Source organism: Paenibacillus mesophilus, from assembly GCF_005938385.1.
GTDB lineage: Bacteria > Bacillota > Bacilli > Paenibacillales > NBRC-103111 > Paenibacillus_AB > Paenibacillus_AB mesophilus.
The window spans coordinates 1-57671 of sequence record NZ_VCRA01000033.1; the positions used below are offsets into that span (position 1 = coordinate 1).

Sequence of the window (57671 nt, forward strand, 5' to 3'; positions counted from 1 at the left end):
TTACAGGCAGGTTGCCTACGTGTTACTCACCCGTCCGCCGCTAGGCCCGAAGGCCTCGCTCGACTTGCATGTATTAGGCACGCCGCCAGCGTTCGTCCTGAGCCAGGATCAAACTCTCCAATAAGGTGTTGCTTATTAGATGAGCTGATAGCTCAATTCGTACTGACTTGTGTCGAATCTTTCGGAGTTTGCACAACCGAAAATTCGACTTGTTCGGCTTCTTGCGAAGCCTCACTTGCACGCTCGTTGTTCAGTTTTCAAGGAGCAAAATGCTTGTCCTGCTTGTCGCTGCGCCGTTTCCTTCTTGCGAGGGTTCCGAGCGGCGACTTTTTTAATATACCACATCCGGCAATTCGAATGCAAGTCTTTTTTTAAAAAGCTTTGCTTCCAGTCATTGCCGAGCCGTTTTTAGCGGCGAGAATTAATATAACAAATTTCGCCGGGCGATGCAAGCCATTCTTTTATATAAATCGTGGAAGCTGCCATTTTGAAACGTAAAAACCGCCGCCGGACGTTCATCCGGCAGCGGTTTTCAAAGCGTGCAATTATTCTCCGCCAAGCATCGTGTAGCGCAATACGATCAAAATGCTGATGATCCACAAGAGCCAATGGATCGGCGTTTTCTTGGGAGAAACCATGTTATGGATCGCGGTCAATATCGTATAAGACACGATACCGAACGAGATGCCGTTGGCGATGCTGTTCGTAAAAGGCATCAAAACGATCGTAAGGAAAGCCGGGAAAGCTTCGAGGAAATTGCCCCAGTCGATTTCCTTTACTTGCGCCATCATGAGCACGCCTACGATGATCAAAGCCGGAGCCGTCGCCGCGGACGGGACGACCAGCGCGAGCGGAGCGATGAACAGAGCGAGAAGGAACAATACGCCCGTCGTGACAGCGGTAAGACCCGTACGGCCGCCTTCCGCTACCCCACTGGAGCTTTCCACATAAGCCGTAATCGTGCTTGTGCCGAGCAGCGCGCCCGTGCTGACGCCGGCAGCGTCGACGAGCATCGCTTTACCGATGATTTTCTCGCCTTTCGCTTTATCCTTCAACAATCCGGCACGGCTAGCCGTACCTACAAGCGTGCCGAACGTATCGAACAGTTCGACGAAGGTGAAGATCAGGATGATCTCGATAATCCCGACTCCGAACGCTCCCATGATATCGAGCTTGCCGACAGCCAAATCGCTGAACGAAGGCAGCCAGCTGGAGCCGGTCAACCCTTTCAGGTTCGTTACGCCCATCGGTATGCCGATCAAGGTGCCGGCTACGATCCCGATCAGAAGCGCGGCCTTGACGCGCAGCACCATCAGCACGGCAATGATCAGCAGCGTGATCAAGGCAAGCGCCGTATCTTTATTATGTATGAAATCGCCAAGTACGATATTGAACTGATTCGAGTTCAGTATCGGCGTTTTGCTCACATCCGTACCCGGGTTGACGCTGATCATCATAATGTTGGCCAGCTTGGCCCCGATAATCGCGACGAACATTCCGATCCCGACGGTTATAGCCACTTTAAGGTTGTTGGGCACCGCGGTAACGAGCATTTGGCGCACTTTGGTCACGGTCAGGATAATAAAGACGATCCCGGAAAGAAAGACGGCCCCAAGCGCCGTTTGCCAAGTAATCTGCCCGCCCGAAGTCAATACGACCGTCATGAAATATGCGTTCAAGCCCATCCCCGGAGCGAGCGCCACCGGAATATTCGCGAAAAAGCCCATGGCCAGCGTAACGAGGCCCGCACCTACCGCCGTCGCGAAGAACACGCCTTGATTCGGAATACCCGCACCGCCTTCTCCGAGAAACAAGGTGTTGACGAACAAGATGTACGCCATCGTTACGAATGTGGTCAAACCGGCGATAATCTCGGTCCGGACCGTGGTACCGTTCTCTTTGAGCCTAAAAAGACGATCCATTTTTTTTACTATTCCTCCTAAATAAAAATTTAATTGGAATAACAAAAACGCCTATCGGGAGCAGGGCGCATGTGCGGCGGAAAAACAAAAGAACCTTAGATCATAGTCTAGGTTCCCACTCCCAGGGAATATTATGCATGTACACCTTCCCGCGTGCGGAGCAGTCCGGCGTATCGATAAATTCCCTTTTCGTAGACAGATCATTTACGGTGACCTCGTAGAGACTCTCAAGCCAATTCTTGAGATTATACGAAAACAGTATGTTATTCACCCATATTCTAAAAGCATTTATCGAGCCGTGTCAATACAAATCCGAACGTTTGCAAGAAAAAAAGGCGGTTCATTCGGGAAGTATTCGCTTACATCTAAAATAGACGAAGCTATTCCCACGAAATGGTTAATCTTTACAACGAGGGGGATCTCGACCCCCTTCTGTTTTATCTTAACCTTCTTGGCGGCGCCCGCCCGTTTCGGAGACATCTTTGCTTTGCAAAAACAGCTTCATCATGGGAGGCGTAATCAAAGTCGTGATCAACACGACGACAACAATAACCGCAAACATTTCCGTACCCAGCAAACCGGCCTCCAGCCCCATCGCCGCTATGATCAAAGCGACCTCCCCCCGCGATACCATCGCCGCGCCGATCCCGAGCGCCGGCCTCCAGCCGAAGCCCGACAGCCTTGCGCCAAATGCCGATCCGACCAGTTTCGTAGCGATCGCCACCAAACTCAGCACGACGATCAATCCCGCGTTCTGCATAATCCCCGCAAACTCCACCGTCACTCCGATCGAGGTAAAGAACACGGGAACGAACAAGGAGTAGCTTACCGTCTCGACTTTCTCGAACACCTCGTGCTTGTACGGGGTCAAACTGATCGCCAGTCCGGCAATATAAGCTCCGATAATGGCGGCAACGCCCGCATACTCGGCCATATAAGCGTACAAGAAGCAAATGATGAGAGCTGCTGAAATGACCGATTCGCTCACGCGCAGCGGTGCAAATTTTCTCATCACCCAAGGAACGGCCTTCCAAGCCAGCAGGATCGCGATTGCGAAAAAGACGACCTTTTTTACGACGACGATACCGAGGTTGACGTCGCTGCCCGCAAAGCTCATAACGAAAGCCAAAGCGATAATGACGAGGATGTCATCAATCACGGCCGCACCCAAAATCGCCGCTCCTTCCCGCGACTTCAGCTTCCCCATTTCTTTCAAAGCCTGGACGGAGATGCTTACGCTCGTGGCGGATAATAGCAGCCCGAGAAATGCAGCCTCCATGCCGCTCATCCCCGAGAGCACGCCGGTTAAATAACCGAAAGCAAAAGGGACGATAATTCCGGCGATGCCGACGTAGCCGGATGCTTTGCCCGTTCGTTTAAATTCATCGGTATCCGTCTCCAATCCGGCAATGAACATAAGCAGGATGACGCCGATTTGGCTGAGCTCCTGCAGCATGTCGGTATGGGTCACTAGGCCGAGAACAGCAGGGCCGAGCACGATGCCGATCAGCAGCTTGCCGAGGACCGACGGCTGCCCCAGCTTGACGCTGATGTCTCCGGCAATTTTGGAAGCGAGCAGGATGTGAGCGAGTTGGAGAATAAGCAAGCGGATTCCACCTTTCCGGTTCAAATTTACTATTCGCACGGCAACTTCAAAACATGCAAATAACCCCACAAGCGAAGCCTTCGCTACGATGCTTACCCAAGCACTTTGCGGGACCCCGAAATACAAAAAGAGCCGGCCACCCAAGCTGCTATGCGAACATAGCAAGGCCTTGGTGACAGGCTCCTCCGGAACTTCAGTATGCGATTAGGAGCTTTAACGAAATAACGTTCCTGATCTCTGACGACCGGGACTTGCCGGTCCACAAAGCCCCGGTCGTCAGTCAGGGCGGTAATTCCGCTAAAGTTCCTTAATTTCAGATAATAATACGTACGAAGCGGCGTCTGGTTTCAGCCCTTTGACGAATTACTCCCACTCGATTGTAGCCGGCGGCTTCGACGTAATGTCATAAACGACGCGGTTGACGTTCTCCACTTCGTTGACGATCCGATTCGAGATGCGCTCCAGCACATCGAACGGAATACGGGCCCAATCCGCGGTCATGCCGTCGATCGACGTTACGGCCCGGATCCCTACCGTATGCGAATACGTACGCCCGTCGCCCATGACGCCGACGCTCTTCATGTTCGGCAGCGCCGTGAAGTATTGCCAAATTTCGCGCTTCAAGCCGGCCTTCGCAATCTCTTCATGCAAAATGGCGTCCGATTCGCGCACGATATGCAGCTTCTCTTCCGTCACTTCGCCGAGCACGCGGATCGCGAGACCCGGCCCCGGGAATGGCTGGCGCCATACGATCTCCTCGGGCAGTCCGCATTCCTCGCCGACCTTGCGTACCTCGTCCTTGAACAGCGCCTTAAGCGGCTCGACCAGCTTGAACTTGATGTCTTCCGGCAGTCCGCCGACGTTGTGATGGGACTTGATCGTCTGGGCCGTCGCCGTCCCGCTCTCGATAATATCCGTATACAGCGTTCCTTGGGCGAGGAATTCGAAGTCGTCGAACTTGGCGGACTCCTCCTGGAATACGTAGATGAACTCGTTGCCGATAATTTTTCGCTTCTTCTCCGGATCGTCCACGCCCTTCAGCTTCGACATGAACCGTTCGCGGGCGTCGATCTTGACGACCTTCATATCGAATTTGCCGACGAAGGTATCCATGACGCTTTCGGCCTCGCCCTTGCGGAGCAAGTTGTGGTCGATAAACATACAGGTCAGCTGCGGTCCGATCGCTTTATGAATGAGAATCGCCACTACCGAGGAATCGACGCCGCCGCTGAGCGCGCACAATACTTTGCGGTCGCCGACCTGCTCGCGGATTTCGCGGATCGTATCCTCGATGAACGTCTCCATGCTCCAATCGCCGGAGCAGCCGCACACGTCGAACAGGAAGTTGCGGATCATCTCGTTGCCATACACGGAATGACGCACTTCCGGATGGAATTGGACGGCGAAAAACTTTTTGTCCGGATGGCTCATCGCCGCTACCGGCGCGTGCTCCGTGCTCGCATCGACGACGAAACCGGCCGGCAGCGCCGACACATGATCGCCATGGCTCATCCAGACCGTTTGCTTGCGGTCCAAACCTTTGACGAGGCAGCAGCCCTCGTTGAACTCGACATCGGCTTTGCCGTACTCGCGCTTGCTCGATTTGTCGACTTTGCCTTCCAATTGATAGGCCATCAGCTGCATGCCGTAGCAAATCCCCATGATCGGCAGCCCCAGCTCGTAAATTCCTGGGTCGACCTTCGGCGAATTTTCTTCGTAAACGCTGGCCGGTCCGCCCGAGAAGACGATCCCTCTCGGCGCCAGCTCCCGGATTTTGTCCACGGAAGTGTTGTAAGGAAGCAGCTCGCTGTAGACGCCCATATCGCGAATGCGGCGCGCAATCAGCTGGTTGTATTGACCCCCGAAGTCCAATACGACGATCATTTCGTTCGGCTTGCTCATAAAAGCCTCCTTGAAGCGGTTTGCGCTTCGATTTTCATTCGTTTTCAATAGAGATTATTATATAAAAGGCAGGAAGACAAGGTCAAGGGTGAAGGACATGCGGACCGTTTCGGAAATAATTGGAGGCCATTGCTATGGAGCGTTAAATCGAAAAACGGAACGAAGGCAAGCCTTGTTCCGTCTCCTTTGCATTCCTATTAGCGCACTAGCGTTCCTTGATACGCCGCCACAGCTCCTTCGCGCTTCGCTTGGCTGAACGGGGCAGCGGAGCTCCTCCGTACCGGACGGCCTCGTATTGCTTGACGAAATCGCGCAGCGCCTCGCGCTTGCCGACTTCCGCGAGCGGCAGCGATTCGACGTATTCGCGGACGGTCAACGACGGAAGCTTCCCTCCGAGCTTGCGGAACAAGGCGCTCCACAGCTTATCGAGAACACGGTAGGCGGAGGCGCGTTTGCTGTTGTAGTAGTCGTTAGGGAACGAACCGCCCTTGGAGCGGTATATGGCCCGCCGGCTCAACAGCCGGTACAACGCTAACAGAAGCAGCGGCAAGAACACCATGGCGGCGATTACCGCCGGCCAAACGGCGCTTGTCGTACTGTTCCAGCCGCGATTCTCCCATACGGAAGCTAACCGTTCTCGAGTCAGCTGCAGCCAAGCTGCGATCGATTCCGATACGTCAGCCGCGGCCGCTTTCCGCTCCTTATCCGGTTGTACGGACGTTTGAACCGCTTGGGCAAACACCGGCTCCGAAGCGGGCGCGACCGTATTTCCGGGCGTAGGATCGAACGTCATCCAGCCGCTTCCGGCAATGTAGGCCTCTACCCAGGAATGCGCGTTCAGGTTACGTACCGTGACCTGAAGCAAGCCCCCGTCGGTATTGTCCACGCCGCTCCTGCCCGTCACCTCTCCCGGAGAAAACCCCTTCACCCAGCGTGCCGGAATACCGACGGACCTCAGCATTACGACCATCGAGGTGGAGAAATAATCGCAATATCCGGCCTTGCTCTCAAATAAAAACGTGTCGGCGAAGTCGGCCGACGTCTTCGGCGGCTCGGGTACGTCAAGGCGATACGTATAGTTCGTTTTCAAAAAAGTTTCGATGGCGCCCGCTCGGCCGTAATCGTCGGTTTGGTCCATTGCGACCGTTTCCGCCAATAGACGGACCCGGGCCGGCAAACCGGACGGCAGCTGCAGCTCGGCATCGAACCTCCCGGCGCCGGTAACGGTATCGGCGGCTTCAGCAGCAATCCGAGTCGAATTACCGGCGGTTTCGACGACAGCTCCTTCGCCGTCTTCAAGCCGGGATTGTGATTCCGCTGTCGTTCCGGCCCCGGTATCTTCGCCGGCCTCAATGCCGGTTAGCGTCGACACCGTCCGCTCCCCGGAAGCTTCCGACCAGAATCGTTCTGCGGGAATGGCAACCTTCATCCTGTAGGATCGAAGCGGATCTTTGTCGTTCAGTTCCGTCAGCAAGTAAGAGCCGTAGACGTTCATAACCGAGTCCTCCGGCACCATTGTCCTCCCGCTGCGAGAGACGAGTTCCTCGACGAGCTCCACCCGACCCCCGGCAAACAATCGCCCGGTCAACGCGGGATCGACGACCGTCACCTCTTGCTCGATCGAGCGCGATGGCAGCAAGCTGGCGGATTCGTCCACGCTTCCCCCGTTCTCCCAACCCTTGCCCGTATAGAACGTCTTCGCTTCCCCCCGCCAATAGGTGAGTACTTCGGTTGAGGCCGTAAATGCGATCGTCTCGTCCTGGCGGATCGGCCCGCCGAGGACGGAATCGTCACCACCGTAACCGGTTCTGGCCGCTTTTTTGCCTCCGCCGATTTCATTGCCCGAGACATCCGTATTCCAGGAGGTTAACCGGCCGATCAGCGTATCCGTATCCAGCGGCTTCATGACGCCGCTCTTCATGTCCGGGGGCAGCCACAAGCCTGCCGCCACTACGGCGGCAAGCAGCAGCGGAACGGCCGCAAGCATGCCGATCGGCCAGCCGAACGTACGATGCCGCAGCGCAAACCGGCTTTCCAGCCGGGAAAATTGCAGCAGGCCTATTAACAAGAAGCCGAACCATACCGTGCGGATAATCGCAGTGGACGTGTTGACTCCCGGCCATAGCTGCAGACCGAGCAAGTACAGCAGCGTCGCCGCTACGAACCATAACGCCTGCTTGCGCTCCACGACGGAAGCGTATATGACATGAATCATCATCGACCAGCCGAGCAGGAACAGCATCGTCCGGTTGTCGGGGCTGATCGAAGCGAAATCCTCGTCGGCTATCGCTATCGCGTCTTTCATCGTGAGCTCCGCATAATGAAGGAGCCAGGAAGGATGGGCGAATGCGGCGGAGTCGAACACATAGGCGACAATACTCAAGCAGACGAACCCTTTGAACGGCCAACCGATCCAAGGGGACAACCTTAACCAGTCGACGGCTACGAAGAGCCCGAACGCCAGCATGAACGGACTGATCCGGTACACTCCGCTCCATTCCGACATATCGAGCAGCGGCCTAAGCCACTCCAGCAGCAGCGCGAAAAGCAGTCCCGCGGCAATTCCATCGCGGATCATCGAGCGATCAGGCGGTGACATCTTCCGCACCCCCCGGACTATAAAGGTGCGGCCGCGGCGAATGGAGCACGTCTACCCGGCAGCCGGACGATTCCAGCTGCTGCATCCAATACCGCTGCTTGTCGGCGAGCGGCGAATCGGTCTGCACGAACCAAACCGTCAGCGACCTTCGGCCGGACCGTAAAATGACCGCTGCCCGAAGGAGCGCTTCGTCGAAGCAACCCGTCACCAAAACGACCGAGCAGTCGTTCGGCCATCCAGCGGATTCGCGAAGGAGCATATCCGCTCCAGATACGTCCCCATCGGCCCGTGCCCGGCTCAGCAGCTCGAGAGCGTCCGCCATATCGGACCGGCGGGCTAACGGCAGCGACGGCCGATCGCTCCCCGTATGCAGGCTGGCGGCCGTTCCCCGCTTGGCGGTCCACTCCAGCAAGCCTGCGGCGGCCCGCACGCCCGCTTCGAACCGAGCGTCCCCGTCTTGGCCCGAGAAGCCGCCACGCGATCCGTCCAGCATAACGGCTATTTTGTCCGATTCGAACGGGTCCGCCGATTTCGTCTGCAGCAGGCCCGTTCTGGCCGTCGCTTTCCAATGGATGCGCTGCAGCGGATCTCCAGCCGTGTAGGGCCGCACCCCGGTTACGACGGACGCCGGCTCGTTCGCAAGCCTCGCGGCGACGATCAATTTGCCCGATTCCGCGGAAACGCCCCGGCGGTTCCATACAAGCGAAAGCGGCTTCGGATATACGGCAAGCTCCGCTTCCAGCGGAACGATCACCCTTTTGCGGAGCAGCCCCATCCAATCGCCCGCGTCCACCTCAACACGGATGAAGCGATAGCGTCCTCGGGCAAGCTTGTTCAGCTTATACCGGAACCGGAGAACGGAACGGAATCCGGGGAAAAGCAGCCGGCTGTGGCGGTATTCCGACCGTCCGTCGGTCCATACGTCGGAGACGATCATCCAGCCTGACGGAATCGGACCGCTCCGGCGTATCGTAACGATGACGTGAGCATCTTCCCCGGCAAAAAAACGGCTTTGCGGCAGCTGCCGTTCCGCCCGGATACGGCGTATCCCGAAACACATGGAGAAGAATGCGATACCGAGCAGCAATGCCGTTCCGTGAAACAGAAAGGAAGAGGAGTACCCGCCTCTCCATTCATGCAAGCCGAACGACGCTGCGCTGAGCGCGGCGACGGCGGCGAAATTTCCCCAGCCCCACCCTCTCATAGCAGCGACCCTCCGACTGCCGCCTGAGCCGCAGGTACGGGAATGGCCGTCAGCAGCTGCTTTACGATCGTCTCCGCCGATTTGCCGGTATATCGCGCTTCCGGCTGAAGCACCAACCGGTGAGCCATTGTCGGGACGGCCATACTTTTTATATCGTCGGGCACGACGTACGTGCGACCGGAGCAGAAGGCTTTGGCCTGCGCGGTGCGCATAAGGGCAAGCGATGCGCGAGGGCTGGCTCCCAGCGCGATATCCGGATGAGCGCGCGTAGCCGAAGTCAGACGGACGATATACTGCTTCAGCGTATCGTCCATATGGATGAGCCGCGCTTCCAGCTGGAGCCGCGCCCATTCCTCGCGGAGCAGCACCGTCTTCACATCGTCCAGCGGGCTGTGCTCCTGCATCCTTCCGAGCATCTCCACCTCGTGCTTCTCCTCCGGGTAACCGAGCCGGATTTTCAGCAGAAAACGGTCCAGCTGGGCTTCCGGGAGCGGAAACGTCCCTTCGTGCTCCACCGGGTTTTGCGTAGCGAGCAGCATGAAGGGCTCCGGCAGCCGGTACGTTTCCCCGTCCACCGTTACTTGTCGCTCTTCCATCGCTTCCAGCAATGCCGATTGCGTCTTGGGCGACGCGCGATTCATTTCGTCCGCGAGCAGTACATTGGCCATCACCGGTCCGGGGCGGAATTCGAACAATCCGGTCTTCTGGTTGTAGATCGAGACGCCGGTCACGTCGGACGGAAGCAAATCGGGGGTGCATTGGATCCGTTTGAACGAGGCCCCCACCGTTTTGGCGAGCGCGCGGACGAGCATCGTTTTGCCGACGCCCGGCACATCCTCGAGCAGCAGGTGGCCGCCACACAAAAAAGCGATAACCGCCGTCTCGATACTCTCCCGTTTGCCGACGATCGCCTTCTCTACATGATGCACGATCCGCTCTACGAATTGCTGCGGCCGATCGAACGGCAGCGGTACCCCGTGTCCTTGCGGCATAAGGAAAACCTCCCAATGAAACTTGATAGTTTCAGTTTTCCCGCCGTTCTATCGATTTAGACCTCGTTTCTAGGAGAATGGAAATAGATTTTTTTGATTGCTAGAGTAAGTCTTGAACCCGCGGAGAGATAATTGCCCCGTACCCGTCCCCCTCCGCTATGCGGACCTCCCGGCGATCGGCGTCAATCGTATAGTCGGCGATCTCGCCGCCCAGCAGTTCAACCGCCAGACGAAGCGGCACCATCAGCTTGTTGTCGATCAGGCTGATGTCGGCCAGTGCCAGCCTTTCGTCCGGCTTGCTGGGGAATGATGCGGCGATCGAACGGTTGGGAAGATCATATGCGACTTGATGCAGCCCATAGCTCGCAATCGCTTGACGGCTATTCTCCCGCCACTCTACCCGCCCTCCCATCGTTTCGACAAGCGTGCGCAGCGGCACATAAAACTTGCCGTCCCGGAACGAATATTCCGAAGGCTCGAGTGTCAACGCGGAATCGTCGAAATGAAGCCCAAGGGGCAGCAAGGCCGGCTGCGGCGTCGGCACGGCGGCGGTGGAAACGGGCAGCTCCGAAGCTCCGGACTGCGTCTCGCTCATGCCGTCCGCTTCCCGAGCGGTATCGGCTTCCCACCTCGCCGCATGCTCCCTGGCCTGGGCGAGCCTCCGGGTGAAATCGGAGAAGTCGGAGCTGCGGCTCCATTTCAGCTTGCCCAGCTGGGACTGTATCGGCTGGATATCCAGGGTAAGCGGAGCGAATTCATAGCCGTTATCCTTATAGAAGCGGATAATGTCCGGCAGAGCCTTCACGGTCTCCCCATGTCCCGAGCTGTCGTGCATTAAGACTACGACTTGGTTCGGCGCTTTTTTCGCAGTCGTCAAATTGGTGGCGTCTCTCCGTATTTCCGCTGCCGGTACCCCTTGGCGTCTCGAGTCGCCGCTGTCGACGTTCCAATCGTTGATCACGTAGCCCGCCTGCTCCAAATAATAGAAATACGATGCGTCAAAATTCGTATAGGTCCCGCCGGGAGCCCGGATGAGACGGGTGCGGACACCCGCTTTTTCCTCAAGCGTTGCTTCGGTCCGCATAATCTGTTTCCAAAATTCGTCGAAGCTCCCGTACAATTTATTGTATACGTGGTTGTACGTATGATTGCCCACCGCATGGCCTTCCCGGACGATGCGCTTCACCGTCTCGGGATATTTGTCCACATGCTCGCCAAGCACAAAAAAAGTGGCCGCCACCTGCTCGCTCTGCAAAATATTCAATACATCCGCCGTGTGGGTGCTGGGACCGTCGTCAAACGTCAAAAAGACGGTAGGCTTCGAAGGAATCTCATACCCCCGCTCGACCGGCAGCCGCCCGCCTGCTTGCAAGGCTTCGTACACGTCCCTCTCGGCCTGTCCGGAGGACAAATCGGCTGCCATCGCTTGCGTTACGGGGAGCGCGGCGAATAGAACGACCAACAGAAGCAACCATTTGAACGACAACCCGGCATACCCGATTTTTCCAAGATGACCAAGATCCCGATGCAGTCTCATCCACGTCCCTCCGACCATGTCTATCGATTAGGTGCTTGCCGATAGAGTATATGGTAGGATGCGGCGGAGTATGCCAGTGCCGGATGCTAATCCGATGAGCGGATCCGAAAGGGAAAAACCGTACCGTTGCCGATATTCAAGGCCGGCCGGAATAATGCCTCGAACCGAAAAAAGGACATCGAGGCTGAGCCTCGACATCCGGGTATTCCGCGAATCTATTTATTCGAAAGGAGCCGAACCTCGAGCGCTTGGGCTTACCCCAGCGCCTTCACCGCGGCGAGCACCGCATCCACATGTCCTTTGATCCGTATGTTGCGCCACTCTTTCGCCAGCAGGCCGTCCCGGTCGATCAGAAACGTCGACCGCTGAACCCCCATGTATTCCCGGCCGTACAGCTTCTTCAGCTTCCAGACGTCATACAGCTTGCAGACGTGCAATTCCTCATCCGACAGCAGCGGATACGGCAGCTCGTACTGCTCGGCAAATTTATGGTGCAGCTTTACCGGGTCCGGACTTATCCCGAGCACCACCGCCCCGTTTCTCCGGAATCGGCCGATCCCGTCCCGGAAGTCGCAAGCTTCCGCCGTACAGGTCGGGGTCATATCCTGGGGGTAGAAGAACAAGACGACCTTCTTGCCGGCAAACTGGCTAAGCTTCACCTTCTTGCCGGTAGACGCCGGCAAAGTAAAATCCGGCGCCGGATTTCCTAACAGCAGCTCCGACACGAACATTCCTCCTTTCCCCGCTTCAACAAAGCCGCCCTCCTCGCTTACGACCCCGCACCCCGGTAACGTTTCACGCCATAGTTCCATAACGACAAGCCGATGCTTAGGAAGACAATGCCGACAACAGGCGTCCATAGCGCGACCCAGCCCCACTCTTCCCGGTCCATGAAATAGGCGGCAGGGTAAAAGCCGACGAACCCGAACGGCGCGACGAACGTGAGAATGAATTTGATCGTTTTATTGTAAATATTGACCGGATATCTTCCATAGTTCTGGATGTTCCACATGAGCGGCAAAATTCCTGTCGGGGCGTCGGAGAAAAACGATATCGACGTCAGCGCGATATATACGCCCCCGTAAATCATGATCGCTCCCAGTGTAAACAGCACGAACATAAGCGGATCGTGCCAGGACAGCGGCAAATCGAGCTGCGCCCCGGCGTACCCCATGATGATCAGTCCGACAACGGTGCCGGAAAGCGAAGCGGGGTCCAAATTTTCCAATATAAGCTGCCACAGGTTGTAGGCGGGCCGGGTGAGCACGCGATCCATTTCCCCTTTGACAATATACCGCTCGGTAAAGCCCCACAGGTTGAAGAAGCAGCTGAATATGCCGTACGGCACCATAAAGTAGCCGTAGATGAAGACGACCTGCTCCTGAGACCAGCCGCCGAGCAACGGGGTATGCAGAAATACGACAAGGATGAAAATGAGATTCATGCCTTGAAACAGCAGGTCGGACAATACTTCGATCCAGAAATCGGAACGGTATGTCAATCTCCGCTTCAAATAATTTTTGAAATATTCGACGAACAGCGACGCGTAGAACACAAATCTCACCCCCCTTGAACGAACAGCCGACTGCGCGCCCGGCGCCACATCAACCAGATCGGCACAAGCAATAGCGCGAACCAGGCAAGCTGAACGAACAACGCCTCGTACACGGCCTGTCCGGTCACCCGTCCGGTGAAGACGGAGCCGGGCAAGTACGTGATCGCCTGGAACGGCAGCCACTGCAGCAGCGCCACCATCGCGCCCGGAAACAACGATACGGGAATGATGAGCCCGGAGAACAAGTCGACGGCGACCCGCTTCATCCGCATCATCCCTTCGTTGTTTTCCACGAAAAAGGCGAACAGTCCCGTCAAAATATTGATCTGCGAGTTGATCAGGAAGCTCATGAAAATCATCACCATAAAAATAACCCATACGGCCGGTTCGGACGGAAGCTTGACCGGAAACAGCAGCGAGGCGATGATCATGCCGGGAACCGAGAACAGCAGCAGCCGGAACAAGCCTTCCCCGAATCCCTGCATCATTTTGACGACCAAATAATTGTAAGGGCGAATGAATTGCACGGCTACACTGCCGTCGCGGATTTCGTTTGCGATCTCCCGGTCCAGATTGTTGAAGTAAAATGCCCTAGCCATCCACGAGATTGCCACGTAGGTCGTCATCTGTGCGACCGACATGCCGCCCAGCGATTCGCTCGTGCCGTATATCGCCTTCCATAAAAAGTAGTAGGCCCCGATGTTCAAAGCATAGATTAGAATACCGCTGTAATAGTTAACCCGGTAAGCGAGCATCATCATGAACCGGATACGGATCAGGTCGACGTAAGCGTTAAGCATGGCGACCCGCTCCCTGCGGTTCCGGGGAAGCTTGTCCCGCACCGTCTCCGGACCCGCTGTTGCCGTCCTTCGTTCCGTCCGGCCCGGTTCCCGGCTTGTCCGCTCCGCCTTCTGTATGCGTGGCGTGCTGTGCCTCGGCGCCGCCGTGCGCATCGGCCGAGCCCGTCTTGTAAATTTCTCTCACGATATCGTCCGTATTCGGCTCCAGTATGCTCACATCGCTGACCTCGACGGCTCCGACTACACGGCTCAGCACGACCGAGACGGGCGCGGCTTCAAACGGGACCCATACTTTCGCAGTCAGCTCATTCTCTTTCGACCAAGAGACGCCAAGCCCTTCGGTCAGCCGCTCCAAGCTATCCAACGGATGCGGATCGTGAAGCCTGAACGACAGCTCCCTGCCTTTCCCCCATCTCGTCTTCAGCTCGTCCAGGGCGCCGTCGTAAATTATTTTGCCGTCGTCGAGCATAATGACCCGGGAGCAAAGCGCTTCGATATCCTGCAAATCGTGCGTCGTAAGCAGGACGGTCGTGCCATGCTGACGGTTCATCGACTTCAGAAACTCGCGGATTTCCGTCTTCACCACGATATCGAGCCCGATGGTCGGCTCGTCCAGAAACAAAATTTCCGGATTGTGCAGCAGCGATGCCGCCAATTCGCAGCGCATCCTTTGGCCGAGACTCAGCTTGCGCACCGGGCGATTCAGCAAATCGCCCAGCTGCAGTCGATCCGTCAATTCATCCAGCCTTTTGCGATAATCCGCCTCGCTTACCCGGTACACTTTGCGAAGCAGCTGGAACGACTCGACGACTCCGATATCCCACCAGAGCTGACTGCGCTGGCCGAAGACGACTCCGATCCGCCGGACGAATCGTTCGCGTTCCTTGTACGGGACGAAGCCCCCGACTTCGATTTCTCCGGACGTCGGGACGAGGATGCCGGTAAGCATTTTGATCGTAGTGGACTTGCCCGCGCCGTTCTCGCCGATGTAGCCGCATATTTCCCCTTTCGGAATCGTGAAGCTGATGCTTTTGACCGCCTCGACCTTCGTGTATTCGCGCTTGAACAAGTCGCGAAGCGCTCCTTTTAACCCTTCCCTGCTTTTTTGCACGGAAAATTGCTTGCGCAATTGATGAACTTTTATCGCATGTGCGCCGTCTGACATATTATGTTCCCCTCCTGCATGAATCGGGCGTATCCGACAATTGCCCCTGAAAACCGGAGCTCGCCGCGAACTAGTGTATGGATACCTATTTAATGGAATTTGCGGCAGGCACAAGTGTCCGTCATTCGAGATCCGGCAAGGGTTTGACTTGCGGCCGGTATTAGACTGCACTTATAATTGGTTTGATAAGGCCGGGCGTTTTGGACAAATTAATTTTGTTGAACATTCGCGAATTATAGTGTCAATCGTCTACATGATACACGATATAGGGCGCTAAAGGAAACGTCGAACCGGGACCAAAAGGAGTTGAAGCACATGTGGCGAAAAGCGAAGTGGATCGCCTTGACCTGCACGGCGGTCATCCTCTGCGTCATCGGCTATTATGGCTATTCGTTTTATCAATTCGGCAACAACATCCAAGAGAAAAAGGACGAGCCTTTCTTCACCCAGTTCGTTCCTCAGAACACGAGTCAGACCGAAGAAGCTCCGCCGAAATGGGAAGGCAAGGAGCGCGTCAATATCCTGCTGCTCGGAGCCGATTCGCGCGGCACTTCCAAGAACGAAGTACCCCGTTCGGATACGATCATGGTCGCCTCGGTTGACCCTACGACCAAGAAAGCGTCCTTGTTCTCTATTCTGCGCGATACGTACGTGAAAATTCCCGGTCACGGCAGCGACAGGATCAATACCGCTTTCGCGATGGGCGGACCGAATCTGGCCATGAAGACGGTCGGCGATCTTCTCGGCTTGCCGATCCAGTATTACGTGTACACCGATTTTCAAGGCTTCATGGCGCTTGTGGACGCGATCGGCGGCATCGAAATCGAAGTCGAGAAAGACATGAAATACCGCGATTCGGAAGAGCCTGAGTTCGATATCAATTTGAAAAAAGGGCTGCAGCAAATGGACGGCAAAACCGCGCTGCAATACGTTCGCTTCCGGCATGACGCGCTTTCCGATTACTCGCGGACGGAGCGCCAGCGCAAGTTCATGACCGCGGTCGCCCAAGAGCTGCAAACAACCTCTTCCATTTTCCGGCTTCCTTCGATTTTGAACAAAATCGATCCGTACATTACGACCAACTTGTCCATAACCGATATGATCAAGCTTGGCTCTCTCGGCTTCGAGGTCAAGGCGCAGGGCGTCAACGGCATCCAAGTTCCTCCGTCCAGCTTGCTGGAGGAAGACCATATCGGAGGCGCATCAGTGCTGACGGTCAACACGACCAAGCTGCAAAAATATGTGAAAGAGCAGTTGGACGGCGGCACCGGCGTGGCCGATGCCGATAACGGAGATGCAGACGACCGTACCGGAACAGGCTCGACCGTCAAATCTCCCGTAGCGGAGCCGGGAACCGGCGGTTCGAAGGCGGCCAACAGCGGCGTTACTTCGAGCGGTACGAGCGGTTCCAAAGCAGCGGGTACGAGCACCGGTTCGACCGGAACGAAATCCGCTGCCGGATCGAACGGGACATCGACGGGGACCAAGACCGGGTCCGGTACTTCCGCCGGGACATCAACGGGGACCAAGACCGACGCCGGCACTTCCGCCGGGACATCGTCAGGAACCAAGACCGGGTCCGGCACTTCTGCTGGGACATCGACAGGAACGAAGACCGGGTCCGGCACTTCGGCCGGGACATCGACGGGGACTAAGACCGACGCCGGTACTTCCGTTGGGACATCGACAGGGACGAAGACCGGGTCCGGGACGTCGGCCGGGACATCGACGGGGACTAAGACCGACGCCGGTACTTCCGCCGGGACATCAACGGGGACTAAGACCGACGCCGGGACTTCCGCCGGGACATCGACAGGGGCGAAGACCGACGCCGGGACTTCCACTGGGACATCGACAGGGACAAAGACCGGGTCCGGTACGTCGGCCGGGACATCTACGGGGACGAAGACCGACGCCGGTACCTCCACTGGGACATCGACAGGGACGAAGACCGGGTCCGGCACGTCGGCCGGGACATCGACGGGTACGAAGACGGATTCCGTCCCGTCTGGAAATTCATCCTCCGGCAAAACGGTTAGCACTGGCTCGGGCTCCGGCTCGGGCAGTGCCGATACGACGGGAATTGCCGTGGAAACGGATAAGCAAAATGAAAATGAAAGCGCATCCGCCGCCCCGGAAACCCGAAAAACTACCGTCGGTTCAAGCGGTACATCGAGCTCAACGGTTACGGGGGCTGCAATCGAGACTCCTCGATCCGAATAATACATAGGTTACAACAGAACCTCCGTCTATGCTGCCAAGCCTGGGCGGAGGTTTCTGTTTCCCGTGCAGGATGAAATATTGCTTAACAACGTGTACAATTATGGACGGAACGAACGTTACGTATCCAATTCACGATGCGAACACTCACATGGCGTGATGTCTCTGCCATATAGTTTAGGAGATGATTTGGAGTGAATAACAGCGATAACCGGGAACGATCGAAGCAATTGTACGAAGACGCGCTTCGTCACATTGTGGGAGGGGTAAACAGTCCTTCCCGCTCGTTTAAAGCGGTAGGCGGCGGTGCGCCGGTATTTATGGAACGCGGACAAGGCGCTTATTTCTGGGATGCCGACGGCAACCGTTATATCGATTATTTGGCCGCTTACGGGCCGATTATACTCGGACATGCCCACCCTCATGTGACGGAAGCGATCTGCAAAGCTGCTGCTGACGGCACCCTGTACGGAACCCCGACGGAGCACGAAATCACGTTTGCGCGGATGTTGAAGGAAGCGGTCCCGTCAATGGACAAAGTCCGTTTCGTCAACTCCGGTACGGAGGCGGTCATGTCGACGATCCGCGTAGCAAGGGCGTACACCGGCCGCAATAAAATTATCAAATTCGCCGGTTGCTACCACGGGCACTCGGACCTTGTTCTCGTTGCGGCGGGTTCCGGGCCATCTACACTTGGCATTCCCGACAGCGCGGGCATACCGGTAAGCATCGCTCAAGAGGTTATCACCGTTCCGTATAACGACTTGACCGCGCTCGCAGCTGCGCTGGAACGTTGGGGGAGCGAAACGGCCGCCGTCATGGTAGAGCCGATCGTCGGCAACTTCGGCATGGTCATGCCCGAGCCCGGCTTCCTTGAAGGGCTGTGCCGCATGGCCCGCGATCATGGCGCGCTTGTCATTTACGACGAAGTCATTTGCGCCTTCCGGTTCCATTATGGAGCCGCTCAAACATACGCGGACGCAGGATTTCCGAATTCCGGCGCAATCGAACCGGATTTGACCGCCTTGGGCAAAATTATCGGCGGCGGACTGCCGATCGGCGCGTACGGCGGCCGGCGCGACATTATGGAGCGGGTCGCTCCGCTCGGTCCGGCGTATCAGGCCGGAACGATGGCGGGCAACCCCGCCTCCATCCGCGCCGGCATCGCCTGCCTCGAGACGCTGCGCCAGCCCGGCGTCTATGCGAAGCTGGACGCCTTGGCGGCGCGGCTTGCGGAGGGTCTTGCCGCCAGCGCCGGGAAGCATGGCGTGCCGCTAACGATCAACCGGATCGGCGGCGCTTTCTCCACCCACTTCTGCGATCACCCGATCCGGAACTATGAAGACGCCCAAAAGGCCGATGGCGAGCTTTTCGCCCGATTTTTCCGCCATATGCTGGATCGCGGCATCTGCCTGGCCCCCTCGAAATATGAGGCGTGGTTTATGACGATCGCTCATACGCAGGAGGACATCGACGAAACGATCGAAGCGGCGGACCAAGCATTTGCCGCCATGTAAATTTTAAAAGACATTCATCCGGAAGAGCCCAAATGGAAAATATGCTGTTAATTTGGGACATAGAGCAACATTCTGAGTGTTATACTGGAAAACCTGCAGTTAAATTCGCGCCAAACGGGTGAGTAGGGCGATCGGGTTTAAATGAACTGCAGGTTTTCCATTTAACATGAGCCTGAATGAGTAAAAGTCCAAAATGAAATGGACTTTTTCCATTTGCGTGCAAAATATTTCACTATGCTAAGCATGAGTGTAACGGTGCATTGCCATCTTCACGAGAGTTACTACCATACACGAACATTCGAACCTATTATTCTCGCATTCGTTCGTGTATTTTTTTGCCAACGCGCCTCGATAAACGATAAATTTTCCTTATCGTTGTAAGAGGATATACTTTTCAGAAAAATATAGGCACCAGGTTGAATGATCGTGAAATACGTGCTAATATGTTATGTATACTTTACAGAGACCAATTGTTCCTCCGGACTCTTATCCTTTGACCGTGTCGTCCAGTCCCCTGCTTCGACCCGAGCGTACGCTTGACCAACTATTTTTGGATGAGCCGATTCGCTTGTTGCTCCCGAGTGTCGAACCCGGAACGATGCGCGTTGCTGTCGTTTTACCGGCTTTGATGGAAGACGTCTTGTACGTTTTTCATAAATTCGATTAACCTTATGAAAATTGTACCTTGTAAACTATGTTTTTAAACTAGAAGCTATAAACTAAAAAAACAAAAACCCTAAACCTTAACCTAAACCCTTAAACCTAAAACCCTTAAACCTAAAACCCTTAAACCTAAAACCCTTAAACCTAAAACCCTTAAACCTAAACCCTTAAACCTAAACCCTTAAACCTAAACCCTTAAACCTAAAACCCTTAAACCTAAAACCCTTAAACCTAAAACCCTTAAACCTAAAACCCTTAAACCTAAAACCCTTAAACCTAACCCTTAAACCCAAAACCCAAAATCCCTTATCCCCTATCCCTTTTTGTGTTGGACTTTTTACCGTTGCGCCGAAAAACGAGGACATTCCGAATAGACCGACCATGCCAAGCAGAACCTGCTTTATTTCGTCGTCCCAGCGAAACGTTTTTCAATCCGAATCAGGAGGTGCAGTAGGCCGGGGATGCTTGTAGGGAACAACCGGCTGAATCCATATATGAACCAAAACATGATCAATGAAGGTCGATTTCAAGACTTGTTAAAGACCGAGCACGACAGCTGCGGCATTATTTGCATTATCGAAAAAGACGGGCACCCGTCCCGCGACAACATCCAAAAAACGATCGAAGCGCTCGTAAAGATGGAGCACCGCTCCGGATTCATCGACGGCGAAGGCGACGGTTGCGGCATTCTGACCGACATCCCGCGCGCACTGTGGGCCAAACGTCTGACGGAAGCCGGTTTGTCAGGCGAGCTCGCCCACGACTCCCGCTTCTCGATCGCGCATATTTTTATCCCGCGCAAGCTGGACCAAACCGTGGCCGAAATTCAGACGATTATCCGCTCGATGTTCGCCGACCGCGGCATCCGCATCCTGATCGAGCAAGAAGCGCAAACCGACAGCAGCGTGCTTGGCAACAGCGGCCGTCTCGATGAGCCCTGCTTCTGGCAGGTAGCCGCTCTGTGCGAGCAGCCGAACGTCGTAGTCGCGGATCACCTGTTTGAGCTGCATGTCGCGATCGAAGACAAGTTCAACGTCCACGTCGCGTCGCTCAGCAACGTAACGGCTTCTTACAAAGTGTTGGGCGCCGCCAGCATTTTGCCGAAATATTTCAAAGATACCCAAGACCCGCTGTTTGCGGCACAAGTAACGATCGGCCATAACCGGTATTCGACGAACACGCTCTCGAACTTCTTCCGCGTTCAGCCGTTCTCTCTGCTCGGCCATAACGGAGAGATCAACACGGTCAAGAAAATGCGCTACGAGGCCGATATGGTCGGCGTGCCGCTCGTCGACGGCGGCAGCGATTCGCAGGACATGAACCGCGTGATCGAGACATTCATCCACCGGTCCGGCATGAGCCTGTTCGAGGCGATGGAGCTTGTTTTCCCGCCGATTTATAACGAAATCAAGCAGTTCCGTCCGGAGCTGCAGGACTTGTATATGTATTATCGCCAAATTTGGGGCCACTATGCTCAAGGTCCCGCAGGTATCGTATCGCGTTACGGCAACGAGTGCCTGTTCAGCGTGGACGCTCTTGGTCTGCGTCCCGTATGGATGGTGGAAACCGAGCAATCGCTCTATTTCTCCTCCGAGCAAGGGGTCGTCACCGTCGATCAAATGGTCGCCGAGCCGAAACCGATCGCTCCGGGCGAGAAAATCGGCGTAGAGCTCACGGCCGGCCAACCGGTGCGCGTCGTTCCTTATGTCGAGCTGCAAACGGAGGTGCTGGAGCGCACGAAGCAACGGTTTAACCTGGACGGCATGCGCAAGCATTTGTCGTTCGGCAAAACCGACGCCCAAGCGGAGCCGTTCGCCAAAGTAGCGGCTACGGACAAAGTGTACAGCGCGTTCGGCTGGGACCGCGACGGCATTCAAATGATCGAATCGATGGCGCAAACCGGAGCCGAGCCGATCCGTTCGCTCGGTCACGATTCTCCGCATGCGGCGATCCATTGGGAACGTCAGAATATTCCGGACTTCATCAAGGAGAGCGTAGCCGTCGTTACGAACCCCGCGATCGACCGCGACCGCGAGCAGGAGCATTTCTCCACCCGCGTCGTAATCGGACAGCGTCCGTCGGTTTATGCGCAGCCGGGAAGCGAGACCCGTTTCGAAATTATGGCTCCTATGGTGCTGGAAGGCGACAACGGTATCGGTTCCTCCGAAGAAATCGGCCATATGTCTCTGGAGCAAATAATCGCGGAATGCCGCAAGCAAGGCGATAAAGCGGTAGTAACGCTGCCGATTACGTTCAAGCGCGGCACAACGCTAAAGTCGGCGCTCGACCAGCTCGCTCTGGATGCGGTCGCGGCCGTAGAGAAGGGCGCCGTGCTGCTGCTGCTCGACGATGCGAACGCCCACCAGGACGACAATCTGTGGATGGACCCGCATCTGGCTATTTCCAAAATCGACGTCGCCCTGCGTGCCGTCAAGCTCGGCTTCGGCGACAACCTGCGCCGGCACGCTTCGATCGCCGTCCGTTCGGCATCGATCCGCAACCTGCATGACATCGCGCTCGCCTGCGGCTTGGGTGCGGAAATCGTCTCGCCGTACATGTTGTTCGAGACGGCTGCCGCCAAGGACGGCGCCGCCGCCGCACGCAAAGTGCTGCTCACGCTGCAAAAAGGGCTCGAGAAAGTTATCTCGACGATCGGTACGCACGAGCTGCGCGGCTACACCCGGTTCTTCTCGGCGATCGGCCTGAAGCCGGAGCTCGCGGAAGTGCTCGATATCGTCAGCTATCTGGGCAGCGACAATGCCGGCACCGGTTATGCCGAGCTGGAGAAGGACGCCGAAGCCCGGTATGCGGACTTCCAAAATCCGAAGGCGAAGGCGGCCAAAAACTTCCGCTTCTTCCAACGGATGTGGAAAGCGCTCGGCGACGCCGCTTCCGGCGAAGCGCCATACAGCGAGTACAGCGACAAGCTGCAGGAAGAAGAGAAGAAAAATCCGATTTCGATCCGTCACGTCGCGGAGTTCGACTTCGAGAAGTCGGGCCGCAAGCCCGTCGATCCGTCCGAGGTCGATATCGCCGTAGGCAACCACAGCTTGCCGATGCTCATCTCCTCCATGTCGTTCGGCTCGCAGAACGAAACCGCGTTCCGCGCCTATGCCGAAGCCGGTGAGCGGATGAACATGGTCACGATGAACGGCGAAGGCGGCGAAATTAAAGATATGCTCGGCCGGTACAAAAGAACGCGCGGAGCGCAAGTCGCTTCCGGACGATTCGGCGTCAACGTCGAGCTGGCCAACGCCGTGGCGTTCCTCGAGATCAAGATCGGCCAAGGCGCCAAGCCGGGTGAAGGCGGTCATCTGCCGGGCTCGAAAGTAACGGCAAAAATCGCCGCGGCGCGTAACGCCACGATCGGCTCCGACCTGATCTCGCCGTCGAATAACCATGACATTTACTCGATCGAGGATTTGGCCCAGCTCATCTCCGAATTGAAGGAAGCGAGCGGACGCAAGGCGCAAATTATCGTGAAGGTTCCAATTGTTCCGGGCATCGGCACGATTGCCGTCGGCGTAGCCAAAGCGGGCGCGGACGTTATTACATTGTCCGGCTTCGACGGCGGTACGGGCGCGGCACGCGTGCACTCGCTCACCCATGTCGGCTTGCCGACCGAGATCGGCACGAAGCTCGCCCACGTCGCCCTGATCGAAGCGGGTCTCCGCCACAAGGTGGAGCTGTGGTCCGACGGCGGCATGAAATCGGGCGCTGATGTCGTGAAAATGGTGTTGCTCGGCGCAAACCGCGTAGGGTTCGGCAGTCTCGCGATGCAAGCGATCGGCTGTACGACATGCCGCGGCTGTCACCTGGATACGTGCCACGTCGGGATCGCCACGCAGATCGACTCGATGGAGGAAGCCGAAGAGAAAGGATTGCGCCGTTTCGTACCGCGCCAATTCGATCTGGCGGTTGATTCCCTCATTCGCTTGTTCGGCGGCATGGGCGATGAAATCCGCGATATCGTGGCGAAGCTCGGCTTCAAGAGCTTGCAGGATCTCGTGGGCCGTTCCGATTTGCTGAAGCAAACGACACAGCTTGATCGCATCGATCTGTCCGACCTGCTTCGTCCGGCACCGTTGTCGTTCTTGCAGGCTGCCTCAGCGGAAGCGGCGGCGGCTATCTCGTCCGACATTCGCATCGCGGCCGGCGCGGAAGGCCAAGAGTTTTACCCGGATTCGCTGTCCTACAATAAGACGGTCGAGCGGAACTGGTCGAAGATCGACGCCGAATCGCGCATTATCGGCACCCGCTTCGCAAGCCATCGCGTACGCGACCGTTTCGACGGAAGCTACGACAAACTTCCGGAAGCGTCCCTCGTGCTCGCGGACGGTTCGGTTCCAGGCAACGGTCTCGCCGCCTTCAATGCTCGCGGCGTGAACATCACCGTGCATGGCGGCGCCGAGGACGGCGTAGGCAAAATGTCGCTCGGCGGCAAAGTAGCGATCCTGAAATCGCCCGGCAAAAATAAATCGTATATCGACGGCTCCGTCGGCAAATCGTTCTGCTATGGCGCGCAAAAAGGAACATTCATCGTGCAAGGCGTCGCCGATTCCCGCGCCTGCATCCGGCTGTCGGGCGCCGACGTCATCTTCGGCGGCGAAATCACGCAGCCGCTGCAAGACGAGCTCGGCTCGATCGCAAGCCGCGCCAACCTGAAAGGCTTCGCCTTCGAATATATGACGAACGGCCGCGCCGTCGTCATGGGCGATCCGGGTCCGTGGATTTGCGCCGGGATGACCGGAGGCGTCATTTACCAGCGCCTCGTGCCGGAGATGGGCCTCGACGCCAAGGCGATCGAGCGCCGCGTCGCCAAAGGCGCGAAAGTAAGCATTCAGCCGCTCGGAGCGCAAAGCCGCAAAGACTTGACCGAACTGCTCGGCGTATACCTCGGAGAGCTGCAAGCTTCCGGTCAAACCGAAGCGGCGGCCAAAGTACAAGCGCTGCTCGGCGATCTGGACGCGAATTTCGTCCGCATCTCCCCTGTCGGCATGCAAGCCGACCAATCGGTAGCAACGGAATAATCTTTTCATAATCTGCATCAAATGGCATCACAACAAGAGCCCCGGTACGACGAAGCATCGTCATATCGGGGCTCTTTGCCGTCCGCCTACCCTTTCAGCTTGAACTTCAAACTCCCGAAGCTTGCCGCCGCCATGCGCAACCCATTATCGCCTACCGTATCTTCGCACGAAATACTGTCCGATTTCTCGACAATTTCGATTGGTTTACCGTGCCATTCCGGATCGAGCCGCAAATAGGCGGTTGAAGCCGGCTGCAAAAAATCGACGCAATAGTATTTCACGCCGTTTACTTTGATCGTATAAGCTTTCTCCGCTCCATCGCAAACCATCGGCACGTCAAGCGTGTACCCGCCGCTATAGTGGACGAATTCGCCTTTCCTAACCGTCACCGGCCCGTCGATCAGATGGGAGTATATTTTATTGAATGCTGCAATAAAATGAATCGGCCCCGTCCCTTTATGCGACAAATCGCCCAGTCCGCTTGTCCGGTCCATGTATACCGCAACGACGTTGCCGGAATCGGCATAGACAATTCGGTCCCCCCGATAAGGCAGCGGCCGCGAGCTGTGCATAACCCCATCCGGGGTGTACTTCTCCTCGCTATCGCTGAAATACACTTGCCCCGCAAATAGGTTCGTGGTCATCTGCAAGCCGATGTAGCCGTTAATCGTCAAGTCCTCCAACGCGGTCAGTTGAACGGAAACCTCGATATGGTTCGGGGTAACCGTATAAGTGACGACTTCCTCCAGCGAATCGGCTTTTTCACCCGTATGTATATTGATTTTGTTGGAGGCGGATATATAGTTTGTGACGACAAGCTTCACTTCATCGCAATGGACGATATCCTGATCGTGCATCATCGCCCCGTCCGCATACATGGCCGCCGAAATGCCTCTCGCTGTCGCGACCCCTTCCCCGCGGACCGTGCCATGATTGCCTCCGACCGTTCCAACAAAAGAGGACGTGCCGCCCTGCAAAGCGGTAATTCCTCGGTACGGGGATACCCAGTCCGTTCTGATTTCATGCCATAATACCGGTGCCGAGAAATCGGAAGTGAGACGATCGGCCGATTCTTTGTATAGTTTTTTCGGATGAATGATTCGGTTGATGCCGAGCTCGTTAAATTCCAGCACCATATTGCTGCCGGTACCGTAGCGAAACTTTACTTTGCAGCTTGTTCCATTTTTTGCCGCGTACATCGACTTCTGCACATCTTGCGCCATCAACAGTCCCTCCGCCTTTTTAGTATCGTTCTCTACTAAGACAGTACCACATTTGCCTCTGGAAATGTTTGACTGAAAACTGTCCATTATGCGGAACGATTGATATAATTAGCAGCAAGTACTTGGATGCGGGAGGATTAGATAACCGATGAACGAAACTGAAGTTTGGCTCGAACAGGCGATCCGGATGGCCAGAGAGAATGCGGCGAACGGCGACGGGCCTTTCGCAGCAATTGTCGTGCGGAATGGAGAAATTGTGGGGACCGGTGTCAATCGCGTCGGCTCCGAGCATGACCCTACCGCGCACGCGGAGCTGCTCGCGATCCGTGAGGCGTGCACCCGGCTAGGGCGGACCGATCTATCCGATTGTACGCTGTATGCAAGCGGGGAGCCGTGCCCGATGTGCATGGGGGCTATTTATTGGGCCAAGCCCGGCGCCGTATATTATGCATGCAGCAAGGCGGAAGCCGCTGACGCCGCGGGCTTCCCCGATCCGCTCGGTTCCTTCTATGCCGAGATGAGCGGACCCGCGGAGAAACGGACGATTGCCGTGCGTCGGCATGATGCTCAAGGCAAGCTGGAGCCGTTCTTCGTCTGGGCTTCACGGTAGCTTTGGTCTGTGCAAATTACGGAACCCCCAGAGCCTCGGCGTATGGCCGCAGGATTGTGGGGGTTCGTTTTCGTGTTACCGGGTGGTTTTCCCCATCGGGCCAGGGATATTGCCGCCTTCGACCGTAGGCGGATTGCCGCCGTTCGCGTCGCCGGGGCGAATATTTTGCTGCATGTCGACTTCGTCCTTGGGGGAAGTGCCGCCCTGCGGAAGATTCGTGTTGACCCTGTTCTCCAAATAGCGTTCGTCCTTCATTCCCCGGCGATCGTGGCTCGGATTCCGCTCTTCCTTCATCCGGTAGTTGGCTTGCCCGCACCCGGCGACCGTCATGACGAGGAGTGCCGCAGCGACGGTCAAGCAAATTTTGTTCGACATGGCTCACCTTTCCTGCTGCCAATTTGTGTAGCGCTGATGAAACCCTTTTTAGGATACCCCTATAACGAGCGCTTTAACGAAATCTTTGTGAGGTTTACCCGCCATTCGTGGTACAATAGGTTGTACCCGCAATCGATATTCACCATGAGGAGGCGAATTCGCCATGATCAAGCAAACGATTCTTTTCGACCTGGACGATACGCTCATCCATTGCAATAAATATTTCGATGAGGTACTCGACCAATTCGCCGACCTGATGACAACGTGGTTTGGCGGCTACAGACTGACCGCCGACGAAGTGAAGCGCAAGCAGTACGAGTTCGACGCGGTCGGCGTCCATAAGCTTGGCTTCGCGGCAAAGCATTTCCCTCAGTCTTTGGTGGAAACGTACGAGCATTATTCCGCCATGACCGGAAGAGATACAAGCAAAGAGGAACGGAAGCAATTGACCGATCTCGGCAAGAGCGTATACGAATTCCCCAACATCGAGCCTTATCCGAACATGACGGAAACGCTTGGAAGCTTGCGGGATCAAGGCCACGAGCTGTTTCTGTATACGGGCGGCGAGCGGAAAATCCAGATCGGCAAAGTGAAGCGGATGGGACTGGACGATTACTTCGGCGATCGCCTGTTTATCTCTTCCCACAAGACAACGGATGTCCTGGAATCGATTTTGACGAAGCAGAAGTTCAACCGCGACAAAACGTGGATGATCGGCAACTCGATCCGTACCGACGTCGTGCCCGCCCTGGAGACGGGGATTAACGCCATTCACATTCCGGCCATTACCGAGTGGCAGTACAACGTGGTCGATATCGAAGTAAAGCCGAAGAGAGCTTTCTTGCAGTTGAAGAAGCTGCTGGACGTACCTCCGGCGATCAGCCGGTTCAGTCTGGCTTGAATAAGGATCAAAGCCGTCGGGTATCCGGCGGCTTTTTCGTCGTTTTGGCGTCCCTTGGAAAAAAGAGCGGATTGCAACTGCTATGTTGGAGGCCACTATTTGAATCGCAGATGTCCCATCTACCGGCTCATATCGGCTGCATGGAGGTTTTCCACTGTTATCGGACCATTATCCACAAGAATGTCCACTTATCCACAAGCGTATCCACATCTTGCCCACAACTTGTCCACAATCGGGGGGAAACATCAGACTCACATCCCGCTGGCGAGGCGATCATCCTCTCAACTGCAGCCGCTCCTGAGCGAAACGGACCCATTCCCGCAGCGCGTACGACATATAAGCGTCCTTGCGCCAAATCATCGCCAGATGCCACGGAATTCCGGGAGGCTCTAGCGGGACGACGGCGATTCGCCGCGAATCGAGATTGCGGCATACTGTCTCCGGCAGCATGGCGATGCCGAGATCGGCCGCAACCATTTCGCTTATAAAGTCCCACTGGGAGCTCTCGAATACGACGTTCGGCTGGAAGCCCACACGGATGCAGGCTGCCGGAATGCGGTCGTGCAAGGCGAAATCGTCCCGGAACAAGATGAACGGCTCCTCCTTCAGCTCCCCGAGCGGCACGCTGCCCCGTTCAGCCAGACGATGCCCGGGATGTACGACAAGCAGCAACTGCTCCCGTACGATCTCGAAGGAGTGGAACAGCTCGTCGTTCGTAGGCATAACGACGACGCCGATGTCCAGACTGCCGCTTTCTACGCCTTTCTCGATGATCTTCGCCCCGTCCTCGATCAGCTCGATGCGAATATTCGGATAGTGCCGGCGGAATTCGCCGATCACTTTCGGGAAGAAGCTCGCCCCGGCCATCGGAGGAAGCCCTGCGCGGATTTTTCCTTTCTTCAGCTGGACGATATCGGCCAGATCGGACGACAAGCTGTCGAACGAATTCACGATCAGCTGCGCCTGGTTCATAATCGCGAGCCCGGCATCCGTCGGCTCCACGTGCTTTCCCGACCGGTTCAGCAAGACGACGCCCAGCTCGTCTTCGATGCTCTTCACCATTTTGCTGATCGTCGGCTGGGTAATATGAAGCGACTCCGCGGCCTTCGTGAAGCTGCGGCACCGTACGACTTCCATAAAATATTTCAAATGCCGGATGTCCATCCGAGCCACCCGCTTTCCATAGACAAATGGAATCGATCCGATTCCATATATGTATTTTACCTATGATCAGCGCGGCTGTATACTGGCTGTGAAAGGTTGGCGAATCGAGATGAAAACATCCTTTGCAATCGTCCGGCAAATCGCATGGCTGGCCGGCTTCTCCTATATAGGCGGCTTGATTTCGAGCGCGCTCGGACTTCCCGTATCGGGAAGCATCGTCGGCTTGCTCATCGCCTTCGCTTTGCTCCGGCTCGGCATCATCCGGATCGAATGGCTGGAGGCCGGGGCGAACTGGCTGCTCTCCAAAATGCTGTTGTTCTTCATACCGGCCGCAGTAGGCATAGCGGGTCATCAAGAATTGTTCGGATTATCCGGGCTCTGCTTCCTGCTCGCTATAGCAGTCGGCACATCCGCGGTCATGGGCTGCTCCGGCATGCTGGCCGAAGCGATTACGCGCAGAAAAGGGGCGGCGAAATGATGGAAGGAATAGAAGGCTTACTGTGGGCGTTCCTGACGGTGATTTGTTACTTCGCGGCGCAAATCGTGCATAACCGGTCGCGGAGATGGTTTCTGTCTCCGATCGTTATCGTCCCTCTGACGCTGATCGCGGGCCTGCTCCTTACGCATACGTCGGTCGCGGCATACAATCGTGGCGGAGACTTGTTGTCCGATCTGCTTCAGCCTGCAACCGTCGCGTTCGCGGTCCCTCTGTACAAGCATTACGCATTGCTCAAGAAGCATGCCGCAGCCATTGTGGCCGGTGTCCTGCTCGGCTCCTCCGTCGCCGTCGTCTCGACCGTGCTCATGCTCGCGATCCTGCATGCGAGCCCGCAAATGATCGTAAGCATGATTCCGCGTTCGATAACGACGCCGATCGCCATGTCGGTTTCGCAATCGCTTGGCGGCGTTCCGTCGGTTACGGCCGCTTTCGTCATCGTCACCGGAATCGGCGGATCGCTGATCGCTCCGCACTTGATCCGGCTGCTGCGCATTCGCGGCCCCGTGGCGAAAGGCGTACTCCTCGGCATGGGAGCCCACGGGGCCGGAACGTCGCTCGCTTACGAATGGGGCGGCGTCGAAGGGGCGATCGCGAGCATCTCGATGATCGTCGCCGCCGTCGTCACGCTGGCCGTCATTCCGCTGTGGCGTCTTGTCATGTGAGCCGTCGGCTATGACCGGATCCCGCCGTTAAACGCATTGAATAAGACTGCGTTCTCATCGGCGATTACCGTTGCCCGGCACGTTTCCAAAATATCCCTGTGCGTCTGCACGCTGGGCTTGTTTTCGATGCGGCGGATGAAATCTTCCGTGATGTTCGCTTCCGGCTTGCTCAGCTCCATCTTCGCGAACGGCTCGCCGTTCGTTATCTGGAAATACATCTCCTCGCCTACGGCAACGGACGGGTCGCCGCTCAACCGCAGCTCGGCGCAGCCTTCCGTACCGCTCACGAAAATGCGGCAATCGCCCCACGTCCAGCTTTTGACCGGCGTATGCCAGTCCGTGTACAATTGCGCCATCGTCCCGCCGCTCATCATCACTTGAGCGGTCGCCGTGTCGTAGAACGTCGGATGCTCGGGCAGTATATGTTTCGCCAGCTGAGAGCGGATCGAGGCGAGTTCCTGCCCGGTCAGATGGCGCAGCAAATCGAAATCGTGGATGAACAAATCGTTAATCAGCCCGCCGCTCTCCTCCCTGGAGAAATGCGAGGCGTGACGGGAAGCCGGAGACAGCCTGTGCGGCTTCCGCATCGTAATGCTGACGATCCGCCCCAGCTTGCCGGAATCAATCGCCTGCTTCAAGGTGTAGACGGACGCGCGAAACCGCTCGGTCAGCATGACGCCTACTTGAATGCGCCCTCTCCCGATTACGGCCTCCAGCCTTTCCAGCGACGCGCGGTCCGTAATGACCGGCTTGTCGGCCATAACATGCTTGCCGTGACGGTCGCACCATTCGATCACGTCGATTTTGCGGTTGTTGACCGCCGAGCACCCTATAATCCGCACCGACTCGTCTTCGAATACGGACGGATCGTCGACGATCGGGATGCCGTGGCGCTCCGATATGCTGCGGGCCAAGCCGGGCGAATCCTGCTCGTAAATCCCTGCGCAGGTCCCTCCCAGCGCGAGCATCTGATCGATGAACGCGGTAATGTGCGCATGCTGGCAGCCGTGAATGGCGAACCGGTAAGACATGATGAAATCCCCTTTCGACGGGGGCGTGTTCTAAATGGGCTATATCCCCAGCCAAGCCGTCCCGTCCCATAGTATCGTTTTGTTCAAATTCGTATCCATATACTGATAACCCGCATCGCTCGCCGCCAGCGCAGGCCGTTCGGCAGTCGTCCCCCACCCGCAGCCGAATGCGCGCCAAGTTCCGGGCGCTCCGTCGCCGACGCACTGCCAATGGGAAATATTGCGGGTACGGGTCGCGGCGATGTTGTAGATGATGTCCCCCGACCGGAAGGCGCCGTCGCTCGCCGCCGGAATGGCGCTGCCCGAATAGCGGGTCCGCTGATGATGCCAAGGACGGTATGCGGCGTTGGTCCCTTCTTGAACATTGCCTTCGAATACGGTCAGGCCGTCCGCCCCGGTCAGGATGATCTGATAATTAACATTATTGCGGCAAATGTTGTCCCTGACAATGGCGTTTTTGTAGTTGGTGAACCCCGTGCCGGCGCTCGATATGTTGAGACCAACGCCCTGCATGTTGTAGTTCGGGTAACCCGGATCGTTCTCGCATATGTTCTCCGATACGATCAGGTAGCCGGTTCCGAGCGATAAAATGCCGGAGCTGTTGCTGACGCTCTTGGCCTGGCCGTTGTTCACGCACATGTTACCGCTTATCCGGATAAACTTGTTTTTGTGCTCCACATCCCCACCGGAATCCGCCAGCGATTTCGGATTGTTGACGAATATGCCGCGGCCGTAGTTGGAGAAGACAAAGTTATCCGTTACATTGGCGTGCTTCACCTTGAGCAGCAAAATGCCCGCATTGCCGACCGAGCCGTTGCCGTCCTTGTTGTTCTGGTTGCACTCGTGCACGATATTTCCCGTCACGTTGTAGAAGGCTGCGTGGGGTGCGAGCGGGTCCTCGGAGCCGAATGAGATTTTGATGCCGTCGTACCGGGTGCGGTAAATCTGGTTGTTCGCCACGATGACGCGGCTGGAGTTGTACGACCCGTTCGGAGCCACCCCCTTCAGATCGAAGCCGATATAGGCGGTCGTATCCACGATGTTGTTCGTAATGGTCAAGTCTTTGCCGCTCCAATACGTGTCGATCGCATCCCGCGTCTGGTTGTCGGGCCAGCTCGGATCGCCGATGTTGATGAACTGGTTGCCGTCGATCAGGCAGAAGCCGTCGTTCTCCCTAAGCCGAATGCCGTCGTACAACGAATCGCGGATCAGGTTGCCCGTAATCGTAATATTGCTGACGCTGTACAAATAAAGCGGCCTTACATAGCCCTGAAACAGATTGCCCGAGAGGATGACGCCCTCCGTCTGCTGCGCATAGTCCCCTCCACCCGGCAGTGAGCTGTCAATCGCTCCAGCTACGGCGCTGTAGATCGGGGAACGGAACGTGCAGCCGTGTATGCGAATGTTTCGCGCCCCGTCACCCAGCTTGATATCGACGTGAGGCTGTCCGCTCACCGGTCTGCCTTGAAACTTCAAGCCCTCGATGACCGTGCCGTCCCCTTTCGCATGAAAGGCGCATTCCGCAGTAGACAGCTTCACGATCGTGCCGCTGCCCGATACCCGTTTGCCGATCAAATCGACGTTACCGATCAGGAACTGTCTCCCTTCCAAAATCGTCAAACGACCTGCGGCGGCCAGAGCGAGGCGGAAAGCGGCCGTATCGTCCGTGGAGCCGTTGCCGGCCGCTCCCCACCACTCGGGATAGACCGCTTCCGTCCGACTTAAGCCGAGAATGACTCCCGCACCCGAGAAAATGTGGGTCGGAGCGGCCCGAACGCCTCCCTCGATCGTAACGGCCGCCCCCGTATCCGGGGCCAGCTTGGCGCCGTTTGCGAAGATAAGCGTAATATGCGAGGGAATGAGCAGATTGGAGCCGATCCGGTAAACGCCGGGGGGAACGCACAAATCTCCGCCGTTCGCCAATGCCGCAATAGCCGCAGACCATGCGGGTTGATCGTCGGTAGTTCCGTCTCCCGCCGCCCCATACTTCTTGACCGTGTCATGGCATGAGCCGCCAAGTCCGTTACCGGGACCTCCACCGTACACGAAATGATTCACAGTGTGGCCTGCAAGCGCTTCCGTTCCGCGCAGCAAGCCCGCCGAGGCTAGCGCCGTTCCCCCGAGCCCGATAGCGGTTAGAAGCCGCCTACGGCTGACCGCAAGCCCTCCCTCCGAATCCTTCTTTGATTCGAAATGCGTATCGTCGCGCTCGTTCCGGTTGTCCGTCATATTCATTCCCCTCTCCATAATAGCAATCGATTTCTAACATGACAAGCGCATCGATTCGGCTTAAATCCCCGCTTACGGCCGTATGGCCCGCGTCGACTGCCGAACCGTCAATTCCGCTTCCATTACCTCGTTGATCCATTGTTGCCCTTCTTCCGGCTTCGCCGCTCCGGTTAAAATATCGACGGCCTTTGCCGCCAGCTTGGAGATCGAAGGACCTACGGTAGTTAACGAAACCTCGAAAATCTCCAGCTCAGGCACGTCGTCGTACACCAGTAAGGAGATATCGTCCGGGACGCGGACTCCGAGCTGCCTGAACGTTTTGATCACGCGAAACAGTGCGCCCTGGCTATCTGCGACCATCGCGGTCGGCGGCTCCGCGCCGTTCATGATGGCGGCCAGCTTGTGCGGGAGCCCGGTATCGTGCACATGAATGACACGCTGCGGATCGTAATCGAGCTTGAAGGCAGCCATTCCTTCCGTATAGCCGTGAAGTTTGTCGGTTACACCGCCTACGAAAGCGATCCGGCTGTGGCCGAGCTCCGCCAAATGGCGGACGCCCTCGAACAATCCCCTCCTTCTGTCGATTGCGATGCTATGGCTTTTGGTGGGGCCTTCCTCACCCAACCACAAAATCTCGCCTTGAAATTGCTCGACCGCTTTCAAAAATTCGATGGAAGGCTGCGTATGTATCCATACGACAACCGAATCGACAAGCAGCTGGCTGAAAGTATACATGCTTTCCGCCGGACTTGCGGTCGACAAAATGACGCGATACCCTCTCTTCGCTCCTTCCTGTTGGATTTGCACGCCCAAATGGTAAAAAAAGAGACCTTGGGTCGACGGCCATATTAGGCCGATGCATTTGGTCTTCCGCTGAACCAGTCTCTTGGCGGCCATATTCGGTGAATAATTCATCTGCTCGGCGATCGTCCTGATGCGCTGCTTCATCTTCTCGCTGACACCCGGGTTGTCGTTCAGCGCCCGAGAGACGGTAACGTATGTAACGCCGGCTGCTTTGGCGATATCTTTGATGGTGACCATGCGGCAAGCTCCTTTTGTTTGCGCTTTCATTTTGAATTATAGTACACGTTTAAGTGATTGGCAATAGCTAAAATTATAAGCAAAACGCTATCTTCGTTAATTTTTTTATAAACGTTTACTTAAGATGCAACGCTTTGTCCGGTATTTCGTCAAATAAGAGCGATTTGCGGGACTCTATTTGCCGCCATTTCTTTTATAAAGAACCGTTTACCGGGCTCCCTCCCGGTACTGCTTCAAAGTGACTTCTACTCCGATCGTTAACGGAACTGTATTCCGCTAACGACCGCCGAAACAAGTTTGCCAAAAAAATAAGGGAACTAAGATCCGCTATTGAGCTGATTTCCCACCATTGAAGCAAAAAATTAATGGTTTAGCGCACTGTAGTTCCGCTAATAAGAACATACGCTGCGAAAAATTCTATTTAGCGGAATACAGTTCCGCTATCGTCCAAACTGCGTGTAACGCAGCAGCGAAGTTGAACTTTCTGGGTCGAATAAACCGAAGCCGGCCGGCTTCGGTTTTTTGCCAATAGGTATTGCCTTTCATTTTATTTCACTTCAATGCCCCTTCGCTTCGCGATACGCCGCCACGTATTGCGCCGCCTTCTCGGCTACGAGGGCATAGTTGCCCGTCTTCACCGCTTCCGACGTCAGATCGGAGCCGATCCCCACGGCAACCGCTCCCGCCTTGATCCATTCGCCGAGATTGTTAAGCGACACGCCGCCGGTCGGCATAATGTTCGCCTGAGGCATCGGCCCTTTGATCGCCTTGATCATCGAAGGCGAGTACAGGTTGCCCGGGAACAGCTTGACGATGTCCACGCCGAGCTCGAGCGCCGACTGGATTTCTTGAATCGTCATGACGCCCGGCATGATTGGAATGCGGTATCGGTTGCACAACGTAACGGTATCCGGGTTGAGCGACGGACCTACTACGAATTCCGCGCCGCTCAGAATAGCCGCCCGCGCCGTCTCCGGATCGAGTACGGTACCGACGCCGATGATCGCGTAATTGTCACTGCCCGGCTTCGCGCTCGAATACCGTTTAGCCAGCTCCTCGATCGCCCGGAGGGCGAAAGGTACGGTCATCGTCACCTCGATGACTTTGATACCGCCCGCAATCGCATGCTCGGCCATTCGGACGACTTCCTCCGGCGTATCCCCTCGCAATACGGCGACGACGCCTTCTTCCGCGATTTGCTGCACCAGCCTGATCTTCTTCATATCGGTTCATCCATCCGTTTCCGCTAAAGTTAGCCCCGGGACGCGGGAAATTCCGCTTACCGTTCCACGTGGGTTTCGTTGTTCAGCACCGCCTGCACTTGCGACCAGGTAGGCAGCCCTTCCCAATCGCCGTGCGCCTGCACGACCATCGAGCCGATCAAGTTCCCGATGCGGACCGCTTCGACATGCGTATACTGCTTCAGCAGGCCGGCAATAAAACCTCCGCAGAAGCCGTCTCCTGCCCCGACCGTATCGACGACGCGCTCCGCCTTAAAATACGGAACGGACGACACGGTACCGTTCTCCACCACATACGTCCGGTCTTCGCCGCCCTTGACGATCGAGACGGCTCTCAGCTTGCCGAGACGCTCGACGATCCGGTCGAATTCTTCCGTTTCGTACAGCAGCTTCAGCTCGTCCAGCCCCGGCAAGAAATAATCCGCTTCCTCGGCCAAAGGGAGCAGGAAGCTTCTCGCTTCGGCCGCCGACCACAGCTTGAGGCGCAAGTTCGGATCGAAGCATACTTTCACCCCGTGCTTGCGGGCGATCCGGACCGCTTCCTTGACCGTATCCCGGCAGCTTTCGCCGAGAGCCGGCGTTATTCCGGTTATATGCAGCAGCTTCGCTTGGCTGATGTATGCCTCGTCCAGATGCTCGGGACGCATCATGCTCGCGGCCGAATGGCGGCGATAGTAGAACACCGATGACTTGCCGCCCACGACTTCGCGAATAATTAGTCCGGTCGGAGCTCCCTCGATCAGACGGGCGCGACTCACGTCCACCCCTTCGCCGCGGATCGTCTTCAGCGCGTACTGCCCGAGCGGATCGGCGCCCAGATGCCCGAACCAGCCGACCCGGTGCCCGAGGCGCGCCAGGCTGATCGCGACATTGCTTTCCGCTCCGGCGATCGATTTCTCGAACTGGGCCGAATACTCGATCCCTTTCACGCCGGTCGGCATCATGAGCCCCATCGTTTCGCCGAACGTAACGACTTCCGGCGCACCGGTCACATTACCGTTACTTTCTTGATCGTATCTCATCGTACCATCCACCCGCCGTCTACGCACAAAATATGTCCGTTCACGTAGTCCGAAGCTCTCGAAGCGAGGAACACGGCCGCTCCTTGCAAATCTTCCGGTGTCCCCCAACGTCCTTGCGGAATTCGCTCCATAATTTGACGGCTGCGGTTCTCGTCCGCGCGGAGCTGGGCCGTGTTGTCCGTTACCATATAGCCGGGCGCGATCGCATTGACGTTCACGCCTTTGCTGGCCCATTCATTGGCGAGCGCCTTCGTAATCCCCGCGACCGCATGCTTGCTCGCCGCATAGCCGGGCACGTTGATTCCGCCTTGGAACGTAAGCATCGAGGCGATATTGATGATTTTCCCGCCGCCATTCTTTATCATCTCCCGACCGACCAGCTGGCACAAGAAGAAGACGGAATTGAGGTTGAGATCGATCACATCGTGCCAATCCGAGGCGGCGTGATCGGCCGCCGGCGTCCGGCGAATAATGCCCGCATTGTTGACCAGAATATCGATTTTGCCGAATGCGGCAAGCGCCTTGCTTACAACGTCCGGCAGCACCGTCTCGTCGCTCAGGTTGGCGGTAATGGCCGCCGCCTTGCGTCCCTCCGCTTCCACCGCCTTCACGGTTTCGTCAAGCGGACTGCGATTGGTGACCAACGCGACGTCGGCTCCCGCGCGTGCCAGTCCGACGGCGATACCTTGTCCGAGTCCCCCGGCCGCCCCCGTCACGAGTGCTGTTTTTCCTTGCAGATCGAATAAGCTCATCGTTTCACTCCTCCGGTTTTGACCTCATTCTATCAAGTTTAAACGTTTAAATCAAATGAAAAAAACGATATCTTCGTAAGGGCTATCGGGATTACGCAATGAGAGGGCGGCGATGGCAAGGAGGCTGGAATGTGCGCACTCAAGCCAAGAGCGAGGATACTGGAGCTAATAATAGTCTCTAGGCCTCTAGGCACTCTTATCGGTTATGAAATAAAGAGGTCACGCGAAATAAGAGATGCCGGAGGCTGGCCTCAAACATCTCTTATTTGTCGAAAACACCTTTTCCCCGAAAAAAGGAGGTACAGACGAATCTGATTATCCCCCGCAGGTTAATCGCGGACAAACAAGCCGTACCCGATCTCGTAGTCCGCTTCAATCCCTCCGCCGGGAGCCGCGAATCGGTCGGCGTATATACGCTCCATCGTCTCCAGCAGCTTCCTCCCGCCCACGCCGCGTCGGCCGCCCGCTACCGCATTGCCCGCACCGATCCGCTTGACCCGGTGCAGAAAGGAGCGTACGTCCGGACTAACTTCCGTCACGACATCCCCGCTCCAATGGAACGTCCCGGCCTCGCCTGCGAAGCAATCTCTCCACTCGTCGCCTCCGGCGAAAGCTTGTCCGTGCGGTACCGGGGCCATCCCCAGCAGCCGTTCCGCTTCCGCGAACGAGTCATGCAGCTGGCGGAACGTTCCCGGCCCGAACGTGGAGAAGGCAAACACGCCCCCGCCCGGCTGAAGCAGCCGAAGACAAGCTTTGACCGTATCGCGCGGCGCAACGAACCATTGGAAGGCGGCGTTGGACACGATCAGATCGAACCCGCGCCGCTGCTGTCCGCCCTGTTCCAACACGCCAAAAGCGCCGATCGAGCGGCTCTCGCCCCTCAGAATCGCCTCCGCATCTCCTTCGATGAACGATACGCGTTCTGCCGCACCAAGCTGCGCTTGATCCAAATTACGTTTCGCCATCCCGATCATCCGGGCGGACAAATCGATGCACGCGAACCGCGCCGCCGGGAAAGCCGCCGCCAGCATCGCGGTCAGCCGGCCGGTTCCGCAGCCGATCTCGAGTATTCGCCGGACCGGCCGCTGTCCGCCGCCGCTCGTCCGCTTCGCCTCGACCGCGCTTGCCGTCAGCCGGGCGGCCATCTCCATCTGCACGGAGGCAAACTGCTCGTACTCGTGAGCGTGCTTGTCGAAATGAAGCCGCACCAGCGATTTATCGATATTCATGAACTATTCTCCTTACGGCTTCGGCAAAACGGTCCGGTTCCGTCATAAACGGGGCATGACCCGCGCCGCGAAACAAAATCTTCCCCCTGTCGGGAATGTCGGCTATCGCTCCCGTCGGGCAAATCGGATCGTTCTCTCCGTGCATCCAGACTATATCCGGACGTTTGACAGCTCGCACGGAAATTCCCTCATCCTCCAAGCAAACCGCCGCAAAATGCCTCCAACGTTCCGTCAAGTCCGTCTCCAGCAAATACTGCAAGCCTGCGTCCAATCCTTCCGGCGAAAAATCGGTCGGGATGCGCGAACGGGCTATCCATTGCGGATACTCCGGCCTGCCCTCGCGCTCCTCATCCGAAAACATCGACTCGGCGAAGCGATGCCTCGTCTCCTCCCGCTGAACCCCGAGCTGCGCCCGCATTCGCCGGACGACTCGCTCCGGCCATGATTTCGTCCGGTCCGGGCCCGCGAATCGAAGCGTCGCCCCGATCAACAGAACCTGGGCGATCGGATGCGGAGTATATTCAGCATCCGCCTCGTTCCTCCCGTTCCCCGGCTCAACACACTCGAATGGCTCCAGCGCCGCTTCCAACGCCAGCATGCCGCCCAGCGACCAGCCGATCAAACGGACCGGCGCCGTCTCTTCGCGGATCATCAGCCGAAGCCGTTCCCGCATTTGATCGACCGATCCGCACTTGGCATAGCTGAACATCCGGTGTCGTTCTTCGGGCATTCGACTTTCCATGCCGCCCCAAACCTCCGGCGACATTCCCCAACCGTGTATCCATATCCAAGTGCACCGCATCGTCATACAACTCCCAATTCCCGGCCGACGGAAACGATTCGCGCAAGCGCCATGCGCAACTCGTCGTCCCGGTGTGTCGCCATCGGCGTGAAACGGATTCTGGCCGAACCTTCCGGCACGGTCGGCGGGCGGATCGGAACAGCGGCCACGCCCTCCTCCTGCAGCCGGCGGCCGAACGCAAGCGCCCGCTCGTTGCCGCCCACAATAACCGGGACGATATGACACTCGCTGTCTCCCGTATCAAAGCCGGCCGACCGAAGCTGCGTCCGAAGCCATTCGGCTTGGCTTAGCAGGCGTTCCCTACGCCAGCCGTCTCTCCTGACCGCTCCCCACTGGTCGCGGATCGCATGGACGACCATCGGGGGAAGCGCAGTCGAGAAAATAAGGCTGCGGGCCTTGTTGACCAAATAATCGATAACGACCTTATTCCCCGCAGCATAAGCGCCATAGCAGCCGTATGCCTTGCTGAATGTCCCCATATGCACATCGACCTTGCCGGTCAGTCCGAGAGCGTGGGCCAGCCCTTCCCCTTCCCGGCCGTAAACGCCGCCGCTGTGGGCTTCATCCACCATGAGCATCGCGCCGTACCGCTCCTTCAGCTCCACCAGCTCGGAGAGCGGGGCAAGGCTGCCATCCATGCTGAACACCGAATCCGTGACGATCAGCTTCTTCTTGGACGGCTCCGCCCTGCGGAGCAGCGACTCCAAATGGTTCATGTCGCGATTCCGGTAACGCACCGTCTCCGCGCGGCTCAATACCGCCCCGTCCACGATGCTCGCGTGATTCAGCTTATCGCTGAACACGATGTCGTTGCGTCCGACCAGCGCTCCGATAATCCCGACGTTGGCCATATAGCCGCTGCCGAATACGAGACAAGCTTCCGTCCCTTTGTAGGCGGCAAACTCTCGCTCGAACCGGCCGATTGCCGGATCGCCGCCCACGATCAGCCGCGAGGCGGTCGCCCCTGTGCGGATTCCCGCATTCGTACCGGCCCCTGGCCCCGGCACCGACTCGTCTGCATATGCCGACCAACGCGCCAAGACCGCTTCATCCAAACGGTGGCCGAGTCCCAAATAATGATTCGATGCGAGATTGAGCATCCGCCTGCCGTTCCGCCAAACCCAGCCTTCCTCGCAAGAGGGGACCGATTCGGTCAATATCCGGTATTGCCCCTCGCCCTTCAGCCGGTCCAATTCGTCCTGCATCCATTGCATCGGATCGTCCCGCCCGGCCTTACAGCGCGCACAGCTCGATCTCGAACCCGAGATCCTCGATCATCCGGTGATCCACGGTCGCTTCCTGACCCTCCGTCGTCAAATAATCGCCGACGAACACAGAGTTGGCCGCATACAACCCGAGCGGCTGAAGCGAACGCAGGTTGACCTCGCGTCCCCCGGATACGCGGATTTCCTTTGTCGGGCACACGAAGCGGAACAGCGCCAGCACCTTCAAACATTTGCGCGGATTCAGCTCCCGGTTGTTCTCGAGCGGCGTGCCCGGAATCGAGTTGAGGAAGTTGACCGGAATCGAATCGGCGTCCAGCTCCCGCAGCGCGTAGGCGATTTCCACGATTTCGGCGTTCGTCTCGCCCATGCCGACGATGCAGCCGGAGCAAGGGGACATGCCGGACGCTTTCACCTTCTCCACCGTGTTCACCCGGTCGTCGTATGTATGGGTCGTCGTAATGTTGGCGAAATTACCGGCACTCGTATTCAAATTATGGTTATACCGGTCCACGCCCGCTTCCTTCAATCGAACGGCTTGCTCCTCGCTCAAGATGCCGAGACAGGCGCATATTTTCATCGGCATCGTCGACTTGATTTCCTTCACCGCCTCGACGACCTGGTCGAGTTCCCGGCCCGTCGGCCCGCGGCCGCTGGCAACGATACAGTAAGTGCCCGCTTTAAGCTCCATCGCCTTGCGCGCGCCGTCGACGAGCACGTCTTTTTCGAGAAGCGGATATTTCGAGATCGGCGCCTTCGACAAAATCGACTGCGAGCAGTAGCCGCAATCTTCCGGACAAAGCCCGCTCTTCGCGTTAATGATCAGATTCAGCTTGACCTTCTTGCCGAAATACGTTTTGCGCACCCGAAAAGCCGCATGCAGCATCGGCAGGAGCTCGTCGTCGTCCGCCTCCAGCACGGCAAGCCCCTCTTCCGTCGTCAAACGTTCCCCGCGAAGCGCCTTCTCCGCAAACAAATCCCATTTCGAACGCAAATCGATCATTCGGTTCTCCTCCTATAGTCAGTTCCGCTATGTATTATTCTCCGAGCAGTGTCGTCCAGTCCATCTCCATGCACACCGTTTCGATCCATTCGGGCGAAGCGGTTCCATCCGTTTGCTTCATCCAAGGAAGCACGCCCACGATCGGGACGTCCCCGAAAGACGCGATCATCTCCGCATTCTCCTCGATCGAGAGCCGATCCGGCGCGGCATGAGCCGAAGTCTCGTTCAAAACGACCCCGGCGACGCGAATACCGTACTGCCTGGCCAACGCCACGGTCAGCAGCGTATGGTTCACCGTCCCGAGTCCGGTCCGCGCCACGATCAGCGCCGGCAAGCCGAGATCGGCGGCAAGATGGGCGATCAGCTTCGTTTCCGTAAGCGGTACGGCAATTCCGCCGGCTCCTTCGGCTAGAAGGAAGCTTCCGCCGCTCATGCGTCTGCGCCCTTCGGCCAGTAGCGACGCGTAGTCGATCGTCTCTCCGGCCCGCCTTGCAGCCATCCATGGCGCAAGGGGCTCAGGGTAGGTGAGCGTAGCGGTATCTCGTACGGACTGCCGTATCAATCCGCCTTCCGCAACGAGACGGTAACTGTCCGCATCGCGGTCCTCAGCCGACGGGACGCCCGTCTGCACCGGCTTCCACACCTGCAATTCCCCGACAGGAAATCTTCCTTCCCGGGACAACCGACTCAGCGCAGCGGCTATTCCGGCCGTAACCTTCGTCTTTCCTATCCCCGTATCCGTTCCGGTTACGAATAATCCGCGCCGATTCATCGTCATTCCGCCTTCCTTGTCATGCTGTCGGCAAACGTTTCGTCTAATTGTCAACCACATTAAAGATTATTTGGTTAACAATTAGGATAGAACCGATTGTACACGATTTCCGCCATCCCGACAATGCGCAAGTTTTTACTTGGCGCGTTCCGATCTATTTACGATGCTTATACAGCGTTAACGCTGCTTCGTTTCAACCTTTCATGAAGTTAATGGTTATCGATACGAATGTTCCGATCGAAGCGGCATTCATGGTCAAAGGCGGCCGCTAACGGGCCAAAAGTCGCTCTCGCTTTCGAGCTTTGGCGATGTTACACTTTCTCTATAGCGCAACTGGGGTTCCGAACCGAAATAAACTGCCGCAAGGAGGGCTCCCATGTCCGAATTGTCGTTGTCCCAGCAATATATGCTGCTCGCCTCGGACCCCGCCGGGCACAAGCTGGTGCCGCCGGTGAAGCAGGTCATGCAGACGTACGTCTGCGGTGCGGGCATTGCCGGGCTGCTGCTGGATGGCCGGCTCCGTCTGTACGAGGACGGCAGACTCGAGGTCGCCGACCGGTCCCCTACCGGATCGGCGGGGGCCGACTTGCTGATCGCGCAATGCTCGGCTTCGTCCAAGCCGAAAACACTGCGGAAATGGATACACGACCTGTACGCCCACCGCAGATTCCGCATCCCGTTCTGCACGGCGGAAACCGAACCGCTTGTGGAGTCGGGGCAGATGAGTGAAGAACGCCGCAAGCTGCTGCGGCTGTTTCCTACGGTACGCCATATCCCGAACCCCGCTGACGTGCAAAGGATCGTGCAGCGCATTCGTTCCGACATGCTGGAGGAGCCGCCTGCGGACGACAAGACCGTGCTGCTCGTCATGCTGCTGGACGCCTCCAAGCTGCTGAAGCCGTATTTCACCCCGTCCGAACAGCAGGAGCTTCGCAGCAAGGTCCGATCTCTTCAGGAGCGGCACGGCGACCGCTGGAACATCTTCCGTCAAACCCGCCGGGCCATCGACGAAATCCATGTCGTCATCGTCACGACGGCGGGCATGTAACTTGCTTCGTCCAATTTCACTGCGACGAATACGGGCTGAGGCAAACGTAGACTCAAAGGTCCGCTATTCTGTTCGCGCAAAAAAGAAAACCGTCCGGAAAACCGGACGGTTGAAACTGTACTTAGGAACTTTAACGGAATTACCGCCCTGACTGACAACCGGGACTTGCCGATCCAAGCCCGGTCGTCAGAGTGCAGACACGTTATTCCGTTAAAGTTCCTTGCTCCGGACTACAACCCTGTCGCCCGGGCTTGAGCCAGCGTCTGCCGCAGCTCTTCGTGGATCGCTCCGTTCGTGGCCAGCACATGGCGTACGGCCAGCGTATACGGCTGTCCCGCAGTGTCGGTTACTTGTCCGCCCGCTTCTTGGACCAGCAGCGCGCCGGCGGCGATATCCCAGCTGTTCAGGCCGATTTCCCAGAAGCCGCTCAGCCGTCCTGCGGCTACATAAGCCATATGCAAGGCGGCGGAGCCCGCGACGCGAACGTTTCTTGCTTTGGGCGCCACGGCTTCGAGACCTTTCATGTTGGCCGGCAGCGCGGACTTGCTGTCTGCCGGGAAGCCCGTTGCGACCAAGGCGTCGGACAGCTTCGTTTCCGCGGAGACGTTCAGCCGCTTGCCTTTGACGTAAACGCCTTTGCCTTTCTCCGCCACGAACAGCTCATCCCGGTTCGGATCGTAGACGACACCGACGATTACCTCGCCGCGATGCGCCAGCGCGATCGATACGGAGAAAAACGGGAAGCCGTGGACGAAGTTCGTCGTCCCGTCGATCGGATCGACGATCCACAAATATTCTTCGTCCTGCAGCTCCCGGAGCGCTTGAGCCGAAGCGTCGGCACCCGGCGCGACTCCTTCTTCGCCCAATATCGCATGATGCGGAAAATGCGTCTTGATCAGGTTGCGGATCATCGTCTCCGAACCTTTGTCCACTTCGGTTACGAGGTCGTGCGGGGTACTCTTCAGCTTCAGCGAAGCGTGAGCCCCGAGCTTCAGCTTGATCCACTCGCCGGCCTTGGCGGCCGTGTTGATGGCGACGGCGGTAAAGCTTTTGCCGCCTACCGTGAAGGTTGGTTTTTGTTCATTACCCACTATCAATCACTCATTTCTTTCATACGTTCTCTTGCAAACTGCGCAATACGCTTTACGAGATTAGTATATTATATTTACGTTAACATTTCCTCGGAGTTTCACCCAAATCGGTTAGGCGCTTCCGACAAAAAACTTCGCGGAGGAGCTCACCCCCATATCATTTTGACCGCTACGGCGATCAAAGTAAGACGCAGCACCCACAGCAGCGCACCGCCGCTCATCTTGCGCACGATTCTGGCTCCGAGCCAGCCTCCGATCCATGCGCCGGGAGCGAGCGCCAGCACGCTGAACAAATCGATTTCGCCGTGGAGTCCGTGCGTAACGCTTCCGAGAATCGAGGAGAGGAAAATGACGAACATCGAAGTGGCCGTCGCCACATGCGGCGGATAGCGGAACAGCAGCACCATGATGGGAACGAACAGCGAGCCTCCCCCGATGCCGAACAAGCCGGATATAAACCCTACGCAGAAACCGACCGCAAGTGCGGCCGGTATGTTGTAGCCGTATCGGTGAATGGTCCCTTGCGCGTCCGTGAACGTCCGGGCGATGCGCCAATCGATCGCGGCCGGCTTCATTTTGTTGCGTAGGATGAGCAGGAACGCCATGAACAGCATGAAGTAGCCGAACATGAGCTCGAACGGACGCGGAGCGAAGTTGCCCGTAAGCGAAGCGCCGATCATTGCGGCCGGGCCGCTTGTGACGAAATACAGCCAGGCGCTGCGGAAGTCCACCTTCTTCTCCTTCATGAAAGTAAGCGTTGACGACAGCGCGGTGAAAATAAGGACGGTCAGCGAAGTGCCCACGGCCGTCGCCGTCGAAATGTCCTTATCCAAAAAAATCGGAGCGAGGTATAACAGAGCCGGAACGATAATAATGCCTCCACCGAGCCCGACAATACTGCCGAACGTAGCGGAGACGAGGCCGATGACAAGGAGAAGCAAAAATCCGGTCAAGCTGGTCCCACCCTTGCTTCCGGAACATAGTCAGACCTGCTCCGACTTTGCCCGGAACTGTTTTTCTAAATGTAACAATCCGGGATCATTTCGTCAACTCGGCCCGTCACCGCTGCTTGACCGATCAGTTCTTCGGGACGGTATCCTCCGCAATCCGGGCGATCACGTCTTCCCAGAACAGCTTCATCTCTTCCCTCTGCATCGGGCCGTCCAGCTTCTCCTGATGGAAGCTGATCGTCGTCTTGCCGTTCGCCGCGGGCAAAAAGCGGATTTGCAGCGTTGACGGCCGTTCCCATCTTTTCGGCTGCCACGTCAGACGAAGCTGCTCGTGGAGCTTGACGACCCGCATCTCGCCGCGGTTCCCTTCCTTCGATTCGTACGCGGCGCCCGGCTGCAGATCGAGTGACGGAACATCCCCGATCCACAGTCTCAACCCTTGTCGTGACATCATATAGTCCCATGCCTCTTGCCGCGATATCGGCAGCGTCCTTCTTACCCCAATCTGAAAACCGGTCGCCGCGGTTTGTCCGACCGGCTGGCCGTCCGGATGCCGTGGAAATGCAGTCATCCTTATCCCTCCCATGCGAGAATGTTACATCCATTCTATCCGAAATCGGCTGACAATTGCAGTCAGTGATTTCCATCACAGCTTTTACAAGCATCGGTCGTATACGATGAATATCGAGTCCATTCCGATTAGCCGGAGCCTGCGCGCTCCTGTAACGATACTAACCGTCATGCAATCGCCTACCATTCCTGTTAAACCGCCTCCGCCATCCGATTAATCGAACTGCAAAACGCCGATCCCACACTCCCGTCTCTAAAGTCGAATAAGGAACTTGCCGCCGAGGAGCGCCCGTCATGAAAAAATGTCCGTATCATGCTGTTACGTCCCTATTCAAAAAGAAAAGCTTGGAGAAGTCCGGAGCCGGACTCCCCTTCCTGTCGGAGGGTCGTTCTCCCGACAGCGATTCCGGTCCGAGCGGCGCCTTGCTCGGCAGCCCGGAATTGAACGCTCAGCTTAAAATGATCGACCTTACCGAGAACGACCTCCGAATCATCCGGCGAATTCAACCGTTCATCCTGGAGCATATCGATGATGTTGTAGACGAATTTTACAAGACGGTCATCGATGTGAACGGACTTAGAACGATTATAGAAAAGCACAGCACGGTCGAACGGCTGCGGGAGACGCTGCGGCATCATCTGACCGAAATGTTCGGCGGGAAGCTGGACGACGAATTCGTGCAGAAGCGGCTGAAAATCGCGGAAGTGCATCAGCGGATCGGCCTGGAGCCGAAATGGTACATGGGTGCTTTCCAAAACTTGCAAAACACGTTCCTGTCCGTCATCCTGCCTTATGTCCGCAATAGCGAAGAAAGTCTGCTCATCGGCAGAGCGATCACGAAGCTGCTTAATTTCGAGCAGCAGCTCGTGCTGGAGGCGTACGAGAAGAAAAATACCGAACAACGCAGCAAGCAGTACGAACAGATCAAGCGCGAATTGAAGCTGGCGATCAGCGAGATCAGCCAGGAGCTGGCAGCCGTTACGGAGCAGACGGACGCTTCCACGCAGGAGCTCGCAGCAGCCAGCGGTCAGGTGAACCGATCGGTCGCGCATAGCGCGGGGATGGCGGTCGAATCCCGCCGGCTGGCCGATACCGGCACGCTCCAAGTAACCGGGCTGCAGGCGCGCATCGATACGATTATGCAAAGCTCCTTGCATGTGGAGAAAGCGGTGGCGCAGTTGAAAGAGTTTTCCCGGCAAATCGGCGGAATCGTCACGATCGTCAAAGATATTTCTGCCCAGACGAACCTGCTGTCGCTTAATGCGTCCATCGAAGCGGCCCGGGCCGGTACGCACGGTGCCGGCTTCTCGGTCGTCGCCCGCGAGGTGAAGAAGCTGTCGGAGGATACCCGGGATGCGGTATCCCGGATCAGCCGGCTGATCGAGCAATCGAACGAGTTCACGCAGCAGGCCGTCGATTCGATGCTGAGCGTACGGCGGCAGGTGGAAGCCGGGCAGCGCGAATCGGTGCAGACGGGCGAGACGTTCGCCGGAATCGTCCGTTCTCTGGAAAGCGGACTTGCGGAGATCGGCAAAGCAGAGAAAGAAATGCAATCGCTCAGCGAGGCCATTAAACAAGTGGGCGACGCCACGCATAGGGCGGCCGCTTCCGCCGAGCGTCTGGACGGGACAATGCGCAATTATTAATCAAGGATACTATTGTTGTCGTTAAAGATAAGCCACCTCCGATCGACGGAGGTGGCTTTCTTTGGCATCCGTCTATTCCCCGGGATACATGCCTTAACGTTCTTGCCCAAATTAAATCGTGGCCCCGTACGCCGGAGCGCCCCCTAGTCAAGTGGCGGCGGCTGACTGCTGCCTCTTTATGATCGCATAAACCCCCATAACGACGGCGATCAGCTCATCATCCGTTAGACTCGAGCTGTTGTTCAGTTCATAGGCTCCTGCTGAGAACATGCCGCTCGTTCTGCGAAAATAAGCGGCGGTGTTGCCTCGGCTGTCGCAGACGACATATTCCTTGGAGAACGCCGGACTTTCGATTGTAAATTCACCGTGCCGATTGCTCGTATACACGTAGCGCTGTTTGAAAAACGCGAATTTGGGTCTCAGCACGCCCACTTCATTCTCATAACAATCGGCCACGATCCAGGCATTGGAGAACATCCGGAATTTGCCGGATACGACCCGTCTACCCGAATTGTCATGCACCGTAATGCCCGAACCGAACATGCTATGCAAATTCAGAAAGCCCGCTTCTCCTCCGCTACTGTCCGTTATCTGCGTTTCGCCTGAAGAGAAAAAGTTGTCTTTGAAATAAACGATGCTCATCAAAGGTCAGCTCCTTCGCCCGGATGAATGTCTTCTGTTCTGCGCTCTTACAAATACATTACGCGGTTCGAATGTATAAAGTTTCACGGCCGACTTTGTTAAGAAGCACCGGGATCGGAACGGTGAAAACGGGTGATCAGACAGGGTGATATGAGGGGCCATCCAAGCTTCGAGAGACATATAGATACAAGTGGGAGAAGAATCGTTTCTCCAGAAAGGAGCTTGCTTGGTGGGCGCTAATCAAGCTGCAGGGGGCCGTTCAAGGGGGGAACGCCGGTTGATTACGATCAGTTTATGCATGATTGTGAAAAATGAAGCGGACGTGCTTGCGCGCTGTCTGGAGTCCGTTCAAGGAATCGCCGACGAAATCGTAATCGTCGATACGGGATCGACGGATCATACGAAGCGGATTGCGTCGTCTTTTACGGAACGCATTTTCGATTTCGAATGGATCGACGATTTTGCCGCCGCGCGCAACTTTGCGTTCTCCAAAGCGACGCAGCAGTACGTGCTATGGCTGGATGCGGACGACGTGTTCGAGCCGGTCGATCGGGAAAAGTTTATTCAGCTCAAGTCGACGCTCGATCCGGATACGGACAGCGTCATGATGCATTATCATTTAGGCGTTAATGCGAAGGGCGAGGTGACGTCCAGCTTGCGCCGCAACCGACTCGTGAAGCGCGAACGCGGGTTCCGCTGGGAGAAGCCGGTTCACGAGCTTCTGATGGTCAGCGGTAAAATCGTATATAGCGACATCGCTGTGACTCATAAAAAGGAAAGGGTCCACACCGACCGGAATTTGCGCATTTACAGGAAACGAGCGGAAAAAGGCGAGCAGTTCGATGCGAGGGACTTGTACTACTTTGCGAACGAATGGAAGGACAACGGTTACTTCGCGGAAGCCGTCGGCTATTATGACCGTTTTCTCGCTACCAAGCAAGGCTGGAGCGAGGACTGTATCGCCGCATGCTTGAAGATGGCCGACTGTTACGGCCGTCTGAATGACCGCAAAAAGCAATGGCAGTCCTTAATCCGATCGTTGATCCACGGGAGTCCGCGCGCCGAAATGTGCTGCCGGACCGGAGCGTTTTTCATGCAGGACAACCGTCTGGATCAGGCGATTTTCTGGTATACGGCCGCAACCCGTCTCGGCAATCCGGACGGGATTGCAGGAATGATCGAACATGAGGCGTGGACGTGGCTGCCGCATCTTCAGCTATGCGTATGCTACGACCGCTTAGGAAATATAGCGAAAGCGCGGGAGCATAACGATATCGCGTATTCGTATGTCCCGGAGCACCCCAGCGTCCAGCTCAACAAAGCATACTTCGACAAACTGGCGAGCCGGGAGTCTTCTATCAAGGGGGAATCTTCGTGAGGAAGAAACGAGTACTCGTGGCCAGCCCCGTGCATCAGCGCCCGAACATCCTGAAGTGCTTTCTCGAGTCTGTTGCCGAGCTGGAGCGGACTACAGCAAAAGTCGACTATATATTCATGGACGACAATGAAGATGAAGCTTCCAGCGAGCTGCTCCGGCTGTTCCAGGCGAACCATGCCGGAACGGTCGTGTTGAAGTCGGAACGCAGCGAATCTTCAGTCTATAGCAAGGACGAATATACGCATTATTGGAAAGAAGAGCTGATCTGGAAAGTGGCGGGTATGAAGGATACGATGCTTCGGTACGCTTTGAAGCATAATTACGACTACATTTTTCTCGTAGATTCCGATCTCGTCCTCCACCCCCATACGCTCGAGCAATTAATCAAGGCGGGCAAAGACATCGTGTCGAACGTGTTCTGGACGAAATGGCAGCCGAATACGGTCGAGATGCCGCAAGTATGGCTGCGTGACGAATATTCGATGGTGGCCAAACATCGTAACGAGAGCTTGAGCGAGGAAGAAAGCTCGGCTCGGATGATGGCGTTTCTCAACCGCCTGCGCGTGCCGGGTGTGTACGAGGTCGGAGGATTGAGCGCCTGCACGCTTATTAGCCGCCGGGCGCTTGCTGCCGGAGTCCGCTTTGCGGAAATCAAAAACTTGTCGTTCCGGGGAGTAGACCGGCATTTTTGCATACGCGCCCAGGCGCTCGGGTTCGATTTGTTTGTGGACACGCATTTTCCTTCCTACCATATATACCGGGAAGCGGACCTCCCCGGAGTGCCGGCGTACAAACAACGATCCCGGCTGCAAGCTGAAGCTGTCAACCGGCCGTCTATTACCGTCAGCGTATGTTTAATCGTCAAAAACGAGGAGGACGCGCTCCCGAACTGCTTGGATGGCGTTCGCGGAATCGCGGACGAGATCGTCGTTGTCGATACGGGCTCGACGGACCGCACGAAACAAATAGCCACATCCTACGGCGCCGCCGTGTACGATTTCGAGTGGATCGACGATTTTGCCGCCGCGCGCAACTACGCTTTCTCCAAAGCGACAAAGCAATATATATTGTGGCTGGATGCCGACGACGTGATCAAAGAAAAAGACAAGGCGCTGCTGGCTGAGCTGAAGCGTAAGCTTGACCCGTCGGTCGACAGTGTGACGATGCATTATCATTTGGCGTTCGACGGAGACGGCAACGTGACCCAGAGCCTGCGGCGCAACCGTCTTGTCAAGCGGACGAGGCAGTTCAAGTGGATTGGAGCCGTTCACGAGTATTTGGAAGTACGCGGCCATATTTTCCACAGTGATGTCGCCATTACGCACAGCAAAAACAAGACGCACACGGATCGCAATTTGCAAATATACCGCAAACGAAAGCAGCGGGGAGAAGCTTTCTCTGCCCGCGACATGTATTATTACGCCAACGAGCTGCGCGATCATGCCTACTATGAAGAGGCGGCCGAGCAGTACGAGACGTTTCTCGGCACGTCGCTGGGATGGGTGGAGGATAACATTGCGGCTTCTTTGATGCTTGCGGACTGCTACGGACATTTGTGCGAACGGGAAAAGCAGATCGCGGCGCTGCTCGGCTCGTTCGAGTACGATTTGCCCAGGGCCGAATGCTGCTGCCGGTTAGGCGCTCTTTTTATGGATCAGAACGAGCTGGATCAAGCGGTCTATTGGTATGAGCTGGCCACAACACTTGACCGCAGCGCCGATACGATGGGATCCGTAGATCATGCGGCTTGGACATGGCTGCCGCATTTACAGCTATGCGTCTGCCTGGATCGTTTGGGGCAGCACGAGAAGGCCAAGTATCATAACGACATCGCGCTTTCCTTCCATCCGAATCATCCGAGCATGCTGCACAATAAACGATACTTCGACCGGCTGCTCGCTTCTATCAATTGACATCATGGCTACTGAAAACGATTCCTATCATTTCATCGATATGATCTGAGAAATGGGCGCGAAAAGCCCGTTCGCACGCGTCGTTGCTGCATATACTGGGAGCATGCTTTCCCTCTCTATCTATTAGAAGTTGAGGAAAGTGATCCAAATTAGGAGGTGAATCCAGAAATGCCATTTAAAAACCTGGTTATTAATGGAAATTTCGAGTCGGGACTTTTGGCTCCTTGGACTACTTTAAATGCATCCATTACTTCGACAACAAGTCACAGCGGTTTATTCAGCGCACGCCTTCAAGGCGGCAACGTCAATGCCTATTTATCCCAATTCATACCTGTGACTCCCGGTTCGACATACGAATTTGTTGTTTCCTTATCGGACTCCGGGGTGACGTCAAGTCCTCTCGCTATGGTTACGCTAAGTTATTTCGACGCAGCTTTCAACTTTCTCGGCTTTGGGCTGACCAATACGTTTTACAGCAATCGCCTGCCGGACAGTACGAATGCGACATGGCTTACCGCCTATCAAATCACTTCGGCGGCGCCCGCAACTGCGACACAAGCTCAACTATATATTAGCAAGCAGCCGGCCATCGGCTCTCCCGACCTGCTGGTGGATGATGTTCAGCTTCTGGAATCGATAGGTGCTACCGGGGCTACAGGGGCTACAGGAGCTACAGGTGCGACCGGTGCAACAGGATCTACAGGAGCAACTGGAGCTACAGGGGCAACCGGGGCTACGGGTGATACAGGTGCGACTGGAGCCACAGGGGCAACAGGTGCCACTGGTGCCACGGGCGACACGGGTGCGACTGGTGCCACTGGAGCGACTGGAGCGACTGGAGCGACTGGAGCTACTGGGGCCACGGGTGCCACGGGCGACACAGGTGCGACGGGAGCTACTGGGGCCACGGGCGACACTGGTGCGACAGGTGCGACGGGAGCTACTGGGGCCACGGGCGACACTGGTGCGACAGGAGCTACGGGAGCCACGGGGGCCACGGGCGACACTGGTGCGACGGGAGCTACTGGAGCCACGGGGGCCACGGGCGACACAGGAGCAACTGGAGCTACAGGGGCAACCGGGGCTACGGGCGATACAGGTGCGACTGGAGCTACTGGAGCTACTGGGGCCACGGGCGATACTGGTGCGACAGGAGCTACTGGAGCCACGGGGGCCACGGGCGACACTGGTGCGACGGGGGCAACTGGAGCTACAGGGGCAACCGGGGCTACGGGTGATACAGGTGCGACTGGAGCCACAGGGGCAACAGGTGCCACGGGTGCCACGGGCGACACAGGTGCGACTGGAGTTACTGGGGCAACTGGAGCCACGGGCGACACGGGTGCGACGGGGGCAACTGGAGCTACTGGAGCAACGGGTGACACTGGTGCGACTGGAGCTACTGGAGCCACGGGCGACACAGGAGCAACTGGAGCTACTGGGGCAACCGGTGCTACGGGCGATACAGGTGCGACGGGAGCGACAGGAGCCACGGGTGCCACGGGCGACACGGGTGCGACGGGAGCTACTGGAGCTACAGGGGCAACGGGTGACACTGGTGCGACGGGAGCTACTGGGGCAACCGGTGATACGGGCGACACTGGTGCGACGGGGGCAACGGGTGACACTGGTGCGACGGGAGCTACTGGGGCAACGGGTGACACTGGTGCGACTGGAGCCACAGGGGCAACAGGTGCCACTGGTGCCACTGGTGCCACGGGCGACACAGGAGCAACTGGAGCTACTGGGGCAACCGGTGCTACGGGCGACACTGGTACGACTGGAGCTACTGGGGCAACCGGGGCAACGGGCGACACTGGTGCGACGGGAGCTACTGGGGCAACCGGGGCCACGGGCGACACTGGTGCGACTGGAGCTACTGGGGCTACCGGTGACACGGGTGCGACTGGAGCTACTGGAGCTACTGGGGCCACGGGTGACACAGGAGCTACTGGAGCTACTGGGGCAACCGGGGCCACGGGCGACACTGGTGCGACGGGGGCAACTGGAGCTACTGGAGCCACGGGCGACACTGGTGCGACGGGGGCAACTGGAGCTACTGGAGCAACGGGCGACACTGGTGCAACGGGGGCAACTGGAGCTACTGGAGCAACGGGTGACACTGGTGCGACGGGAGCTACTGGGGCAACGGGTGACACTGGTGCGACTGGAGCTACTGGGGCAACTGGAGCCACGGGCGACACTGGTGCGACGGGGGCAACTGGAGCTACTGGAGCCACGGGCGACACTGGTGCGACGGGGGCAACTGGAGCTACTGGAGCAACGGGTGACACTGGTGCGACTGGAGCTACTGGTGCCACGGGCGACACAGGTGCGACGGGAGCTACTGGTGCCACGGGCGACACAGGAGCAACTGGAGCTACAGGGGCTAGCGCCGTAATTCCGTTTGCTTCAGGCACTCCCGTTACTTTAACGACTGATGCGGCCGGAGCTAGCGATCAAGGAGGTCTTATCGGGTTCGGTGCGTCTACTGATGCGATTGTGGTCGGTGGAACTATTGATACCACAAGTATAAACAACTTCGCATTCTCAGCGCCTCGTAACGGAACGATTACAGCAATCAGCGGATTTTTCAGCATTTCAGCGGCACCGACGATCCCGGCAGGAGCGACTGTAACGATTACTGCGAATGTATTCGTTTCGACTGCGCCCGATAATAGCTTTGTACAGGTTGCCCAAGTAGCATTGACTGATACTTTCACTTCCGCTTCCGGACAAGGGGACTTCACCTTTAATTTTGCTAATCCAAGTATTGGCGTAACCACGCAAACTCGCATTCTGATGGTCTTTTCATCTACATCGGCACCTGGTGCTGTAACCTCAATCCCAGGATATGCGAGTGCCGGTATTACAATAAGCTAACCATGGGTTAAACACGTAATGATTATTCCAGCGATGTTAAAACGGCTGAGCAGGGTTTTAATCACCTGTCCAGCCGTTTCTTTTTCAGCCTTATTGTTTAAAACGGTTGGCCCTATGACAGGCAAGGGGCCCCTTCATCTCCCGAATGACTTACCGGGACTGCTCCCAAACCACCTTCAGCTCTTGCTGAATATCCTTGTAAATATCGGAGGCGACGAGCGCATTTACATAGCCGTCCCATTCATCCATGGTCATGATGCCCATGACAACCTTCACCCGGTTATCATTCAAATCTTTCGTAAAGTTTCCCCACCGCGTCAACAACGTATCGGATACGAGCGAATAGTGGGGATTGGTCAAGTTCATTTCCTTATATCTCGCATAAATGGTCTCGATTGTCCGGGTAAACTCCTCCGGTCTCTTCAGGCCGCGCTGAAGCGTATCCGCCATTATATCCCGGGCCTCATGCTGAAACCAGCTCCAGCAAGCTACGCAATCGTCTTCGAACCGGGGCAGGTTATGTTTTCGGCCGTCCTTTACGTAATGGTGGACGCCCTCCACCCCATGCGTCACGAGCTCCCTATATTCCGGCGCAGCTAATCGGTCGATCAGCTTCAAATAGCGGGGAATTTGACCTTCGTTGCCTTTGGCGCGGATCACCGTCTGGGTATAGAAGCCGATATTCGCGTCAACGGCCCAGCCCCGCGGCCCTCTGACCGGCGGAATCAGCACGCTGTCCGCGGCAGGGCCCACATGGGCGGCGAAGGGGACGGTCGTCATGCGCGGGTCAGCGGCGGCCGCGTACGAATGCCACCGGTGCGCTTTGGCTGCCGCTTCGCCTTTCTTGTATGCTTCGACGTCGGCTCCGAGCGCGAACTCCGGGTCGATCGCCTTGGCATCGTACAGCTTTTTGAGCCATAGCAAATATTGCTTGTACTCCGGCATAAAGTTTTGGTAGGTAAAGTTTCCTTTGTCCTCTACGCCCCAATTCATGACGCCGGTGAATGCCACGGAAATGGATTTCAGCCCGGCTCCGTCGAGCGCCTTGGCACCGCCTATCTCGAGCCCGTACCGGTCGGGCGGCGAGCTCAGCCGAATCAGCGTGTCCGCGAGCTCGTCGACCGTTTCGGGTATTGCCAGGCCGGCCGCTTCGAGCAAGTCTCTGCGCATGTAGAAGCCGTCGAACGTCTCCGGCTCCAAATAGCGGGGGATGCCGTATATTTTTCCTTTATACGTCAGTTTGTCCCAGACGTTAGCCGGATACGCCGCCAAATTCGGATAGTCCCGGGCGAAGGAAGCCGACCGGATATAAGGAGTCAGGTCGGCGAACATCCCCTCCTCGATCGCCTTCACCTGAACGGATGTATAGTGCTGGGGCCCGTCGGGCAGCAGCTGGACGAGATCGGGAATTTGCCCGGTCGTAAGCGCCACCTTCAGCTTCTGCTCATAGTCGCTTCGAGGGATGAAGCTCGGCGTAAACGTTACGTTCAGCCGTCTCTCCAACTCGCGCTGAAAGTCCGTATCCGTCTTTGCCGTCCTCCAGGCGATATTCATGAAGCTGACCGGCAGAGGCGGCTCCCCAGCCGAGGGCGGTAATGCCGCCCGTTCCCGATTCCTCTCGCAGCCGATCACCCCGGCCAGCAGCCAAGCGGTCATAAGCAGGAGCGCCCAACGCGCCATTTTCATCCGCTAACACCGTTCCTTTCTTGGACCGCTCGCCCGCCGGCACGATACCGGGTCGAAATCGTTATTTGTTAGGCTGATTCGCCTTGGCGGCAGCGATATCCTGCTTGATCGCCTCCTCTGCCTTGCGCAGCACTGTATTGACATCCTCGTTCGTTTTCATCATATCGACGAAGGCCGCGCGCATCTTCGAGGAGCCGTCGACGAAGGTCAGACCGTTTGCGCGCGCGGGCGGCGGCGGGGCGTACTTATTCGCATAGACCGCCTGCACGTTTTTCCCTTTCAGCTCGGGCATGTTGTCTCCGAACGCCTTCTGCACCTCTTTGCTGACCAGCGGCGTGATGAGCCCTTTCTTCGACAGCTGCGTCTGCACCTCGTCGGACAGCAGATGAGCGATGACGGCGGCGGCTTCGTCCTTATGCTTCGATTGTCCGGTAACGAACAGCGAGTAGAAGTTGGACTGGAGCCCAACGCCGGGAGCGTCCTTGAACACCGGCGCGGCCACGACGTCCCAGTTCAGATTCGGATTCGCCTGCGGCCATCCGATTACTTTCTCGGCGACATGGACGGCGAGCGCGTATTGGCCCTTCGGGAAATTGTCCACATTGCTGACCGGATTGTTCGGAATATCGTAAAACCGCTTCACGTGGGACACGTACTCTTTCCACGCTTCCGTGGCGACCTCCGGTTTGTCTTCCTTCGCATCGAGAAACCCGAGCGATCTCGGGTTATACTTCAACAGCAGCCCGGGATCGGCCTGGAAGCCGTTATATTGCACTCCCCCGTCCGCGCGGGTCAGCTTCTTCGCCAGCTCATACGTCTCATCCCACGTCATACCGTCGCGCGGGTACGGAACCCCGAATTTATCGAACACATCCTTATTATAAAACATCAGGTAGTTGCTTCCCAGAAAAGGAAGTCCGTTCAACTTCCCGTCCCCGTAATTGCGCACGACCTGCAGCAGCGCCGGATCGATCCGGTTCAGATCGAATTTCTGCTTCTGAAGCTGGGCGCTCATGTCGTGCTGCAGGCCATTGCGGATAATGGCGGACGTTACGTTCGAGCTGGAATCGAGCACGATATCCGGAATTTTGCCCGCGCCGATCAAATCTTGATATTCCGAGCCTTTGGCGGTATGGATATGCTCAAGCTTCATATGCGGAAATTTCGCTTTGATGAATTGGCCGATATCGCTTTCGAAGTTTTCCTCCTTGGCGTAGTTCCCGTTCTGCGCCGTGTAAAACAACAGCGTGACCGGCTCCGTCTTGTCTGCCGTACCCGGTTGGTCGGCCTCCTTCTTCGTTCCGCCTCCGCATCCGGTCGCCAGAACGCCGAGCAGAGCCACTGCCGCAATCCGTTTGATCAAATCGTTTCT

General features: G+C 56.9%; 42 protein-coding genes, 1 rRNA gene, 1 pseudogene and 1 riboswitch (1 of these 45 running past the window's edge). Of the genes and pseudogenes, 12 read left to right on the top strand and 32 right to left on the bottom strand.

All coding sequences use genetic code 11. The features are described from left to right. From FE783_RS32115 to FE783_RS32170, 12 genes are all read right to left on the bottom strand, one after another. Nucleotides 1-124: ribosomal RNA gene (locus FE783_RS32115) — 16S ribosomal RNA — on the bottom strand; the annotation flags it as partial. A gap of 421 nt (nucleotides 125-545) precedes the next feature. After that, complete coding sequence (locus FE783_RS32120) at nucleotides 546-1922, bottom strand: NCS2 family permease (RefSeq protein WP_138883496.1); 1377 nt, start codon at nucleotides 1920-1922, stop codon at nucleotides 546-548. A 172-nt stretch (nucleotides 1923-2094) separates the two neighbouring features. Continuing rightward, nucleotides 2095-2195, bottom strand: a riboswitch (purine riboswitch). 169 nt (nucleotides 2196-2364) lie between these two features. Beyond that, complete coding sequence (locus tag FE783_RS32125) at nucleotides 2365-3528, bottom strand: cation:proton antiporter (RefSeq protein WP_138883497.1); 1164 nt, start codon at nucleotides 3526-3528, stop codon at nucleotides 2365-2367. 363 nt (nucleotides 3529-3891) lie between these two features. After that, nucleotides 3892-5430 carry a glutamine-hydrolyzing GMP synthase gene (guaA, locus tag FE783_RS32130; RefSeq protein ID WP_138883498.1) on the bottom strand — a complete coding sequence of 513 codons (1539 nt, stop codon included), beginning with the start codon at nucleotides 5428-5430 and terminating at the stop codon, nucleotides 3892-3894. A 205-nt stretch (nucleotides 5431-5635) separates the two neighbouring features. Beyond that, nucleotides 5636-8029, bottom strand: coding sequence for a DUF4129 domain-containing transglutaminase family protein (locus FE783_RS32135; protein WP_138883499.1), 2394 nt, complete (start codon nucleotides 8027-8029; stop codon nucleotides 5636-5638). Next, nucleotides 8016-9233, bottom strand: a complete 1218-nt coding sequence (locus FE783_RS32140) for a DUF58 domain-containing protein (protein ID WP_138883500.1) — start codon at nucleotides 9231-9233, stop codon at nucleotides 8016-8018. The genes FE783_RS32135 and FE783_RS32140 overlap by 14 nt, the downstream gene beginning before the upstream one ends. Next, nucleotides 9230-10225, bottom strand: coding sequence for an AAA family ATPase (locus tag FE783_RS32145; RefSeq protein ID WP_138883501.1), 996 nt, complete (start codon nucleotides 10223-10225; stop codon nucleotides 9230-9232). Before FE783_RS32145 ends, FE783_RS32140 begins: the two co-directional genes overlap by 4 nt. A 100-nt stretch (nucleotides 10226-10325) precedes the next feature. Beyond that, nucleotides 10326-11762: a polysaccharide deacetylase family protein gene (locus tag FE783_RS32150; RefSeq protein WP_138883502.1), complete on the bottom strand. Its 1437-nt coding sequence runs from the start codon at nucleotides 11760-11762 to the stop codon at nucleotides 10326-10328. A gap of 254 nt (nucleotides 11763-12016) precedes the next feature. After that, nucleotides 12017-12478, bottom strand: coding sequence for a thioredoxin-dependent thiol peroxidase (gene bcp, locus FE783_RS32155; RefSeq protein ID WP_420799788.1), 462 nt, complete (start codon nucleotides 12476-12478; stop codon nucleotides 12017-12019). A 53-nt stretch (nucleotides 12479-12531) separates the two neighbouring features. Further along, nucleotides 12532-13317: an ABC transporter permease gene (locus FE783_RS32160; RefSeq protein ID WP_138883504.1), complete on the bottom strand. Its 786-nt coding sequence runs from the start codon at nucleotides 13315-13317 to the stop codon at nucleotides 12532-12534. A gap of 5 nt (nucleotides 13318-13322) precedes the next feature. Continuing rightward, nucleotides 13323-14117, bottom strand: a complete 795-nt coding sequence (locus tag FE783_RS32165; protein WP_138883505.1) for an ABC transporter permease — start codon at nucleotides 14115-14117, stop codon at nucleotides 13323-13325. Then, nucleotides 14110-15282, bottom strand: a complete 1173-nt coding sequence (locus FE783_RS32170) for an ABC transporter ATP-binding protein (RefSeq protein ID WP_138883506.1) — start codon at nucleotides 15280-15282, stop codon at nucleotides 14110-14112. Before FE783_RS32170 ends, FE783_RS32165 begins: the two co-directional genes overlap by 8 nt. Nucleotides 15283-15597: 315 nt before the next feature. Here FE783_RS32170 and FE783_RS38480 point away from each other — a divergent pair. The 3 genes and pseudogenes from FE783_RS38480 to FE783_RS32185 form a co-directional block, all read left to right on the top strand. Continuing rightward, nucleotides 15598-16683 (top strand): annotated as a pseudogene (locus FE783_RS38480) (LCP family protein); the annotation flags it as partial. 1013 nt (nucleotides 16684-17696) lie between these two features. Further along, complete coding sequence (locus tag FE783_RS32180; protein ID WP_138883507.1) at nucleotides 17697-19019, top strand: glutamate-1-semialdehyde 2,1-aminomutase; 1323 nt, start codon at nucleotides 17697-17699, stop codon at nucleotides 19017-19019. A 1124-nt stretch (nucleotides 19020-20143) separates the two neighbouring features. Then, the gene (locus FE783_RS32185) at nucleotides 20144-24712 is read left to right on the top strand and encodes a glutamate synthase-related protein (RefSeq protein ID WP_420799787.1); all 4569 of its coding nucleotides are present in this window, start codon (nucleotides 20144-20146) and stop codon (nucleotides 24710-24712) included. Nucleotides 24713-24798: 86 nt separating this feature from the next. Here the strand turns inward: FE783_RS32185 and FE783_RS32190 are convergent, their stop codons facing one another. After that, nucleotides 24799-25935, bottom strand: coding sequence for a hypothetical protein (locus FE783_RS32190; RefSeq protein ID WP_138883508.1), 1137 nt, complete (start codon nucleotides 25933-25935; stop codon nucleotides 24799-24801). 148 nt (nucleotides 25936-26083) lie between these two features. Between FE783_RS32190 and FE783_RS32195 the strand changes: the two genes are divergently transcribed. Further along, nucleotides 26084-26545 (top strand): nucleoside deaminase, encoded by a 462-nt coding sequence (locus tag FE783_RS32195; RefSeq protein ID WP_138883509.1) that lies wholly within the window; start codon nucleotides 26084-26086, stop codon nucleotides 26543-26545. Between the two features lie 75 nt (nucleotides 26546-26620). Here FE783_RS32195 and FE783_RS32200 read toward each other — a convergent pair whose 3' ends face one another. Continuing rightward, nucleotides 26621-26920 (bottom strand): hypothetical protein, encoded by a 300-nt coding sequence (locus FE783_RS32200; RefSeq protein WP_138883510.1) that lies wholly within the window; start codon nucleotides 26918-26920, stop codon nucleotides 26621-26623. Nucleotides 26921-27083: 163 nt separating this feature from the next. On the opposite strand from FE783_RS32200, the gene FE783_RS32205 reads away from it, so the two are divergent. Further along, on the top strand, nucleotides 27084-27821 hold the full coding sequence (locus FE783_RS32205; RefSeq protein WP_338015925.1) for an HAD family hydrolase: 738 nt from the start codon (nucleotides 27084-27086) through the stop codon (nucleotides 27819-27821). Nucleotides 27822-28094: 273 nt separating this feature from the next. Here FE783_RS32205 and cidR read toward each other — a convergent pair whose 3' ends face one another. Next, the gene (gene cidR / locus FE783_RS32210) at nucleotides 28095-28985 is read right to left on the bottom strand and encodes a cidABC operon transcriptional activator CidR (RefSeq protein ID WP_138883511.1); all 891 of its coding nucleotides are present in this window, start codon (nucleotides 28983-28985) and stop codon (nucleotides 28095-28097) included. Between the two features lie 109 nt (nucleotides 28986-29094). On the opposite strand from cidR, the gene FE783_RS32215 reads away from it, so the two are divergent. Both FE783_RS32215 and FE783_RS32220 read left to right on the top strand, forming a co-directional pair. Beyond that, the gene (locus tag FE783_RS32215) at nucleotides 29095-29463 is read left to right on the top strand and encodes a CidA/LrgA family protein (protein WP_158302159.1); all 369 of its coding nucleotides are present in this window, start codon (nucleotides 29095-29097) and stop codon (nucleotides 29461-29463) included. After that, a complete protein-coding gene (locus FE783_RS32220) occupies nucleotides 29460-30146 on the top strand; it encodes an LrgB family protein (protein ID WP_338015926.1) in 687 nt (228 codons plus the stop codon). Before FE783_RS32215 ends, FE783_RS32220 begins: the two co-directional genes overlap by 4 nt. A gap of 8 nt (nucleotides 30147-30154) precedes the next feature. Here the strand turns inward: FE783_RS32220 and FE783_RS32225 are convergent, their stop codons facing one another. The 11 genes from FE783_RS32225 to bioD form a co-directional block, all read right to left on the bottom strand. After that, complete coding sequence (locus FE783_RS32225) at nucleotides 30155-31177, bottom strand: Gfo/Idh/MocA family protein (protein ID WP_138883513.1); 1023 nt, start codon at nucleotides 31175-31177, stop codon at nucleotides 30155-30157. A gap of 39 nt (nucleotides 31178-31216) precedes the next feature. Then, complete coding sequence (locus FE783_RS32230) at nucleotides 31217-33412, bottom strand: right-handed parallel beta-helix repeat-containing protein (protein ID WP_202916299.1); 2196 nt, start codon at nucleotides 33410-33412, stop codon at nucleotides 31217-31219. Nucleotides 33413-33478: 66 nt separating this feature from the next. Further along, entirely contained in the window at nucleotides 33479-34447 is a 969-nt protein-coding gene (locus tag FE783_RS32235) for a LacI family DNA-binding transcriptional regulator (protein WP_158302160.1), read from the bottom strand. A 557-nt stretch (nucleotides 34448-35004) separates the two neighbouring features. Then, complete coding sequence (locus FE783_RS32240) at nucleotides 35005-35670, bottom strand: bifunctional 2-keto-4-hydroxyglutarate aldolase/2-keto-3-deoxy-6-phosphogluconate aldolase (protein WP_138883516.1); 666 nt, start codon at nucleotides 35668-35670, stop codon at nucleotides 35005-35007. 56 nt (nucleotides 35671-35726) lie between these two features. After that, nucleotides 35727-36710, bottom strand: coding sequence for a sugar kinase (locus FE783_RS32245; RefSeq protein ID WP_138883517.1), 984 nt, complete (start codon nucleotides 36708-36710; stop codon nucleotides 35727-35729). Then, nucleotides 36707-37462, bottom strand: a complete 756-nt coding sequence (kduD, locus tag FE783_RS32250) for a 2-dehydro-3-deoxy-D-gluconate 5-dehydrogenase KduD (protein ID WP_138883518.1) — start codon at nucleotides 37460-37462, stop codon at nucleotides 36707-36709. Before kduD ends, FE783_RS32245 begins: the two co-directional genes overlap by 4 nt. 329 nt (nucleotides 37463-37791) lie before the next feature. Continuing rightward, nucleotides 37792-38691, bottom strand: coding sequence for a methyltransferase (locus FE783_RS32255; RefSeq protein ID WP_138883519.1), 900 nt, complete (start codon nucleotides 38689-38691; stop codon nucleotides 37792-37794). Beyond that, nucleotides 38678-39499 carry an alpha/beta fold hydrolase gene (locus tag FE783_RS32260; RefSeq protein ID WP_138883520.1) on the bottom strand — a complete coding sequence of 274 codons (822 nt, stop codon included), beginning with the start codon at nucleotides 39497-39499 and terminating at the stop codon, nucleotides 38678-38680. The genes FE783_RS32255 and FE783_RS32260 overlap by 14 nt, the downstream gene beginning before the upstream one ends. Continuing rightward, entirely contained in the window at nucleotides 39496-40707 is a 1212-nt protein-coding gene (locus FE783_RS32265) for an aminotransferase class I/II-fold pyridoxal phosphate-dependent enzyme (protein WP_238403337.1), read from the bottom strand. The genes FE783_RS32260 and FE783_RS32265 overlap by 4 nt, the downstream gene beginning before the upstream one ends. A gap of 19 nt (nucleotides 40708-40726) precedes the next feature. Next, entirely contained in the window at nucleotides 40727-41719 is a 993-nt protein-coding gene (bioB, locus tag FE783_RS32270) for a biotin synthase BioB (RefSeq protein WP_138883521.1), read from the bottom strand. Between the two features lie 34 nt (nucleotides 41720-41753). After that, the gene (gene bioD, locus FE783_RS32275) at nucleotides 41754-42491 is read right to left on the bottom strand and encodes a dethiobiotin synthase (protein ID WP_158302162.1); all 738 of its coding nucleotides are present in this window, start codon (nucleotides 42489-42491) and stop codon (nucleotides 41754-41756) included. A 376-nt stretch (nucleotides 42492-42867) separates the two neighbouring features. On the opposite strand from bioD, the gene FE783_RS32280 reads away from it, so the two are divergent. Further along, on the top strand, nucleotides 42868-43539 hold the full coding sequence (locus FE783_RS32280; RefSeq protein ID WP_138883523.1) for a GOLPH3/VPS74 family protein: 672 nt from the start codon (nucleotides 42868-42870) through the stop codon (nucleotides 43537-43539). Between the two features lie 230 nt (nucleotides 43540-43769). On the opposite strand, the gene FE783_RS32285 is transcribed toward FE783_RS32280, so the two are convergent. The 3 genes from FE783_RS32285 to FE783_RS32295 form a co-directional block, all read right to left on the bottom strand. Continuing rightward, entirely contained in the window at nucleotides 43770-44630 is an 861-nt protein-coding gene (locus FE783_RS32285) for an inositol monophosphatase family protein (protein WP_138883524.1), read from the bottom strand. A 146-nt stretch (nucleotides 44631-44776) separates the two neighbouring features. Then, entirely contained in the window at nucleotides 44777-45583 is an 807-nt protein-coding gene (locus tag FE783_RS32290; protein ID WP_138883525.1) for a sulfite exporter TauE/SafE family protein, read from the bottom strand. Between the two features lie 124 nt (nucleotides 45584-45707). Continuing rightward, nucleotides 45708-46151 carry an SRPBCC family protein gene (locus FE783_RS32295; RefSeq protein ID WP_138883526.1) on the bottom strand — a complete coding sequence of 148 codons (444 nt, stop codon included), beginning with the start codon at nucleotides 46149-46151 and terminating at the stop codon, nucleotides 45708-45710. A gap of 293 nt (nucleotides 46152-46444) precedes the next feature. Between FE783_RS32295 and FE783_RS32300 the strand changes: the two genes are divergently transcribed. Further along, a complete protein-coding gene (locus tag FE783_RS32300; RefSeq protein WP_138883527.1) occupies nucleotides 46445-47797 on the top strand; it encodes a globin-coupled sensor protein in 1353 nt (450 codons plus the stop codon). A 147-nt stretch (nucleotides 47798-47944) separates the two neighbouring features. On the opposite strand, the gene FE783_RS32305 is transcribed toward FE783_RS32300, so the two are convergent. Beyond that, nucleotides 47945-48439, bottom strand: coding sequence for an LURP-one-related family protein (locus tag FE783_RS32305; RefSeq protein ID WP_138883528.1), 495 nt, complete (start codon nucleotides 48437-48439; stop codon nucleotides 47945-47947). A 277-nt stretch (nucleotides 48440-48716) separates the two neighbouring features. On the opposite strand from FE783_RS32305, the gene FE783_RS32310 reads away from it, so the two are divergent. The 3 genes from FE783_RS32310 to FE783_RS32320 all read left to right on the top strand — a co-directional run bounded on the left by FE783_RS32310 (nucleotide 48717) and on the right by FE783_RS32320 (nucleotide 54613). Further along, a complete protein-coding gene (locus FE783_RS32310; RefSeq protein ID WP_138883529.1) occupies nucleotides 48717-49817 on the top strand; it encodes a glycosyltransferase family 2 protein in 1101 nt (366 codons plus the stop codon). After that, nucleotides 49814-51730 (top strand): glycosyltransferase, encoded by a 1917-nt coding sequence (locus FE783_RS32315; RefSeq protein ID WP_138883530.1) that lies wholly within the window; start codon nucleotides 49814-49816, stop codon nucleotides 51728-51730. Before FE783_RS32310 ends, FE783_RS32315 begins: the two co-directional genes overlap by 4 nt. Before the next feature lie 168 nt (nucleotides 51731-51898). Next, nucleotides 51899-54613 (top strand): NTTRR-F1 domain, encoded by a 2715-nt coding sequence (locus FE783_RS32320; protein WP_138883546.1) that lies wholly within the window; start codon nucleotides 51899-51901, stop codon nucleotides 54611-54613. A 150-nt stretch (nucleotides 54614-54763) separates the two neighbouring features. Here FE783_RS32320 and FE783_RS32325 read toward each other — a convergent pair whose 3' ends face one another. Together FE783_RS32325 and FE783_RS32330 are read right to left on the bottom strand one after the other, a co-directional pair. Beyond that, nucleotides 54764-56299, bottom strand: coding sequence for an extracellular solute-binding protein (locus tag FE783_RS32325; RefSeq protein ID WP_138883531.1), 1536 nt, complete (start codon nucleotides 56297-56299; stop codon nucleotides 54764-54766). 61 nt (nucleotides 56300-56360) lie between these two features. Then, a protein-coding gene (locus tag FE783_RS32330; RefSeq protein ID WP_138883532.1) for an ABC transporter substrate-binding protein crosses the window boundary here: on the bottom strand, nucleotides 56361-57671 show its 3' portion. It continues 102 nt past the right edge of the window; 1311 of the gene's 1413 nt are visible here — the last part of the coding sequence; its start codon lies off the right edge, out of view — the gene reads right to left on this strand; the stop codon is at nucleotides 56361-56363.

Coding starts and splice junctions, on each gene's coding strand:
- FE783_RS32260 (WP_138883520.1), bottom strand. CDS start 39,499: ATGACGATGCGGTGCACTTGGATATGGATACACGGTTGGGGAATGTCG.
- bioD (WP_158302162.1), bottom strand. CDS start 42,491: ATGAATCGGCGCGGATTATTCGTAACCGGAACGGATACGGGGATAGGA.
- FE783_RS32170 (WP_138883506.1), bottom strand. CDS start 15,282: ATGTCAGACGGCGCACATGCGATAAAAGTTCATCAATTGCGCAAGCAA.
- FE783_RS32235 (WP_158302160.1), bottom strand. CDS start 34,447: ATGGTCACCATCAAAGATATCGCCAAAGCAGCCGGCGTTACATACGTT.
- guaA (WP_138883498.1), bottom strand. CDS start 5,430: ATGAGCAAGCCGAACGAAATGATCGTCGTATTGGACTTCGGGGGTCAA.
- FE783_RS32295 (WP_138883526.1), bottom strand. CDS start 46,151: ATGACTGCATTTCCACGGCATCCGGACGGCCAGCCGGTCGGACAAACC.
- FE783_RS32200 (WP_138883510.1), bottom strand. CDS start 26,920: ATGTCGAACAAAATTTGCTTGACCGTCGCTGCGGCACTCCTCGTCATG.
- FE783_RS32140 (WP_138883500.1), bottom strand. CDS start 9,233: ATGAGAGGGTGGGGCTGGGGAAATTTCGCCGCCGTCGCCGCGCTCAGC.
- FE783_RS32150 (WP_138883502.1), bottom strand. CDS start 11,762: ATGAGACTGCATCGGGATCTTGGTCATCTTGGAAAAATCGGGTATGCC.
- FE783_RS32205 (WP_338015925.1), top strand. CDS start 27,084: ATGATCAAGCAAACGATTCTTTTCGACCTGGACGATACGCTCATCCAT.
- FE783_RS32280 (WP_138883523.1), top strand. CDS start 42,868: ATGTCCGAATTGTCGTTGTCCCAGCAATATATGCTGCTCGCCTCGGAC.
- FE783_RS32220 (WP_338015926.1), top strand. CDS start 29,460: ATGATGGAAGGAATAGAAGGCTTACTGTGGGCGTTCCTGACGGTGATT.
- FE783_RS32240 (WP_138883516.1), bottom strand. CDS start 35,670: ATGAAGAAGATCAGGCTGGTGCAGCAAATCGCGGAAGAAGGCGTCGTC.
- bioB (WP_138883521.1), bottom strand. CDS start 41,719: ATGATCGATTTGCGTTCGAAATGGGATTTGTTTGCGGAGAAGGCGCTT.
- FE783_RS32190 (WP_138883508.1), bottom strand. CDS start 25,935: ATGGCGCAAGATGTGCAGAAGTCGATGTACGCGGCAAAAAATGGAACA.
- FE783_RS32325 (WP_138883531.1), bottom strand. CDS start 56,299: ATGAAAATGGCGCGTTGGGCGCTCCTGCTTATGACCGCTTGGCTGCTG.
- FE783_RS32230 (WP_202916299.1), bottom strand. CDS start 33,412: ATGAATATGACGGACAACCGGAACGAGCGCGACGATACGCATTTCGAA.
- FE783_RS32305 (WP_138883528.1), bottom strand. CDS start 48,439: ATGAGCATCGTTTATTTCAAAGACAACTTTTTCTCTTCAGGCGAAACG.
- FE783_RS32120 (WP_138883496.1), bottom strand. CDS start 1,922: ATGGATCGTCTTTTTAGGCTCAAAGAGAACGGTACCACGGTCCGGACC.
- FE783_RS32165 (WP_138883505.1), bottom strand. CDS start 14,117: ATGCTTAACGCTTACGTCGACCTGATCCGTATCCGGTTCATGATGATG.
- kduD (WP_138883518.1), bottom strand. CDS start 37,462: ATGAGCTTATTCGATCTGCAAGGAAAAACAGCACTCGTGACGGGGGCG.
- FE783_RS32320 (WP_138883546.1), top strand. CDS start 51,899: ATGCCATTTAAAAACCTGGTTATTAATGGAAATTTCGAGTCGGGACTT.
- FE783_RS32135 (WP_138883499.1), bottom strand. CDS start 8,029: ATGTCACCGCCTGATCGCTCGATGATCCGCGATGGAATTGCCGCGGGA.
- FE783_RS32195 (WP_138883509.1), top strand. CDS start 26,084: ATGAACGAAACTGAAGTTTGGCTCGAACAGGCGATCCGGATGGCCAGA.
- cidR (WP_138883511.1), bottom strand. CDS start 28,985: ATGGACATCCGGCATTTGAAATATTTTATGGAAGTCGTACGGTGCCGC.
- FE783_RS32300 (WP_138883527.1), top strand. CDS start 46,445: ATGAAAAAATGTCCGTATCATGCTGTTACGTCCCTATTCAAAAAGAAA.
- FE783_RS32245 (WP_138883517.1), bottom strand. CDS start 36,710: ATGAGATACGATCAAGAAAGTAACGGTAATGTGACCGGTGCGCCGGAA.
- FE783_RS32265 (WP_238403337.1), bottom strand. CDS start 40,707: ATGCAATGGATGCAGGACGAATTGGACCGGCTGAAGGGCGAGGGGCAA.
- FE783_RS32145 (WP_138883501.1), bottom strand. CDS start 10,225: ATGCCGCAAGGACACGGGGTACCGCTGCCGTTCGATCGGCCGCAGCAA.
- FE783_RS32225 (WP_138883513.1), bottom strand. CDS start 31,177: ATGTCTTACCGGTTCGCCATTCACGGCTGCCAGCATGCGCACATTACC.
- FE783_RS32255 (WP_138883519.1), bottom strand. CDS start 38,691: ATGAATATCGATAAATCGCTGGTGCGGCTTCATTTCGACAAGCACGCT.
- FE783_RS32185 (WP_420799787.1), top strand. CDS start 20,144: ATGCTTGTAGGGAACAACCGGCTGAATCCATATATGAACCAAAACATG.
- FE783_RS32215 (WP_158302159.1), top strand. CDS start 29,095: ATGAAAACATCCTTTGCAATCGTCCGGCAAATCGCATGGCTGGCCGGC.